Source organism: Bacillus sp. MAG717A (assembly GCF_036884855.1).
GTDB lineage: Bacteria > Bacillota > Bacilli > Bacillales > Bacillaceae > Bacillus > Bacillus safensis.
The window spans coordinates 804572-862242 of sequence record NZ_CP145733.1 but is presented as its reverse complement, the minus strand read 5'-3'; the positions used below and the strand labels follow the sequence as shown (position 1 = coordinate 862242).

The 57671-nt window shown below is 40.7% G+C and carries 53 protein-coding genes, 4 tRNA genes, 3 rRNA genes, 5 pseudogenes and 1 other annotated feature (2 of these 66 running past the window's edge); of the genes and pseudogenes, 35 read left to right on the top strand and 30 right to left on the bottom strand.

The features are described 5' to 3' along the window. A protein-coding gene (locus tag V6Z54_RS04530) for a GNAT family N-acetyltransferase (protein WP_041089284.1) crosses the window boundary here: on the bottom strand, positions 1-285 show its 5' portion. Its footprint begins 267 nt before the window's first position; only the first 285 of its 552 coding nucleotides appear in the window; the start codon lies at positions 283-285; the stop codon falls past the left edge of the window. A gap of 126 nt (positions 286-411) precedes the next feature. On the opposite strand from V6Z54_RS04530, the gene V6Z54_RS04525 reads away from it, so the two are divergent. Both V6Z54_RS04525 and V6Z54_RS04520 read left to right on the top strand, forming a co-directional pair. Beyond that, on the top strand, positions 412-597 hold the full coding sequence (locus tag V6Z54_RS04525) for a CsbD family protein (RefSeq protein ID WP_034665964.1): 186 nt from the start codon (positions 412-414) through the stop codon (positions 595-597). 148 nt (positions 598-745) lie between these two features. After that, positions 746-1409 (top strand): annotated as a pseudogene (locus V6Z54_RS04520) (O-methyltransferase). Between the two features lie 36 nt (positions 1410-1445). Here V6Z54_RS04520 and V6Z54_RS04515 read toward each other — a convergent pair. Both V6Z54_RS04515 and V6Z54_RS04510 read right to left on the bottom strand, forming a co-directional pair. Further along, a complete protein-coding gene (locus V6Z54_RS04515) occupies positions 1446-1772 on the bottom strand; it encodes an AzlD domain-containing protein (RefSeq protein ID WP_039176830.1) in 327 nt (108 codons plus the stop codon). After that, the gene (locus V6Z54_RS04510; RefSeq protein WP_052468290.1) at positions 1769-2494 is read right to left on the bottom strand and encodes an AzlC family ABC transporter permease; all 726 of its coding nucleotides are present in this window, start codon (positions 2492-2494) and stop codon (positions 1769-1771) included. The genes V6Z54_RS04515 and V6Z54_RS04510 overlap by 4 nt, the downstream gene beginning before the upstream one ends. 297 nt (positions 2495-2791) lie before the next feature. On the opposite strand from V6Z54_RS04510, the gene V6Z54_RS04505 reads away from it, so the two are divergent. Together V6Z54_RS04505 and V6Z54_RS04500 are read left to right on the top strand one after the other, a co-directional pair. After that, positions 2792-3667, top strand: a complete 876-nt coding sequence (locus V6Z54_RS04505; protein ID WP_338527754.1) for a DMT family transporter — start codon at positions 2792-2794, stop codon at positions 3665-3667. A gap of 70 nt (positions 3668-3737) precedes the next feature. Then, a complete protein-coding gene (locus V6Z54_RS04500; protein ID WP_338527753.1) occupies positions 3738-4757 on the top strand; it encodes a S66 peptidase family protein in 1020 nt (339 codons plus the stop codon). A 36-nt stretch (positions 4758-4793) separates the two neighbouring features. On the opposite strand, the gene gltP is transcribed toward V6Z54_RS04500, so the two are convergent. After that, entirely contained in the window at positions 4794-6044 is a 1251-nt protein-coding gene (gene gltP, locus V6Z54_RS04495; RefSeq protein ID WP_024425437.1) for a glutamate-aspartate/proton symporter GltP, read from the bottom strand. Positions 6045-6413: 369 nt separating this feature from the next. Between gltP and V6Z54_RS04490 the strand changes: the two genes are divergently transcribed. From V6Z54_RS04490 to tsaD, 12 genes are all read left to right on the top strand, one after another. Beyond that, positions 6414-6490 (top strand) — tRNA-Arg (locus tag V6Z54_RS04490). Between the two features lie 11 nt (positions 6491-6501). Then, a tRNA-Gly gene (locus tag V6Z54_RS04485) sits at positions 6502-6575 on the top strand. A 132-nt stretch (positions 6576-6707) separates the two neighbouring features. Further along, positions 6708-8256 (top strand): 16S ribosomal RNA (locus V6Z54_RS04480). A gap of 182 nt (positions 8257-8438) precedes the next feature. Next, positions 8439-11369: ribosomal RNA gene (locus tag V6Z54_RS04475) — 23S ribosomal RNA — on the top strand. A gap of 61 nt (positions 11370-11430) precedes the next feature. Next, positions 11431-11546: ribosomal RNA gene (rrf, locus tag V6Z54_RS04470) — 5S ribosomal RNA — on the top strand. Together the 16S, 23S and 5S rRNA genes with 4 tRNA genes alongside form the textbook arrangement of a ribosomal RNA operon. Before the next feature lie 18 nt (positions 11547-11564). Next, positions 11565-11641, top strand: a tRNA-Met gene (locus tag V6Z54_RS04465). A 4-nt stretch (positions 11642-11645) separates the two neighbouring features. Further along, a tRNA-Asp gene (locus V6Z54_RS04460) sits at positions 11646-11722 on the top strand. A gap of 273 nt (positions 11723-11995) precedes the next feature. Then, on the top strand, positions 11996-12973 hold the full coding sequence (gene thiL, locus V6Z54_RS04455; protein WP_338527752.1) for a thiamine-phosphate kinase: 978 nt from the start codon (positions 11996-11998) through the stop codon (positions 12971-12973). Positions 12974-12986: 13 nt separating this feature from the next. Beyond that, positions 12987-13463, top strand: coding sequence for a tRNA (adenosine(37)-N6)-threonylcarbamoyltransferase complex ATPase subunit type 1 TsaE (tsaE, locus tag V6Z54_RS04450; RefSeq protein WP_041086986.1), 477 nt, complete (start codon positions 12987-12989; stop codon positions 13461-13463). Then, entirely contained in the window at positions 13444-14133 is a 690-nt protein-coding gene (gene tsaB, locus V6Z54_RS04445; protein ID WP_073979365.1) for a tRNA (adenosine(37)-N6)-threonylcarbamoyltransferase complex dimerization subunit type 1 TsaB, read from the top strand. The genes tsaE and tsaB overlap by 20 nt, the downstream gene beginning before the upstream one ends. 25 nt (positions 14134-14158) lie before the next feature. After that, complete coding sequence (rimI, locus tag V6Z54_RS04440; RefSeq protein WP_024424460.1) at positions 14159-14587, top strand: ribosomal protein S18-alanine N-acetyltransferase; 429 nt, start codon at positions 14159-14161, stop codon at positions 14585-14587. Next, positions 14580-15608, top strand: a complete 1029-nt coding sequence (gene tsaD, locus V6Z54_RS04435; RefSeq protein ID WP_073979366.1) for a tRNA (adenosine(37)-N6)-threonylcarbamoyltransferase complex transferase subunit TsaD — start codon at positions 14580-14582, stop codon at positions 15606-15608. Before rimI ends, tsaD begins: the two co-directional genes overlap by 8 nt. Before the next feature lie 269 nt (positions 15609-15877). Here the strand turns inward: tsaD and V6Z54_RS04430 are convergent, their stop codons facing one another. Continuing rightward, positions 15878-17800, bottom strand: a complete 1923-nt coding sequence (locus V6Z54_RS04430) for an ABC-F family ATP-binding cassette domain-containing protein (protein WP_338527751.1) — start codon at positions 17798-17800, stop codon at positions 15878-15880. 138 nt (positions 17801-17938) lie between these two features. Here V6Z54_RS04430 and moaC point away from each other — a divergent pair, with 138 nt between their 5' ends. The 4 genes from moaC to tatC are packed head-to-tail and all read left to right on the top strand — an operon-like array spanning position 17939 to position 20071. Continuing rightward, the gene (moaC, locus tag V6Z54_RS04425) at positions 17939-18430 is read left to right on the top strand and encodes a cyclic pyranopterin monophosphate synthase MoaC (RefSeq protein WP_338527750.1); all 492 of its coding nucleotides are present in this window, start codon (positions 17939-17941) and stop codon (positions 18428-18430) included. 15 nt (positions 18431-18445) lie between these two features. Further along, positions 18446-19099: a redox-sensing transcriptional repressor Rex gene (locus V6Z54_RS04420; RefSeq protein ID WP_338527749.1), complete on the top strand. Its 654-nt coding sequence runs from the start codon at positions 18446-18448 to the stop codon at positions 19097-19099. 27 nt (positions 19100-19126) lie between these two features. Beyond that, positions 19127-19306 carry a twin-arginine translocase TatA/TatE family subunit gene (locus V6Z54_RS04415; protein WP_338527748.1) on the top strand — a complete coding sequence of 60 codons (180 nt, stop codon included), beginning with the start codon at positions 19127-19129 and terminating at the stop codon, positions 19304-19306. A gap of 6 nt (positions 19307-19312) precedes the next feature. After that, on the top strand, positions 19313-20071 hold the full coding sequence (tatC, locus tag V6Z54_RS04410; protein WP_139037433.1) for a twin-arginine translocase subunit TatC: 759 nt from the start codon (positions 19313-19315) through the stop codon (positions 20069-20071). Positions 20072-20110: 39 nt separating this feature from the next. On the opposite strand, the gene V6Z54_RS04405 is transcribed toward tatC, so the two are convergent. Genes V6Z54_RS04405 through V6Z54_RS04395 form a run of 3 tightly spaced genes read right to left on the bottom strand, consistent with a single transcriptional unit; the run spans position 20111 to position 21719 of the window. Then, on the bottom strand, positions 20111-20737 hold the full coding sequence (locus tag V6Z54_RS04405; protein ID WP_338527747.1) for an NUDIX domain-containing protein: 627 nt from the start codon (positions 20735-20737) through the stop codon (positions 20111-20113). Between the two features lie 56 nt (positions 20738-20793). Next, positions 20794-20988: a YdiK family protein gene (locus tag V6Z54_RS04400; RefSeq protein ID WP_003213897.1), complete on the bottom strand. Its 195-nt coding sequence runs from the start codon at positions 20986-20988 to the stop codon at positions 20794-20796. After that, positions 20985-21719: a CPBP family intramembrane glutamic endopeptidase gene (locus V6Z54_RS04395; RefSeq protein WP_058837872.1), complete on the bottom strand. Its 735-nt coding sequence runs from the start codon at positions 21717-21719 to the stop codon at positions 20985-20987. The genes V6Z54_RS04400 and V6Z54_RS04395 overlap by 4 nt, the downstream gene beginning before the upstream one ends. A gap of 229 nt (positions 21720-21948) precedes the next feature. On the opposite strand from V6Z54_RS04395, the gene groES reads away from it, so the two are divergent. Together groES and groL are read left to right on the top strand one after the other, a co-directional pair. Next, positions 21949-22233, top strand: coding sequence for a co-chaperone GroES (groES, locus tag V6Z54_RS04390; RefSeq protein WP_024426730.1), 285 nt, complete (start codon positions 21949-21951; stop codon positions 22231-22233). A 56-nt stretch (positions 22234-22289) separates the two neighbouring features. Continuing rightward, on the top strand, positions 22290-23924 hold the full coding sequence (gene groL, locus V6Z54_RS04385) for a chaperonin GroEL (protein ID WP_024424467.1): 1635 nt from the start codon (positions 22290-22292) through the stop codon (positions 23922-23924). Between the two features lie 447 nt (positions 23925-24371). Here the strand turns inward: groL and V6Z54_RS04380 are convergent, their stop codons facing one another. Next, positions 24372-24908, bottom strand: coding sequence for a hypothetical protein (locus V6Z54_RS04380; RefSeq protein WP_041087011.1), 537 nt, complete (start codon positions 24906-24908; stop codon positions 24372-24374). A 236-nt stretch (positions 24909-25144) separates the two neighbouring features. Here V6Z54_RS04380 and V6Z54_RS04375 point away from each other — a divergent pair, with 236 nt between their 5' ends. Further along, a complete protein-coding gene (locus tag V6Z54_RS04375; RefSeq protein WP_338527746.1) occupies positions 25145-25588 on the top strand; it encodes a hypothetical protein in 444 nt (147 codons plus the stop codon). A gap of 30 nt (positions 25589-25618) precedes the next feature. Here the strand turns inward: V6Z54_RS04375 and V6Z54_RS04370 are convergent, their stop codons facing one another. The 3 genes from V6Z54_RS04370 to V6Z54_RS04360 all read right to left on the bottom strand — a co-directional run bounded on the left by V6Z54_RS04370 (position 25619) and on the right by V6Z54_RS04360 (position 27375). Then, positions 25619-25969: a DUF4064 domain-containing protein gene (locus V6Z54_RS04370; RefSeq protein WP_025092751.1), complete on the bottom strand. Its 351-nt coding sequence runs from the start codon at positions 25967-25969 to the stop codon at positions 25619-25621. A 138-nt stretch (positions 25970-26107) separates the two neighbouring features. Further along, entirely contained in the window at positions 26108-26575 is a 468-nt protein-coding gene (locus V6Z54_RS04365; RefSeq protein ID WP_269104189.1) for a hypothetical protein, read from the bottom strand. A gap of 125 nt (positions 26576-26700) precedes the next feature. After that, the gene (locus V6Z54_RS04360) at positions 26701-27375 is read right to left on the bottom strand and encodes a hypothetical protein (RefSeq protein WP_041087018.1); all 675 of its coding nucleotides are present in this window, start codon (positions 27373-27375) and stop codon (positions 26701-26703) included. Between the two features lie 209 nt (positions 27376-27584). Between V6Z54_RS04360 and V6Z54_RS04355 the strand changes: the two genes are divergently transcribed. Both V6Z54_RS04355 and V6Z54_RS04350 read left to right on the top strand, forming a co-directional pair. After that, a complete protein-coding gene (locus V6Z54_RS04355; protein WP_024424478.1) occupies positions 27585-27953 on the top strand; it encodes an RlpA-like double-psi beta-barrel domain-containing protein in 369 nt (122 codons plus the stop codon). Positions 27954-28026: 73 nt separating this feature from the next. Further along, complete coding sequence (locus tag V6Z54_RS04350; protein ID WP_073979372.1) at positions 28027-29076, top strand: hypothetical protein; 1050 nt, start codon at positions 28027-28029, stop codon at positions 29074-29076. 214 nt (positions 29077-29290) lie between these two features. Here the strand turns inward: V6Z54_RS04350 and V6Z54_RS04345 are convergent, their stop codons facing one another. The 3 genes from V6Z54_RS04345 to gabP all read right to left on the bottom strand — a co-directional run bounded on the left by V6Z54_RS04345 (position 29291) and on the right by gabP (position 32955). Beyond that, entirely contained in the window at positions 29291-29662 is a 372-nt protein-coding gene (locus V6Z54_RS04345) for a carboxymuconolactone decarboxylase family protein (RefSeq protein WP_039176890.1), read from the bottom strand. 274 nt (positions 29663-29936) lie between these two features. Continuing rightward, the gene (locus V6Z54_RS04340; RefSeq protein WP_269104188.1) at positions 29937-31469 is read right to left on the bottom strand and encodes a multicopper oxidase domain-containing protein; all 1533 of its coding nucleotides are present in this window, start codon (positions 31467-31469) and stop codon (positions 29937-29939) included. 97 nt (positions 31470-31566) lie between these two features. After that, complete coding sequence (gabP, locus tag V6Z54_RS04335) at positions 31567-32955, bottom strand: GABA permease (protein WP_073979373.1); 1389 nt, start codon at positions 32953-32955, stop codon at positions 31567-31569. A gap of 482 nt (positions 32956-33437) precedes the next feature. Here gabP and V6Z54_RS04330 point away from each other — a divergent pair, with 482 nt between their 5' ends. The 5 genes from V6Z54_RS04330 (at position 33438) to guaA (ending at position 40531) form a co-directional block, all read left to right on the top strand. Beyond that, positions 33438-34337, top strand: a complete 900-nt coding sequence (locus V6Z54_RS04330) for a cation diffusion facilitator family transporter (RefSeq protein ID WP_034282879.1) — start codon at positions 33438-33440, stop codon at positions 34335-34337. A gap of 102 nt (positions 34338-34439) precedes the next feature. Beyond that, a complete protein-coding gene (locus V6Z54_RS04325; protein ID WP_338527745.1) occupies positions 34440-35402 on the top strand; it encodes a MoxR family ATPase in 963 nt (320 codons plus the stop codon). Between the two features lie 101 nt (positions 35403-35503). Beyond that, the gene (locus V6Z54_RS04320; RefSeq protein ID WP_338527744.1) at positions 35504-36589 is read left to right on the top strand and encodes a DUF58 domain-containing protein; all 1086 of its coding nucleotides are present in this window, start codon (positions 35504-35506) and stop codon (positions 36587-36589) included. Positions 36590-36598: 9 nt separating this feature from the next. Further along, the gene (locus tag V6Z54_RS04315) at positions 36599-38803 is read left to right on the top strand and encodes a transglutaminase domain-containing protein (RefSeq protein ID WP_338527743.1); all 2205 of its coding nucleotides are present in this window, start codon (positions 36599-36601) and stop codon (positions 38801-38803) included. Between the two features lie 186 nt (positions 38804-38989). Continuing rightward, positions 38990-40531, top strand: coding sequence for a glutamine-hydrolyzing GMP synthase (gene guaA, locus V6Z54_RS04310; RefSeq protein WP_338527742.1), 1542 nt, complete (start codon positions 38990-38992; stop codon positions 40529-40531). Positions 40532-40669: 138 nt separating this feature from the next. Here the strand turns inward: guaA and V6Z54_RS04305 are convergent. The 12 genes and pseudogenes from V6Z54_RS04305 to V6Z54_RS04250 form a co-directional block, all read right to left on the bottom strand. Further along, a pseudogene (locus V6Z54_RS04305) lies at positions 40670-40834 on the bottom strand (tyrosine-type recombinase/integrase); the annotation flags it as partial. Positions 40835-40913: 79 nt separating this feature from the next. Then, positions 40914-41214 (bottom strand): annotated as a pseudogene (locus V6Z54_RS04300) (DUF961 family protein). After that, entirely contained in the window at positions 41210-41530 is a 321-nt protein-coding gene (locus V6Z54_RS04295) for a hypothetical protein (RefSeq protein WP_338527741.1), read from the bottom strand. The pseudogene V6Z54_RS04300 and the gene V6Z54_RS04295 overlap by 5 nt, the downstream one beginning before the upstream one ends. A 289-nt stretch (positions 41531-41819) precedes the next feature. Then, positions 41820-42512, bottom strand: coding sequence for a toll/interleukin-1 receptor domain-containing protein (locus tag V6Z54_RS04290; RefSeq protein ID WP_099662968.1), 693 nt, complete (start codon positions 42510-42512; stop codon positions 41820-41822). Positions 42513-43131: 619 nt separating this feature from the next. Then, positions 43132-43347 (bottom strand): hypothetical protein, encoded by a 216-nt coding sequence (locus V6Z54_RS04285; protein WP_269104182.1) that lies wholly within the window; start codon positions 43345-43347, stop codon positions 43132-43134. After that, positions 43323-43727: a hypothetical protein gene (locus tag V6Z54_RS04280; protein ID WP_338527740.1), complete on the bottom strand. Its 405-nt coding sequence runs from the start codon at positions 43725-43727 to the stop codon at positions 43323-43325. Before V6Z54_RS04280 ends, V6Z54_RS04285 begins: the two co-directional genes overlap by 25 nt. 429 nt (positions 43728-44156) lie before the next feature. Continuing rightward, positions 44157-45719 carry a caspase family protein gene (locus V6Z54_RS04275; RefSeq protein WP_099662970.1) on the bottom strand — a complete coding sequence of 521 codons (1563 nt, stop codon included), beginning with the start codon at positions 45717-45719 and terminating at the stop codon, positions 44157-44159. A 239-nt stretch (positions 45720-45958) separates the two neighbouring features. After that, complete coding sequence (locus V6Z54_RS04270) at positions 45959-46087, bottom strand: hypothetical protein (RefSeq protein WP_269104181.1); 129 nt, start codon at positions 46085-46087, stop codon at positions 45959-45961. After that, complete coding sequence (locus V6Z54_RS04265; protein ID WP_212040323.1) at positions 46080-46556, bottom strand: YbaK/EbsC family protein; 477 nt, start codon at positions 46554-46556, stop codon at positions 46080-46082. The genes V6Z54_RS04270 and V6Z54_RS04265 overlap by 8 nt, the downstream gene beginning before the upstream one ends. Before the next feature lie 2 nt (positions 46557-46558). Next, positions 46559-47645 (bottom strand): annotated as a pseudogene (locus tag V6Z54_RS04260) (AraC family transcriptional regulator). Continuing rightward, positions 47646-49307: a 2-isopropylmalate synthase gene (locus V6Z54_RS04255; protein ID WP_041087042.1), complete on the bottom strand. Its 1662-nt coding sequence runs from the start codon at positions 49305-49307 to the stop codon at positions 47646-47648. It lies immediately after the preceding pseudogene. Positions 49308-49363: 56 nt separating this feature from the next. Continuing rightward, positions 49364-49627, bottom strand: a binding site (T-box leader). 226 nt (positions 49628-49853) lie between these two features. Continuing rightward, entirely contained in the window at positions 49854-50741 is an 888-nt protein-coding gene (locus V6Z54_RS04250; RefSeq protein WP_041087044.1) for an AraC family transcriptional regulator, read from the bottom strand. A 215-nt stretch (positions 50742-50956) separates the two neighbouring features. Between V6Z54_RS04250 and V6Z54_RS04245 the strand changes: the two genes are divergently transcribed. Both V6Z54_RS04245 and V6Z54_RS04240 read left to right on the top strand, forming a co-directional pair. After that, positions 50957-51829 (top strand): AraC family transcriptional regulator, encoded by an 873-nt coding sequence (locus V6Z54_RS04245; protein WP_041087046.1) that lies wholly within the window; start codon positions 50957-50959, stop codon positions 51827-51829. A 13-nt stretch (positions 51830-51842) separates the two neighbouring features. Further along, positions 51843-52415, top strand: coding sequence for a GNAT family protein (locus tag V6Z54_RS04240; protein ID WP_041087048.1), 573 nt, complete (start codon positions 51843-51845; stop codon positions 52413-52415). Between the two features lie 150 nt (positions 52416-52565). On the opposite strand, the gene V6Z54_RS04235 is transcribed toward V6Z54_RS04240, so the two are convergent. Together V6Z54_RS04235 and V6Z54_RS04230 are read right to left on the bottom strand one after the other, a co-directional pair. Further along, entirely contained in the window at positions 52566-53132 is a 567-nt protein-coding gene (locus tag V6Z54_RS04235; RefSeq protein WP_073979917.1) for a GNAT family protein, read from the bottom strand. Between the two features lie 4 nt (positions 53133-53136). Next, positions 53137-53322 (bottom strand): hypothetical protein, encoded by a 186-nt coding sequence (locus tag V6Z54_RS04230; RefSeq protein WP_041087052.1) that lies wholly within the window; start codon positions 53320-53322, stop codon positions 53137-53139. A 179-nt stretch (positions 53323-53501) separates the two neighbouring features. On the opposite strand from V6Z54_RS04230, the pseudogene V6Z54_RS04225 reads away from it, so the two are divergent. Beyond that, positions 53502-54047, top strand: a pseudogene (locus V6Z54_RS04225) (sigma-70 family RNA polymerase sigma factor). Continuing rightward, complete coding sequence (locus V6Z54_RS04220; RefSeq protein WP_338527739.1) at positions 54016-55461, top strand: DUF4179 domain-containing protein; 1446 nt, start codon at positions 54016-54018, stop codon at positions 55459-55461. The pseudogene V6Z54_RS04225 and the gene V6Z54_RS04220 overlap by 32 nt, the downstream one beginning before the upstream one ends. Before the next feature lie 18 nt (positions 55462-55479). Here V6Z54_RS04220 and V6Z54_RS04215 read toward each other — a convergent pair whose 3' ends face one another. After that, positions 55480-56667 carry an MFS transporter gene (locus V6Z54_RS04215; protein ID WP_338527738.1) on the bottom strand — a complete coding sequence of 396 codons (1188 nt, stop codon included), beginning with the start codon at positions 56665-56667 and terminating at the stop codon, positions 55480-55482. Between the two features lie 100 nt (positions 56668-56767). Between V6Z54_RS04215 and V6Z54_RS04210 the strand changes: the two genes are divergently transcribed. Continuing rightward, a protein-coding gene (locus V6Z54_RS04210) for a LysR family transcriptional regulator (protein ID WP_305960688.1) crosses the window boundary here: on the top strand, positions 56768-57671 show its 5' portion. 2 nt of this gene lie beyond the right edge of the window; only the first 904 of its 906 coding nucleotides appear in the window; the start codon lies at positions 56768-56770; only part of the stop codon is in view: it crosses the right edge, with 1 base visible at position 57671.

Here is a 57671-nt window from a genome sequence, read left to right as displayed (position 1 = left end):
AGCAGAGCGCTTGAGTGCATGGCCCTCGCATCTTGAAAAACCGACAATCTTTCCTTCAATAGCAGCGACCAAAAATAAATGCCGGCTTTGCTTGGTATCCTCTTCAATCAAAGCCTCAAATGCTTTTTCATCAAGAAAGGCTTCGCCTGGTTCACGGTCTAAATATTCTGTTTCACCATCGATTTTCAGTCTGAGAGCTGATAACTGTTTGGCATCGGCCATTGAAGCGGACCGAATATGATAGGTCAGCCCACGAACTGTGAATATCTTTTCAGAGATGATCATTGATGAGAACACCCACCCTTCTTTCCAGTATGTCTATCATACCTGAAACGTGTACATCGCACACTCAGATGTTTTGTATCTTTCAAAAAGGCTAAATAAATAGTATCAAACGTGGAGGTGGAACAAATGAGTGAAGAAAAAGGACATATGGATAAAGCGAAAGGAAAAACAAATCAAGTCAAAGGGCAAGTCAAAGAAAAGCTTGGGGAAGCAACGGATCATCAAAACCTGAAAGCAGAAGGGAAAAAGGATCAAGCAAAAGGAAAACTTCAAGATAAAAAAGGCGATGTCAAAAATAAGCTGAACGAGTAGATCCGAAACCAGTGCGTTGCTCCATGTATTCATCATCACATGTCTTTCATCAAAAAAATGAATAGATGTGTGAAAAGAATTGATTATACGCTCTCACGATCATCATGTAGACTTGAGATAGAAGACATGATCAAGGGAGATGGATGAAATGGAGCGCGTGTGGGAGAAAGTTGACGAGTATATCACAGACAAGTTGATTCCTAATGATGATGTATTGGAGCAAGCTCTTACTCATAATAAGAAAAAGCGGATTTGCCAGCAATTGATGTGTCACCAGCCCAAGGGAAAATGCTTTATTTATTAGCAAAAACGAAGAATGCAAAGCGCATTTTAGAATCGGGACACTTGGTGGATACAGTACTATTTGGCTTGCGCGTGCTCTTGAAGAGGATGGAGAACTCATCACATTAGAGGCTGACAGCCATCATGTACAGATCGCACAGCAAAACATCAGTAGAGCGGGCTTATCGGAACGAGTGAGCATTTTGCAAGGAAAGGCATTAGATACGTTATCTCAGTTAAAAGAGAGGGCTGCGCTTCCATTCGATTTGATTTTCATTGACGCAGATAAACCAAACAATCCGAAATATCTAAAGTGGGCGTTAGATTTCTCAAAAAAGGGAACAGTCATTATTGCGGACAATGTCATCAGAAATGGAGCAGTCCTTCATGACTCTAGTGGGGATGAACGAGTGCAAGGAACTCGTGAATTTTTTGATTTACTCAAACAAGAACCGAGAATAGAGGCAACAGCGATTCAAACTGTTGGTGAAAAAGGTTATGATGGATTTGTATACGGAATCGTCAAATGAAACAAAGCTTAACCACATGTGGTTAAGCTTTTTCTTTTAGAAAAACCATCTAGCAGTGCCCATCAGCATGACGCCGACAAGAACAGTAAGTGACAAGCTTTTTGTCCAAACAGCGATGAGTACAGTGGGAGTCAAGACAGCAAGATACATCCAATGGATAGTGACGCCTGTGCCTGTTGTTGTATGGATGAAGAGATGCTCTGCAATCAAAGCTGTAAAGATACAAATAGGAATAAACGATAACCATTTCAGCACCACTTCAGGCAGCTGAATACTTCGTACAAATATAAAGGGTACGACTCTTGGAATGATGGTGACGATCATACAACCAACAATGAGCCATAACATAAAGCTGCTAATCATTTATCTGTCACCACCCCAATGGTTGCGACAATCATGGTGGCTAACAGAACAGCCACGTGTGAAGGAACGAAATGAAGCAGAACAAACATGGCAATGACCATATACAAAACAAGTGACAGACGATGGGTTAACTTACTTTTAGGCACAGTTTGCAAAGAAAGAACCAGCAGTGCAGCAAACATAGCGGATAGGGCAAAATCAAGACCAAGCGCTTCAGGATTTGAAATCCAGTGTCCAAAAATGCCGCCAAGTACACAGGCGGCAATCCAGCACAAATACGCCGTTATGTTCAACCCGTGCATCCACCGGTTATTCAGCTTTCCATGCTGAGCTAATTTATTCATGGCTACGCCAAAGGATTCATCAGTCAGCAAGAGACCGAATCCGATATTTTGTTTTAAAGAGTAGCGTGTAAAATGAGGAGCCAGCGTCAGGCTGAGTAATAAATGACGCAGATTCACAATAAATGTAGTGAGAATAATAGCGGAAAGGGGACTTCCCGTGACAAGCAGTGCACAGATAATAAACTGTGAAGCACCAGCATAAATAAAGATTGCTAGAAGTGCAATGTCCCATAAGCTCAACTGTGCACTAATTCCAACAATTCCAAAGGCAAACCCGATACTCATATAACCAAGCAGGGTTGGCACACAATCTTTTATTCCCTCGAGAAATGGTTCGTGTTCCGTGCCGGGAATGTGTTTCCTCGCTTCAATATCCAACGACCTCTACTCCTTTTCTGCGTGACCACCTATAGTTTTACTTACTATATGAAAACGAATTCAGCATGTCAAGACCCGTTTATCTTCTATTATATGAAGAAAAATGGTGACAAAAAAGGATTGAAGTCGACCAGAATTTGTTATAAAGTAGTCTGAAAATAAAAACAAATGAGGTGACGACAATGCAATGGAAGCCTTTATTTGAACATGATGTACCAAATACCCTCCGTCCATAGCGGAGAGTGATCTCCGTTTGTGGATATGGCGATCAATATATCCAGTAACGGAGGGGAAAAGATGAATGAAAAATATATAGGCGCCCTTTACCTAGCAATCGCTGCAAGTATTTGGGGCGGTATGTACGTTGTTGTCAAAGTAACTGTAGCGGTGGTTCCGCCGCTTGAGCTTGTATGGATGAGATATGCTGTAGCAGGAATTGTGCTTGTGTGCACCATATGGCGCTTGGGCTATTCCTTTCGATTAGATAAAAAAGATATCCCGCTTGTTATATTGATCGGATTGATCGGAAATTTCCTATCAATTGTAACCCAAGAAATCGGCACCATGTATACATCTGCACAAATGGGGGCTGTGATTACATCTGCTACCCCTGCTTTTATGGTGCTGTTTGCGTTCTTTCTATTAAAAGAAGCCATGACTGTTAGAAAATGCGCATCCATCCTGCTTGCGACAGCAGGTGTCTGGCCCATGATTGGACCAGTCGCAGTGCAAACAGATGAATTTATTGGCGGTCTCTCACTTGTCGTCGCTGCTTTTACATGGGCGCTCATGTCTGTTTTGCTTAAACGAGTTCCAGGAAAGTACCCTCAAGTGGTGACGACCACATATGCGATCATCATTGCATTCATTGTCTTAACACCACCTGTTTTCTTTCGTTTACCTCACCTAGATGTGGAGCAGATGGCAAGACCGGAGATTTGGGGCGGTATTCTCTATCTAGGCATCATCTCAACAGCTCTTGCATTCTTTTTGTGGAATAGAGGGCTTCAATTGATGGATGCCTCGAGCGGCGGTTTGTTCTTCTTCTTTCAACCGATCGTAGGGGCAGCTCTTGGCTGGCTGCTTTTAGGTGAAGAGATGGGGATACGCTCATTCATTGGGATTCTATGTATCTTTGCAGGAGTCTATACTGTACTGCGCCAAAAAGAATAAGAAGAGATGTCCCTTATAAAAGGGACATTTTTTCTAAAATGGATAGGGTAAGAGGTTGGAGGGAAGTAGAATGATACAATTTCCGCATTTGCAAAAAGGACAAACAATTGGCGTCACAGCACCTTCCTCAGGTGTACAGCCATCTTTGCATGACATGTTTCAGCTTTCATGTGAACGAATGAAAAAAAGAGGCTATGATGTCTTATGTGGAGAGACGGTCTGGCAGCAGGAAAAGGCAAAATCTGCCCCTGCGATAGAACGAGCAAACGAACTTCAGTACATGATGACATGTGATGAAATTGACCACATCATCCCGCCATGGGGAGGACAGCTGCTTATGGAAGTGTTAGAGCACCTTGATTTCTCATCCATGCAAAAAAAGTGGATTCTAGGTTACTCAGATACGAGTGCACTCCTGCTGGCGCTCACATTAAAAACAGGCATTGCCACAGCGCATGGACCGAACTTAGTCGATCTAAGAGGAGAAGAGCTTGATCAAACGACTGCCATGTGGGAGCTAACACTTTCCGCAAAAGAGGAGACGGAGATAACCCAGTTTTCATCATCTATGTATCAAAAGGAATGGCAGCATGATAATCCGAGTAAACATGTCTTTCATTTAACAGAACCTACCGCATGGCATACTGTTGATCAACAAGAAATGACAGTGAAGGGAAGACTGATGGGTGGCTGCATTGATATTATACGTCACTTAGCAGGGACACCTTTTGGAGACGTCAAAGCTTTTCAGGAAACATTCATAAAGGGCGAACCGATTCTCTGGTATTTCGAAAACTGCGCATTAAATGCTGCAAGCATGAAGAGATCGCTTGTTCAATTAAAACTAGCAGGGTGGTTTGATCACTGTTCAGGTATGATGTTTGGGCGAAGTGCAGTAGATGTGCCTGTTGAAGGGTATCAGTATCAGGATGTATATGAAGAATTACAAAAGGAACTACAAATCCCCATTTTTTACGATATAGATTGTGGGCATGTCCCGCCGCAAATGACGCTGATTAATGGGGCATATGCAGAAGTGCAGCTGCATCCTCAAGGAAAAGCCGTACTAAAGCAAACGTTTTTAGCATAAAAAAGGAAAGGGCGAACCCTTTCCTTCATACTAACATTACATCCCTTTTGTTTCTTCACCTGCTTTAGGAACTTCCCAAGCTGACTCACGGAATACCTTTTCCCATTTAGATACGACAATACAAGCAACGGCATGCCCTGGAACATTCACGCCTGTTCGTGCCATATCCATAATTCGGTCAACACCGGCTATAATGGCAACGCCTTCTGCAGGAAGACCGACTGCATGAGCAGTTGCCAAAAGAACAACGAGTGAACCGGATGGCACAGCTGCAATCCCTTTACTCGTTAACACAAGAACAAGCATCATCAAAAGCTGCTGTGACAGACTCATGTCGACACCAAACGCTTGTGCAAGGAATACGCAGGCAACTGATAAATATAAACTTGATCCATCACAATTGAGAGAAAGACCAGATGGAATCACGAAGGAAACGATTCTTTTTGGACACCCGTATTTCTCCATTCGTTCCATCAATTGAGGAAGGACAGTTTCAGTACTCGTAGTAGAGAAGGCAACAAGGAACAAATCCCAAATCATTTTTAATACTTCGAAATAGTTAAAACGGAAGATCAGTGCGACCAGAGGGAATAAAGCAAAGAGAATAATGAATAATCCTAAAAAAACAGTCCCGACAAGCTTCATCATTGGGATTAATAAAACAATGCCATATTGGCCGACAGAAGCAGCCATTAATGCAAGAACCCCAATAGGTGCTGTTACCATCACCATCTGTGTGAGCTTAAACATGATTTGTGCCACTGATTCAAAGAAGGTGAGAACAGGAGCAGATGCTTTACCGATGCCGCTTGCCGCTACACCAAATAATATGGCGAAGAAAATGACAGCAAGTAAATCATTCTGAGCCATAACATCGACGATATTGGTTGGAATGATATCTAATACCATTTGTTTAAAGTCAACGACCTTCTCAGTATAACCATCTAATTCCCCAATATCTTTCTTAGCTAATTTAGAGAAATCGAGACCAACGCCAGGCTTTAGACCATTTGCCAATAATAGCCCGATCCCAAGAACGATGGTTGTGATGACCTCAAACCAAATGATTGTCTTTAATCCAAGGCTGCCCATTTTCTTCATGCCGCCGCTGCCGGCTGCACCAATAACAATGGTAGAAAAAACGATTGGAACAACGATCATTTTAATCAGCCTAATGAATCCATCTCCTATTGGCCTGAGGGCCATTCCGAAGTCAGGGAAGAAATGGCCGATAAGAGCCCCTATTACCAAAGCGATCATGATTTGAAAAGCGATAAACTTCTTCATCATCTCCTACCTCCTTTAAATGATTGGAAAAATATTAAGAATTTTCCAATAAATAAAAATTCTATGTGGCCATGTTTTGTCCTCCTTTGTATTTAGAAAGATTTTATTTAAGAATCATTGGAATTATGAAGGAAGAGAAGAAAATAGGGCTATTACATGTCTATTGATCTAAGAAAAAATCAATTTTAAAAAACATGAAACTTTTTTAGAAAAATGTATTGACCCTTTTATGTGATCCATGGTATATTTTTATTCGTCGCTGATGACGTATTTGAAACACAGACGTTCACACGGATGCGGCAAACAAATTTTAAAAAGATGTTGACTTAATAAAAACGATATGTTAAGATAATTAAGTCGCCTGATTAAGCGCCCGTAGCTCAATTGGATAGAGCGTTTGACTACGGATCAAAAGGTTAGGGGTTCGACTCCTCTCGGGCGCGCCAATACAAACCACGCGGGTGTAGTTTAGTGGTAAAACCTCAGCCTTCCAAGCTGATGTCGTGAGTTCGATTCTCATCACCCGCTCCATTTTGAACATGATCTTTGAAAACTAAACAAGACAAAACGTACCTGTTAATTCGAGTTTTTATAAAAAATCCTATGATACTTCATAGGTAGTCAGTCAAACGCTGACGAAAAACAAAACTTCGGTTTTGTACTTTTTCGGAGAGTTTGATCCTGGCTCAGGACGAACGCTGGCGGCGTGCCTAATACATGCAAGTCGAGCGGACAGAAGGGAGCTTGCTCCCGGATGTTAGCGGCGGACGGGTGAGTAACACGTGGGTAACCTGCCTGTAAGACTGGGATAACTCCGGGAAACCGGAGCTAATACCGGATAGTTCCTTGAACCGCATGGTTCAAGGATGAAAGACGGTTTCGGCTGTCACTTACAGATGGACCCGCGGCGCATTAGCTAGTTGGTGGGGTAATGGCTCACCAAGGCGACGATGCGTAGCCGACCTGAGAGGGTGATCGGCCACACTGGGACTGAGACACGGCCCAGACTCCTACGGGAGGCAGCAGTAGGGAATCTTCCGCAATGGACGAAAGTCTGACGGAGCAACGCCGCGTGAGTGATGAAGGTTTTCGGATCGTAAAGCTCTGTTGTTAGGGAAGAACAAGTGCGAGAGTAACTGCTTGCACCTTGACGGTACCTAACCAGAAAGCCACGGCTAACTACGTGCCAGCAGCCGCGGTAATACGTAGGTGGCAAGCGTTGTCCGGAATTATTGGGCGTAAAGGGCTCGCAGGCGGTTTCTTAAGTCTGATGTGAAAGCCCCCGGCTCAACCGGGGAGGGTCATTGGAAACTGGGAAACTTGAGTGCAGAAGAGGAGAGTGGAATTCCACGTGTAGCGGTGAAATGCGTAGAGATGTGGAGGAACACCAGTGGCGAAGGCGACTCTCTGGTCTGTAACTGACGCTGAGGAGCGAAAGCGTGGGGAGCGAACAGGATTAGATACCCTGGTAGTCCACGCCGTAAACGATGAGTGCTAAGTGTTAGGGGGTTTCCGCCCCTTAGTGCTGCAGCTAACGCATTAAGCACTCCGCCTGGGGAGTACGGTCGCAAGACTGAAACTCAAAGGAATTGACGGGGGCCCGCACAAGCGGTGGAGCATGTGGTTTAATTCGAAGCAACGCGAAGAACCTTACCAGGTCTTGACATCCTCTGACAACCCTAGAGATAGGGCTTTCCCTTCGGGGACAGAGTGACAGGTGGTGCATGGTTGTCGTCAGCTCGTGTCGTGAGATGTTGGGTTAAGTCCCGCAACGAGCGCAACCCTTGATCTTAGTTGCCAGCATTTAGTTGGGCACTCTAAGGTGACTGCCGGTGACAAACCGGAGGAAGGTGGGGATGACGTCAAATCATCATGCCCCTTATGACCTGGGCTACACACGTGCTACAATGGACAGAACAAAGGGCTGCAAGACCGCAAGGTTTAGCCAATCCCATAAATCTGTTCTCAGTTCGGATCGCAGTCTGCAACTCGACTGCGTGAAGCTGGAATCGCTAGTAATCGCGGATCAGCATGCCGCGGTGAATACGTTCCCGGGCCTTGTACACACCGCCCGTCACACCACGAGAGTTTGCAACACCCGAAGTCGGTGAGGTAACCTTTATGGAGCCAGCCGCCGAAGGTGGGGCAGATGATTGGGGTGAAGTCGTAACAAGGTAGCCGTATCGGAAGGTGCGGCTGGATCACCTCCTTTCTAAGGATATATGGAGCAGCGTACGTTTTCGTCTTGTTTAGTTTTGAAGGATCATTCCTTCAAAACATGTCTCTAGCGAGACAGGATTGTTCTTTGAAAACTAGATAACAATAAGTAATACATTCACATTGAATGCAATGCAAAGTTCATCACACATAGTGATTCTTTCTAAAGTAAGAAATGGTTAAGTTAGAAAGGGCGCACGGTGGATGCCTTGGCACTAGGAGCCGATGAAGGACGGGACGAACACCGATATGCTTCGGGGAGCTGTAAGCAAGCTTTGATCCGGAGATTTCCGAATGGGGAAACCCACTACTCGTAATGGAGTAGTATCCATACTTGAATACATAGAGTATGAGAAGGCATACCCGGGGAACTGAAACATCTAAGTACCCGGAGGAAGAGAAAGCAAATGCGATTCCCTGAGTAGCGGCGAGCGAAACGGGAACAGCCCAAACCAAGAGGCTTGCCTCTTGGGGTTGTAGGACACTCTATACGGAGTTACAAAGGAACGATATAAGCGAAGAGGTCTGGAAAGGCCCGCCAAAGAAGGTAACAGCCCTGTAACTGAAATGTTGTTCTCTCCAGAGTGGATCCTGAGTACGGCGGAACACGTGAAATTCCGTCGGAATCCGGGAGGACCATCTCCCAAGGCTAAATACTCCCTAGTGACCGATAGTGAACCAGTACCGTGAGGGAAAGGTGAAAAGCACCCCGGAAGGGGAGTGAAATAGATCCTGAAACCGTGTGCCTACAAGTAGTCAGAGCCCGTTAACGGGTGATGGCGTGCCTTTTGTAGAATGAACCGGCGAGTTACGATCCCGTGCAAGGTTAAGCAGAAGATGCGGAGCCGCAGCGAAAGCGAGTCTGAATAGGGCGCATGAGTACGTGGTCGTAGACCCGAAACCAGGTGATCTACCCATGTCCAGGGTGAAGTTCAGGTAACACTGAATGGAGGCCCGAACCCACGCACGTTGAAAAGTGCGGGGATGAGGTGTGGGTAGGGGTGAAATGCCAATCGAACCTGGAGATAGCTGGTTCTCTCCGAAATAGCTTTAGGGCTAGCCTCAAGGTAAGAGTCTCGGAGGTAGAGCACTGATTGGACTAGGGGCCCCTACCGGGTTACCGAATTCAGTCAAACTCCGAATGCCGATGACTTATCCTTGGGAGTCAGACTGCGAGTGATAAGATCCGTAGTCGAAAGGGAAACAGCCCAGACCGCCAGCTAAGGTCCCAAAGTATACGTTAAGTGGAAAAGGATGTGGAGTTGCTTAGACAACCAGGATGTTGGCTTAGAAGCAGCCACCATTTAAAGAGTGCGTAATAGCTCACTGGTCGAGTGACTCTGCGCCGAAAATGTACCGGGGCTAAACGTATCACCGAAGCTGCGGACTGTTCTTACGAACAGTGGTAGGAGAGCGTTCTAAGGGCTGTGAAGCCAGACCGGAAGGACTGGTGGAGCGCTTAGAAGTGAGAATGCCGGTATGAGTAGCGAAAGACGGGTGAGAATCCCGTCCACCGAATGCCTAAGGTTTCCTGAGGAAGGCTCGTCCGCTCAGGGTTAGTCGGGACCTAAGCCGAGGCCGAAAGGCGTAGGCGATGGACAACAGGTTGATATTCCTGTACCACCTCCTCACCATTTGAGCAATGGGGGGACGCAGGAGGATAGGGTAAGCGCGGTATTGGATATCCGCGTCCAAGCAGTTAGGCTGGGAAATAGGCAAATCCGTTTCCCGTAAAGGCTGAGCTGTGATGGCGAGCGAAATTTAGTAGCGAAGTTCCTGATTCCACACTGCCAAGAAAAGCCTCTAGCGAGGTGAGAGGTGCCCGTACCGCAAACCGACACAGGTAGGCGAGGAGAGAATCCTAAGGTGATCGAGAGAACTCTCGTTAAGGAACTCGGCAAAATGACCCCGTAACTTCGGGAGAAGGGGTGCTTCTTAGGGTGTTAAAGCCCCGAGAAGCCGCAGTGAATAGGCCCAGGCGACTGTTTAGCAAAAACACAGGTCTCTGCGAAGCCGTAAGGCGAAGTATAGGGGCTGACGCCTGCCCGGTGCTGGAAGGTTAAGAGGAGCGCTTAGCGTAAGCGAAGGTGCGAATTGAAGCCCCAGTAAACGGCGGCCGTAACTATAACGGTCCTAAGGTAGCGAAATTCCTTGTCGGGTAAGTTCCGACCCGCACGAAAGGCGCAACGATCTGGGCACTGTCTCAACGAGAGACTCGGTGAAATTATAGTACCTGTGAAGATGCAGGTTACCCGCGACAGGACGGAAAGACCCCGTGGAGCTTTACTGCAGCCTGATATTGAATGTTGGTACAGCTTGTACAGGATAGGTAGGAGCCTTGGAAACCGGAGCGCTAGCTTCGGTGGAGGCATCGGTGGGATACTACCCTGGCTGTATTGACCTTCTAACCCGCTGCCCTTATCGGGCAGGGAGACAGTGTCAGGTGGGCAGTTTGACTGGGGCGGTCGCCTCCTAAAATGTAACGGAGGCGCCCAAAGGTTCCCTCAGAATGGTTGGAAATCATTCGCAGAGTGTAAAGGCACAAGGGAGCTTGACTGCGAGACCTACAAGTCGAGCAGGGACGAAAGTCGGGCTTAGTGATCCGGTGGTTCCGCATGGAAGGGCCATCGCTCAACGGATAAAAGCTACCCCGGGGATAACAGGCTTATCTCCCCCAAGAGTCCACATCGACGGGGAGGTTTGGCACCTCGATGTCGGCTCATCGCATCCTGGGGCTGTAGTCGGTCCCAAGGGTTGGGCTGTTCGCCCATTAAAGCGGTACGCGAGCTGGGTTCAGAACGTCGTGAGACAGTTCGGTCCCTATCCGTCGCGGGCGCAGGAAATTTGAGAGGAGCTGTCCTTAGTACGAGAGGACCGGGATGGACGCACCGCTGGTGTACCAGTTGTTCTGCCAAGGGCATCGCTGGGTAGCTATGTGCGGACGGGATAAGTGCTGAAAGCATCTAAGCATGAAGCCCCCCTCAAGATGAGATTTCCCATTCCGCAAGGAAGTAAGATCCCTGAAAGATGATCAGGTTGATAGGTCTGAGGTGGAAGCGTGGTGACACGTGGAGCTGACAGATACTAATAGATCGAGGACTTAACCTATATTCTAATGTGAAACATGAACATTGTTATCTAGTTTTGAGAGAACATTCTCTCCATCAGGTTTGGTGGCGATAGCGAAGAGGTCACACCCGTTCCCATACCGAACACGGAAGTTAAGCTCTTCAGCGCCGATGGTAGTTGGGGGTTTCCCCCTGTGAGAGTAGGACGCCGCCAAGCTTGTAATATTTATATCATCGCGGGGTGGAGCAGTTCGGTAGCTCGTCGGGCTCATAACCCGAAGGTCGCAGGTTCAAATCCTGCCCCCGCAACCAAAATGGTCCGGTAGTTCAGTTGGTTAGAATGCCTGCCTGTCACGCAGGAGGTCGCGGGTTCGAGTCCCGTCCGGACCGCCATTTTTATGACTTGTAAACGAAAACGTATAGTTTCGTTTTTTTTTATGTCTTTTTCTTTCTACAAGTACCCACGATGCAATGAAATGATTTGTGTTTGGCTACACTATATGAAAGAATAGATAGATTACTTCAACCCAGCCTGGTTTTTACACACCAGGCTTTCTTTATATCATTTTTAGTTGGAACTGAGACTTATATTCGCTACACTAATACTAACTGTGTTTGACATCATGTCTATTTAACCAATTGATTGCAAGAAGGGGCTGTCTTTTTATGGATGAATTTGATCTTATTCGCCGAATCACACCAAAAGATACATATCAGCGCTCTTTGATCATGGGCATCGGTGATGATGCAAGTGTTTATCAACCTCATTCACACTGTGAAGAGGTCGTTTGTGTTGATACAATGGTGGAGCATGTTCATTTTCGTTTTGACTTTTCCACACCTTTTGAAGTTGGCTTTAAGGCACTGGCAGTCAATGTCAGTGATATCGCTGCAATGGGAGGCACCCCAAAGTATTATCTTGTTTCAATTGCGATCCCGCCTCATGGTGACGAAACAATCGTCACGGCTCTTTACGAGGGAATGAAAGCGTTGGCTAACACCTATCATATGGATTTGATTGGTGGAGATACAGTAGCCACTCGCAGTGACTTTGTCATTACCGTGACGGTCATTGGTGAGGTGTCAAAGGGAACAGCTTGTTATCGTCACAGTGCTCAAACTGGAGACGTCGTCTTTGTCTCAGGTGAACTAGGTTCATCAGCTGCTGGGTTATCAATCTTAATGAACGAAGTAGCCCCTTCTAAGGCGGTCGACGCTGATTTCTTTCTTAAGCGTCACAAAATGCCTCAGCCTCATATTGCTGCTGGTCACATTTGTTCAAGTTTCCCGCGCGTCACCTTGAATGATGTGAGTGATGGCTTAGCGAGTGAGTTGAATGAGATAGCTGAAGCGAGCGGTGTGAGGATCGAGATAGAAGCTGATAAGCTTCCAATTCATCCAGATTTACAGGTGCTGCGCAAAGACTGGCTTGAATGGGTGTTATTCGGGGGAGAAGACTTTGTTTTAACTGGTACGATACCAGAATCTGATTGGGAAAGCTTTGAATCTCAATTTCAAAAAGAAGACATTCAGATCACACGTATTGGACAAGTCAAAGATGATCAAGCAGCCAGTGTTATGTTAAAAGACAATGATCAACAAACAATGTTAATGAAAAAAGGATATAATCATTTTAAGAAATGAGGTGACATCAACGGTGAAATTAACATGGACAACAAAAGGTGCGGATGAGACGAAACGAATTGCCGCTGCTTTGGCCAAACTTGTGATGCCAGGCGATGTATTGACATTAGAAGGAGATTTAGGCGCAGGCAAAACCACTTTTTCAAAAGGTTTTGCAGAAGGCTTAGGAATTACCCGTATCGTCAACAGCCCCACCTTTACAATTATTAAAGAATATACCGATGGCAGACTGCCACTTTACCATATGGACGTGTACCGCATGGAAGATGCAGAAGAAGAGATCGGACTCGAAGAATATTTTGAGGGTGAAGGAGTATGCTTGGTTGAATGGGCACATCTGATTGAACCTCAATTGCCTTCTTCCTATTTAAAAATTGAAATGCTGAGAACAGAACGTGAAGAAGAACGGCACCTCACGTTTGATGCAAAAGGGGAGCGTTATGAGTCCCTTTGTAAGGAGATGAAAGAATTTGACCATACTGGCCATTGATACATCAAACCATACACTAGGAATTGCTCTTGTAAGAGACCTCACTGTGATTGGCGAGAGCATTACGTATTTAAAAAAGAACCATTCCGTCCGAGCGATGCCCACTGTTGAAGCATTGATGAAAGAATGTGGTGTAGCACCAAGCGAACTAAGTAAAATCGTTGTGGCAAAAGGACCTGGTTCTTACACTGGCGTCAGAATCGGTGTTACCATAGCAAAAACACTAGCGTGGACGCTGTCTATCCCGATATCGGCTGTTTCGAGTTTAGAAGCGCTTGCGGCAAATGGCCAATATTTTGATGGGTATATCTCACCTCTATTTGATGCGAGAAGAGGACAAGTTTATACTGGGCTATATACGTTTGAAAAAGGTAAGATCAAAGAGGTCGAACCAGATCAAAATATCCTGCTCACGGATTGGCTTCATGAGCTGAAGCAGACAGGAAAGCCTGTTCTATTTCTTGGACAAGATGTGCACCTTCATGAAGAGAGCATTCGCTCTATTTTAGGAGAAACGGCTGTACTGGCAGAGGGGACATTTCATAACCCAAGACCTTCAGTGCTTGCATTTTTAGGCGCAGATCGTCCTGCTGAAGATGTTCATCAGCTTGTTCCTAACTATATTCGTTTGGCAGAAGCGGAAGTGAAATGGCTTGAAGGACAAAAATAATCTTCACATAGCAGAAATACGACAAATGACAGTAGCGGACATTCCAGAGGTGTATACGATTGAAGTGCATTCGTTTACAGCCCCTTGGAAAAAGGAATCGTTTGTCTATGAGATTCTTCATAACCAATACAGCCATTATTTCCTCATCGAAGAAGATAAGCAGCCTGTTGGATATTGCGGGGTCTGGATTGTCATGGACGATGCACAAATTACGAACATTGCGATTCTCCCTGAGCATAGAGGAAAAGGCTATGGGGAAGCATTGCTTCGATATGTCATGGAATTTTGCAAAGAAAAAAAGACAGATCATCTTTCTTTAGAGGTGCGGGTTTCGAATACACCAGCACAATCCCTCTATGAAAAGCTCGGTTTCAGACCAGCTTCTATTCGAAAGAATTATTATACGGATAATGGAGAAGATGCGTTAGTCATGTGGGTGAATATAAATGAGTGAACAAACAGATCGATTCATATTAGGAATAGAAACAAGCTGTGATGAAACAGCTGCGTCCATTGTGAAAAATGGAAAGGAAATCGTGGCAAATGTGGTCGCCTCGCAAATAGACAGTCATAAACGATTTGGCGGTGTTGTACCTGAAATTGCTTCGAGGCATCACGTGGAGCAAGTCACCATCGTATTAGAAGAAGTGATGACACAGGCGGGTATGAGCTTTAAGGATTTGGATGCGATTGCTGTTACGGAAGGACCCGGTCTCGTCGGTGCCCTGCTGATTGGCGTCAATGCAGCAAAGGCACTGAGCTTTGCCCATCAAATTCCTCTTGTTGGTGTTCATCATATTGCAGGGCATATTTATGCCAACCAGCTCGTTGATGAATTAGAGTTTCCATGTTTAGCTCTTGTTGTCTCTGGTGGACATACTGAGCTTGTTTTATTGAAGGAGCACGGATCTTTTGAGGTCATCGGAGAAACATTAGATGATGCAGCTGGAGAAGCCTACGATAAAGTGGCCCGGACGATGGGTCTCCCGTACCCAGGCGGACCTCATATTGATCGGTTAGCACATGAAGGAGAGCCGACAATTAAGCTTCCTCGTGCATGGCTTGAAGAAGGGTCTTATCACTTTAGCTTCAGTGGTTTAAAATCAGCTGTGATCAACACGTTACACAATGCGTCACAAAAGGGAGAAACGATTGCCCCAGAGAATTTAGCCGCAAGTTTTCAAGCAAGTGTCATTGAGGTGCTTGTTGGGAAAACATTGAAAGCAGCAGAAGCCTATGGTGTGAAGCAGGTTGTTCTAGCTGGAGGAGTCGCTGCCAATAAAGGACTAAGAGAAGCTTTAACATCAGCATTCACGAAACTGCCAGACGTGAAGGTTATTATTCCGCCATTATCACTTTGCACAGACAATGCAGCCATGATCGCTGCCGCTGGAACCATTGCGTTTGAAAAAGGAATCAGAGGCGATATGGCGATGAATGGCCAGCCAGGATTGCCGCTAGTCTCATATAAATAAAACTCCTGTGGATTACAGGGGTTTTTATTTTTCTATGAAAGCGATTTATTCACATGTAAACGTTATATATCCACAATTGTTAGAAAATTTTGTTTTAAAGTGAAGAGGATGTGTATAAATACGACCTTTTTTGTGGATATGTGATTAAAACACTGTGGATAAAGTGGATAAGTCTAAAGTGTTTAAGAATAATCAAGAAGTTATTGTGGGTATCGTTGTGGATAATAAATTTTCATTGAAAGAAAAAAGAGTACCCTTTAGGGCACTCTTTAAGAATCTGACAGCTCTTCCCACTCCGCAAAAAGTGATTCTAACTCTTGATTGAGCGTATCATTTTCTGTTTGAATGGCTTGAACCTTCTCGTGATCTTGAAAAATATCAGGATCACATAACAGCTCTTCATTTTCACCGAGCTTGTCTTCAATGACAGCAATCCATTTTTCAATTTCTTCAATCCTGCGCTGCTTTTGTCTTTCTTTCTTTTTCAGTTCTTTTTCTTCCGCATAAGAAAGCTTTGTTGTTTCTGCTGGTTGGGCAGCTTGTTTTTTAACAGGTTCATTTTCTTGAAGTGCCTTCAGCTCTAGTTGTTCATTTTTCTTTTCAAGGTAGTAGTCATAATCACCGAGATATTCTTTTGTTTCTGTAGGCGACAGCTCGAATACTTTCGTAGCGAGACGATTGATAAAATAACGATCATGCGAGACAAATAAGATGGTTCCTGGATAATCGATTAGTGCATTCTCTAAAATTTCCTTACTATCTAAGTCAAGATGGTTTGTAGGTTCATCGAGAATAAGAAAATTGGCTTTTTGGAGCATCAGCTTTGCCAGCGCAAGACGTGCTTTTTCCCCACCGCTTAATGCATGGACAGGCTTTAAAACGTCATCCCCTGAAAAGAGGAAGTTTCCTAAACATGTCCGAATTTCTTTTTCATTCATATGAGGATAATCATCCCAAAGCTCATTTAGCACTTTTTTCGAGGATGTCAGTTTGGCTTGCTCTTGGTCATAGTAGCCGATGGTGACATGAGATCCAAAAGTGATGTCGCCTTTTACTGGTGTTAATGTGTTCGTTAACGTTTTTAAAAGGGTTGATTTCCCGATCCCGTTAGGACCAATGAGTGCCACACTATCCTCGCGTTTAATTTGAAAAGAAAGAGAGGATAGGAGCGGTGTTTTTTCATCATAACTAATATCAAGATCATGTACCTTCAGTACATCATTGCCGCTTTGTCTCGTAATATCAAAATGAAAGTTTGCGGATTTTTCATCTCCTAAAGGCTTATCTAAACGATCCATCCGTTCGAGCTGTTTGCGTCTGCTTTGAGCGCGCTTTGTGGTGGAGGCTCTTGCCAGGTTGCGGTCCACGAAATCCTGGAGCTTTGAGATCTCTTCTTGCTGCTTTTCGTATAGTTTCATATCCCGCTCGAGCTGCTCTGCTTTCAGATCCAGATACTTACTATAGTTCCCAGCAAACTTTTTCATCGAAGTTCTTGAGACTTCATAGACGTGGTTTACGACTTTGTCTAAGAAATAGCGGTCATGGGACACGATGAGAATGGCACCTGTATAATTTTGCAAATACTGCTCAAGCCATGATAAGGTATCAATATCTAAATGGTTGGTCGGCTCATCCAGAATTAAGAGTTCTGGTTTCATTAACAAGAGCTTTCCAAGTGCTAAACGGGTTTTCTGGCCGCCGCTTAAAGATTGGACGGTTGTCTCATCTTCAAAATGACTAAAGCCGAGTCCATGAAGAATGGAGCGGACATCTGCTTCATATTGATAGCCGCCTTGATCTTTAAATTCCTGCTGAAGCCTGTCATAGGTTTTCATCAGGGCTTCCAGCTCAGAACCTGTGGAAGAAGCCATTTTCTCCTCAATGGTTCTCATCTCTTGTTCCATCTCTTTTAAATGATCAAAAACCGATAATAATTCGTCTTTTAGCGTACGTGTAGACGTCACATCGGTATGCTGTGCTAAATAGCCGATCGATAGGTCTTTTGGTTTGATAATCTCACCTTGCTCGTAAGACATTTGACCGGCGATGATTTTCAAAAGCGTGGATTTGCCTGCGCCGTTACGACCTACAATGGCAATTCGATCCCTTGCTTTGACTTCCAATTTTATATTCGTTAAAACAGTATCAGCGCCAAACGATTTGGACAGCTGATTCACTTGTAGAATCATCATGTAACTTCACCTCTGCTATAATATGTTAAGTGTAGCTTATCAGCAGTAAACCGGCAAATGTTACATACAATCGCCATATTCAAATGAAAGACAGATAGGAAAAAATAGTGTATCATTTGAGTGAGGGAGCGTTGAAAGATGAGTCAATTTAGCCACTTTAACGAACAGGGAAGAGCAAAGATGGTCGACATTAGTGACAAATCGTCTACAGTGAGGACCGCCGTTGCTGCTTCAAGTGTTCGTATGATAAAAGAAGTGTTTCATAAAATACAACAGCATGAAATTGGAAAAGGGGATGTGCTGTCTGTTGCACAGGTTGCTGGCATCATGGCAGCAAAGCAAACATCTACCATCATTCCAATGTGTCATCCGCTTGCACTAAAAGGCGTGGATATCTCCTTTGATTGGGAGGAAGACGGAAATGCGCACATCCTGAACATACAAGTACAGGTAAAAACAAAAGGAAGTACAGGTGTGGAGATGGAAGCGCTCACTTCTGCTTCAGTATGTGCACTGACCGTTTACGACATGTGCAAAGCGATTGATAAAGGCATGATCATCGGTCCTACCTATCTAATTGAAAAGACAGGCGGGAAAAATGGTGATTTTCACAGAGCATCTGATATTTAAGTTGGAGGACCTTATATGAATATAGATCAGTCAAAAATTCCACAAGCGACAGCCAAACGTTTGCCGCTATACTACCGTTTTTTAAAAAATCTGCATGCATCAGGAAAACAAAGGGTGTCATCAGCAGAGCTTAGTGATGCAGTCAAAGTGGATTCTGCTACCATTCGCCGAGATTTTTCGTACTTTGGTGCACTTGGGAAGAAAGGGTATGGCTATAATGTCGATTATCTCTTGACCTTCTTCAGAAAGACCCTTGACCAAGATGAAATGACCAATGTCATGCTCATCGGTGTCGGAAATTTAGGGACTGCTTTTTTACACTATAATTTCATAAAAAATAATAATACAAAAATTTCAATGGCTTTTGACGTCAATGAGAATAAAATAGGAAGTGAGATAGGCGGCGTGCCTGTCTATGATTTGGATAAGCTTGAAGAGCATGTTCAAGAGGTAGGAGATATCCCTGTTGCAATTTTGACAGTACCTGCCGTAGCAGCTCAATCCATTACAGATCGTTTGATTGCCCTTGGCATCAAAGGAATCCTTAACTTTACGCCGGCTCGATTGAATGTGCCGGAACACATTCGAATTCATCATATAGATTTGGCGGTTGAACTTCAGTCTCTTGTGTATTTCTTAAAGCATTACTCTGTTACGCAGGAGGACTGACGAAAAGGGGTAAAGGGGGTGGAGCAAATGGGTCCGATCGGTCCTGGGAGTTTGATTCTGATTGCGATTGTAGCGCTCATTATTTTTGGGCCGAAAAAGCTTCCTGAATTAGGAAGAGCAGCAGGAGATACATTACGTGAATTCAAAAATGCCACAAAAGGCTTAGCTGATGATCAGGATGAAAAAAAGAAAAAAGAAGATCAGTAGAATAGGATGAGCTTCATGAATGTCAAAGATATGCCGCTTATGGAGCATATTGTGGAACTGCGAAAACGTTTAGTGATCATTGCGATGTTTTTTGTCGCCTTTATGGTGTCTGGTTTTTTTCTCGCTAAGCCGGTCATTCTGTATTTACAAAATACCGATGAAGCGGCAACACTGACGCTGAATGCATTTAAACTTACAGATCCACTGTACGTGTTTATGCAGTTCGCATTTGTCATTGCTTTGGTTTTGACGTGTCCCGTTATTTTATATCAGCTGTGGGCGTTTGTGAGTCCTGGCTTATATGAAAAAGAAAGAAAGGTGACACTTGCTTATATTCCGATTGCACTGCTTTTATTTTTGAGCGGTGTGGCTTTCTCTTACTTTATTTTATTTCCGTTTGTCGTCGATTTTATGATGCGAATGTCGAATGATTTAAATGTAGAGCAAGTCATTGGGATTCATGAGTATTTTACATTTCTGATGCAGTTAACACTTCCATTTGGCTTTTTGTTTCAGATGCCCGTCGTGTTGATGTTTCTCACAAGACTTGGCATCATCACACCGATGTTTTTATCAAAAATACGGAAGTATGCCTATTTTGTCCTCCTTGTCATTGCCGCACTCATTACACCGCCAGAGCTTGTTTCTCACCTCATGGTCACCTTGCCAATGCTCGTTTTATACGAAGTGAGCATCATCATTTCAAGAGTGACCTATCGCAAAATGCAGCAAACAGAGGAGAAAGAAAAACATTATGTTTCATAAAAAAGCATCATGATCCAATAAGGGATCACGATGCTTTTTCTATTGCGTAAGAAATTGATTGATCGCGTGAAAGAGGTGCTCATAATAGGCGGGCTCATGCGAGACAAAATCATGAACACCCACTTCGATGCTTTCCTCACGTCGTTCTCCGTTTGCAGCCACTTCAAAGCCCTCGATTTGAATGCTTTCACATGTTCCTGTTAAAAGCTGCTGTGCATCAAGCAGTTTTGCTCTGTACAGACCAGCGACTTCTTCTTTCTGTAGATGAACTTCCATGTGCTTTTCTTCATTCATATAAAGGTACACATGGCAGAACTCACGGTCAATGAAAGAAGGCATATGGATTTCATCCTGTATGACGCCTGCAAAGGTAAGGTCCCCAAAAGGGATAGAAAGACTAAGCTCTTCTTCTACCTCTCTTAAGCCATCAGAAGGCTGTTCATCTGCGAGAAGGTGACCTGCTGCGGTGATATCAAAAAGAGAAGGAAAATCCTTTTTTGCAGAACTTCTTAGCTGAAAATAGAGATACACGGTGCCATGCTCCTTTTTGAGAAGCCAGAAATGAAATGTTTCATGCCAAAGACCTTGGGCGTGGACATCTGAACGAGCGGCAGCTCCAATGGTTTCATGCTGATCATTAAAGATACGAAGTTTTTCATGTTCCATGAAGATACATCCTCCATAAAAAAACCATTTTCCAAACGCGGAAAATGGTTTTTAATTTATTTTTGCTGCTGTTTTTTGAGTTTGACAGAGAAGGCAAACATTTTAAGCGCGATATTGATATTATAGGCCGCAAACACCATCAGCAAAATGCTGTAAAATGACCACATGTCACCTGGGTTTTGAATGGCCATATAGGTGAAAGCGACACCTACGGCAAAATAAATGATGCCCCATACGACTGGGTTTCTCATGAGAAAAAGCCTCCAATAATCATTTGCATGGTTTGAGATTGTTCTTCAATCATTTTTTTCACTGGCTCAATCTGCACAAGAACGACAAGTGAATTCATCAGCATATGAGCGCCGATTGGGACAATGATTCGTTTTGTTTTCGCATATAAAAAGGCAAAGGTAAAGCCCATTGCGGTATAGAGCAAGATATGGGGAAAATCATAATGTACAGCAGCGAAAACCACTGAACTGGCAAGTGCTCCAATGAAGAAATTCGTTTTTTCATAAATCACACCAAAGATGATTTTACGGAAAATGATTTCCTCTAATATCGGTCCAATCAGGGCGATGACGATCACAAGCCAAGGAACGGCATCCATAATGGATAAAATGTTTTGGGTATTTTCAGATTCTCGTCCAATGCCAAATGCATATTGTTCAATCGCCCCCGCAATTGATTGTGCAAAGAGAGAAAGAAAGAAACCGCCAATGATCCATGCGATAGCAGAACCGATTGAAGCTGGCGCTTCATTTCGCAGTGAAGCTTTTGGGACGGTTCGAAGGATGAGCAGAATAATGATCAATCCGATACAGAAACTGATGATTGTCCACGTTCCTGATAATTTTGAAAGCTCTGTTTGAGTCATCGGTGATTGAATGAATCCCAGCCATTTCATTATGAGAAAATAAGGAAACGCAGATACCTGTACCAATATATACGTTAAGATGATGTACCAATATTGTTTTTTCAAGTAACGAAAACCCCTTTACTAAAAGAACTAAATTTATTGTAACACAAGTCTTCTTTTTCGATGAAAAGGAAAGAATCTGAGATTCAAAAAGATCGTGAAAGCGCAAAAATTTTTAAAGGTTTTCACTTGAAATTGCAGAAGACATTCTTTATTATAATAAATGTGTTAGCACTCACTGGTGATGAGTGCTAAAAAAGACTACATATAAAAATTGAGGAGGTTGTTTCTTATGTTAAAGCCATTAGGCGATCGCGTAATCATTGAACTCGTTGAATCTGAGGAAAAAACCGCTAGCGGTATTGTGTTACCGGATTCTGCAAAAGAAAAACCGCAAGAAGGTAAAATTGTTGCAGCAGGTTCAGGGCGTGTACTTGAAAGTGGTGAGCGCGTTGCGTTAGAAGTAAGCACAGGCGACCGCATTATCTTCTCAAAATATGCAGGCACTGAAGTGAAATATGAAGGAAAAGAATATTTAATCCTTCGTGAGAGCGACATTTTAGCTGTTATTGGTTAATCACATAAAAAAGCATTGAGATATATTTTTAAAAAGACTGAGGAGGTTTCGTTATTATGGCAAAAGATATTAAGTTCAGTGAAGAAGCACGTCGTGCGATGTTACGTGGTGTAGATGCACTTGCAGATGCTGTGAAAGTAACTTTAGGACCAAAAGGACGTAACGTGGTTCTTGAGAAAAAATTCGGTTCTCCACTTATCACAAATGATGGTGTAACGATTGCAAAAGAAATCGAATTAGAAGATGCATTTGAAAACATGGGTGCAAAACTTGTGGCTGAAGTTGCAAGCAAAACAAACGACGTAGCTGGTGACGGTACAACGACTGCAACAGTTCTAGCTCAAGCGATGATCCGTGAAGGTCTTAAAAACGTAACAGCTGGTGCAAACCCTGTTGGCGTTCGTAAAGGGATCGAAGAAGCAGTGAAAGTAGCACTTGAAGGGTTGCATGAGATTTCTAAACCAATCGAAGGTAAAGAATCAATTGCTCAAGTTGCGGCTATTTCTGCAGCAGACGAAGAAGTCGGCAGCCTAATCGCTGAAGCGATGGAGCGCGTTGGCAACGACGGAGTTATCACAATTGAAGAATCTAAAGGTTTCACAACTGAGCTAGAAGTGGTTGAAGGTATGCAGTTTGACCGCGGATATGCTTCACCATACATGGTGACAGATTCTGATAAGATGGAAGCAGTTCTTGAAAATCCATACATCTTAATCACAGATAAAAAGATCACTAACATTCAAGAAATCCTTCCTGTATTAGAGCAAGTTGTACAACAAGGAAAACCATTATTGCTTATTGCTGAAGATGTAGAAGGCGAAGCACTTGCAACTCTTGTTGTGAACAAACTTCGTGGTACATTCAACGCAGTAGCAGTAAAAGCACCTGGATTCGGTGATCGTCGTAAAGCAATGCTTGAAGACATCTCTGTTCTAACTGGCGGAGAATTAATCACAGAAGATCTAGGACTTGACCTGAAATCAACTGAAATCGGCCAGCTTGGTCGCGCGTCTAAAGTCGTTGTGACAAAAGAAAACACAACAATCGTAGAGGGCTCAGGAGATTCTGCTCAAATTGCAGCACGTGTGAACCAAATTCGTGCTCAAGTAGAAGAAACAACTTCTGAATTCGATAAAGAAAAATTACAAGAACGTCTTGCAAAACTAGCTGGCGGCGTCGCTGTCATCAAAGTTGGTGCTGCAACTGAAACAGAACTAAAAGAGCGTAAACTACGCATCGAGGATGCACTGAACTCAACTCGTGCAGCAGTTGAAGAAGGTATCGTATCCGGTGGTGGTACAGCACTTGTGAATGTATACAACAAAGTCGCTTCAATCGAAGCAGATGGTGACGTTCAAACAGGTGTAAACATCGTTCTACGTTCTCTTGAAGAGCCAATTCGTCAAATCGCTCACAACGCAGGTCTTGAAGGATCCGTTATCGTTGAGCGCTTGAAAAACGAAGAAATTGGCGTAGGCTTCAACGCAGCAACAAACGAATGGGTAAACATGATCGAAAAAGGAATCGTTGACCCAACAAAAGTAACTCGCTCTGCACTTCAAAACGCAGCTTCTGTAGCAGCAATGCTTCTAACAACTGAAGCAGTCGTAGCTGACAAACCAGAAGAAGGCGGCTCAGGCGGCGGAATGCCGGATATGGGCGGCATGGGTGGAATGGGCGGAATGATGTAAACACCCTCGAAAACCCCTTGAAATATAGGGGTTTTTGTTATGTCTATTTATATTGGTTAAGAACGCTAAATGAATTGAAACCTTCACCGTTTCTCAACCGTTTACATATGAGACAGTAATTTAATGAATTTTTATCTAAAATGAAGAAATTAGATGATTTTAAAAGAAAAGCGGTGATCATATGGGCTTTACTACTTGGGTGGCAATTATTGTTGCACTAGCCGTCGTGTTTGGATTGTTTGGATCGAAGAAGCGCGATAAATAATGAAAGAGTTAACCCCCACTTTCAAATAGGAGTAGGGGTTTTTTTGTTAAGTGGTAAGAATTTGAAGAGTTTTAAAAGGCGATCGTGATTTTTTAAAGACCGTATGCATAAAGCATATCCTTTACACAGAAGCCGTTCTCAAATAAAAAAAGCCCTCATCATTCAAGGGCATGAGTGAAAGTTTATTTTACTTTTACTGTAAATGTCACGTCTTTTCTATTCATGTAATCGTCAGTTGAGACATTTCCAAATTTCAGTTTTAATTCTTTGATGTTTTTAATGTTGATCTCTTTGCCTTCAGGAGCTAAGAATTGAATAACACCATCTTGTTTAACGCCACCTTCAACTTCGCCACCAATATCACCATCAGTCATAAACATATTCGCATCTAGTTGCATGCTTCCCGCTACAGCTTTACCTTGATCTGGATAGAAGTTTAGAACTTTATCTGTCGTATTTTCAATATTCATTCCAACATTGATTCTATCTTTCATAATTTTAATTTCGCCAAGGTTTACTTTCATTCCTTGAGCAGTTGTTTTGTGTTTGCTCGCATTTATTTTCTTTGAGCCATCATCTTTTTTGTTTTTTGATTGTGTTTTTGTGCTTGTAGACTCTTTTTCTTTAGACGCACCTGTAGACACATCTTCTGTTGAGCCGCAAGCAGCAAGTGTAAATGTTAGCCCTAAAGCTAAAAATAAAGCATAGAATTTCTTCAAAATGAAAATCCCCTTTTGTTTAATTTATTTAAGCGTCTTTTGCTTATACATTGACCATGACTATTATAATAGGATAAAAGAACCTATAAATCAACAAAAAATGATAAAAATAGAAAATAATTGTTTTGAAGTGTTTTTTTATAAACCAGTTAGCTTAAAATTACATAAAATTCACTTCTTGTGACTTAAAACGAACTTGAATTTCCTTATAATAGAATTATTATAAGGGATTGGGAGTGTTTGAAATGGATGGTTCGTCAATCAAGACGGTTAATAGAGAGGATCAACATGAATTCTTGTTTCTGAATATATCTTCAAATACAATTGGGGCTCTTTCAAAGGAATCAGCTGAGAGGATTCTAAAGGTAAGGAACATAGATCAAATTCACCAATTGATGTATGTTCCTATTGAAAATCATGAAGACCTCAAATGGCTGATCCACTCTCTGCATAAAGCTATCATGGATGAAAAAGATGTACGTGTCGCTCTTGAATTGGCTGATCTGCTCTATTTCTTTGTTGTCCCTGCTTACAAAGAAGAATTGATGAGCCGGGAAGATTTGTCACAGATGGTGAGTGATATACTATTTATGTTGGATCTTTGGACAGATGAAAACATAATAGAGTTAGTTGTTGCCATTCAATATGAATTACAAAAAGTAGAGAGAAAAGGCTTGTAGAGCAATCTCTACAAGCTTTATTCTCTATTTTTATGCAGTTGTGTTATTGACGACAGGCTCTTTTCTAAACACGCCCATGCAGCCTGCAATGATGATTAATACAGCTGGAAGGATGAAGAACATAGAAATAGAAATAATGCCTCCAACAGCAGATACTAATAATAAAATTCCACCAAGCTTTGCTTTTTTCTTTACAATGACAGATGAGACAATGGCAAGAATAGAGAAAAGCATTGCTGCCCAGCCTAATCCTGTAATTTCACTAGTGCCTGAATCGCTAAATGCCGCATCGATTCCTCCGAAAGCAAGAGCGAACATTGCGCCGAAAAATCCAAAAATCCCCCCAATTAAACCTAAAACAAATTCTGTCGTTCTTTTCATAATACTTTCCTCCGATATGTAAATAAGAATTATTGGTACTTAAGAACCAACACAATCTTACTAATCGGCATTTCTTTCATAATGTTAATAGTTTTGTTAAAAAAAACAAGAAAATCCATAAAGGATTTTCTTGTCCAGTTATTGGGCTCTTTCCCAGGTGATTCTTGTTTCATTTGTTTTTTTCGTTCCCTTTGCCAGCACTTTGCCGTTTTCTTGTTTCACGGTGATGTTTAGGTCATAAAAGGAATAGAGGGCGCCGAGGCTGTCATTTTCTGGTTTATGAAGATTGTTTTCTTTTTCGGTTGATGCTCCAATGGCCAGCGTTTTTGCAAAGTTTAAACCAATGACTTCAGCGTAATCACTATTGGTATCAGAGGAAGCCGTTACGTTTAAAGAAATGACTTTTTTCTTTTGATCAACGGTGATGTCAGTGTCTTTGATGAGCTTAGACTGCTCCATCACTTCTTTCGTTTCCTTTTGAATGCGTTCATTAATTGTTGGAAGTGCCTTCGTTTCTGTTTTTTGTTCTTTCGTCGTATTTGAGCAAGCTGCTAGGATGCAGAGAATTGCAGCTAAACTCATGAAAGCAAGTAGACTTTTTTTCACGTTCGATCTCCTTTTTTCTTCGAAGTATGTATGCTTATGTTACCACGAATCCTTGTTTTGATTAAAAGAGAAGTGTTGATAAGCTGTGAACAATAAAAAGCACCCTCTATCGGGTGCTTTATTTCTTATTGTGCTGAAAGGCTTGTACTTAATGGGATAGAAGAAATAACGGTGAATTTAGGAGTGGCAGCACCAGATTCTAAATTTTTACGTAAAAGCGATGATTTGATTGACCCATCCCAATTTTTATAGACACTTCCTGATGTATTTGCACGAAGCTGTACATTCGAAAAGCTTGCTTGTGAATAGCTGTTTGTTCCATTATCCTGTACGCCGTGTACCATTTTGACAACATCAAGGTTTTTCAGACGGCTAGGGTTGTAAACAGGCTGCTTATAGCGCAGTTTCCCATTGACATATAGTGACACCGTACCATCCCCATTGTTAATAAGCTTTAAGTTGACGCGTGCGCCATCTTTAATACTTGAATCGTATTCGCTGTTCCAGTATTTACTGCCGCCTTGTGAGCCGCTGCCCAGAAAGACCTTATAGCCAGAAGACGTTTTTGAAATACCGCTCTCTACAACGGCAGAGCCGAGACCGAGATACCAGTCCGCATAGCCGTTTTTAATGGTGGCTGTTTTCGGCAGGACAATATCGGCAGAGATACCTGACCATTTGGCTTCATCCGTTTGTGTCACAATGGCGCCGTGACGAGGACTAGCCGCTGAGGCAGGAAGACTTGAAAACATCAAAACGAAGGCCAAACTTACAATCAAAACAGTGAACCACTTTTTCATGAAAATTCCCCCTTAAATTTGATTCACCTTCATTATATAAAATGAAAGAGGGGAGCTACTTACAATGTTCTGGCTGGTTTTGGTAGTATTTATGAACTTAATCGGTCATAAAGTGGTCAACTTGTATTTGAATTGTAATCTGTCTGTAAAATAACTGGGTTCATCTTCATGTATAATGAGTTCAGAAACCAAAAACGGAGGATTTCTTAATGAATAAAAAGCTTATCACGACAATCGTAACAGTAGCTAGTTTATTTTTAGCATTCAGTTTCTCACATGGAGCAAGTGCAAAAAAAGTAAGCGGCAATATTACTTGGTACAATGGTGTCGGCAAAAAAGGCGCAGATGGAAAAAAACTCGGTCATTGGGATGCAGCAACTAAAATGGGCTTTGATGTACCGAAAAAAGGTACAAAACTAAGAGTGACAACAAAAGCGAAACCACATAAAGTGATTACAGTATATAAATATGATGTAGGCAGAATGCCAAATGCTGTACTAGACGTAAGTCCAAAAGCATTCAAAGCACTTGGGTATAAAACAAGTAAAGGTGTCGTAAAAGGGCATTACACTTATTAATACATAGGCATGCAAAGAAGCGGGAAAAGTTCATTTTCTGGCTTCTTTTCTTGTAGAGAGGGTCTGAAAGGCAATGAAAAAATCAACATGGTGGATCATCACAGTCATTGGCGTCGCAGTGATTGCGGCAGTTATTTTCTTCATGATGAAGCCGGGGCAAGAGGCAAAACATGCAGGGAAAGTCAAAACAAATCAAGATGCAAAAGACGAATTGCTCGTTTCATTTACAGATCAAAAGTTAAACAATACTTATTACTTGCATGATCGGGCGCTTCATACGGAGAAACTGACAGCATATCCTTCGATTGCTTATGATTCTACGAAACAAGTTTTATATTACACGTATACAGATGAAGATACGCAAAAGGTGAGTATTCGCGAATTAAAGGTGAAATCTGAAGAAGAAAAAACACTGTTTACGAGTGATGATTCCATCGACAGTATGAGGCTGTCTGGTGATGGGAAGAAGTTATTTCTTAGGTATAACAAGGATTCTGGAGAGCAATTTTATGTCGCGTCTTTTGATTTGAAAACACACAAAATGAAGGAGCTGTATCCAGAAAAAAGCAAGGACGATACGGTGAGTTCTTTTGCATATGATCCGACTTCAAATGATTTGGCGATCCAGCATTATTCTTTAAAAGAAGATTATCAAAAAACTGATGAAGCAAATGAAAAGGGCAGAGATCCTGAACCAACAACCATGAAGATCACCCTTCAAACAGGTGAGAAGGGGAAACGCATTGCACGCATCTCACAAACGATCAATGATATTTCATTTTCTCCAGATCATAAGAAATTGATTTATACAGAAGTAAAGGTTCGTAAAGAAAAAGAAATATCCTCTATTAAAATGCTTGATATAGAAACAGGAAAAACGACGACACTCGTTAAAAACAGTCAGGATGTTCATATTTTAAGTGCTGCACAGCCGCAATTTTCTACGGACGGGTCGTCTATTTATTTCTTAGGTGTTGCAAAGAACGCAAAAGAATTAAAGGATGACACTGGACGAAAGGCGAAGGTAAGAACGATTTTTGAATACAATATGAAGAAGAAAACGGTTGAAGCCGCTTGGGAGAAGGATGGCGGAATCGTTAACAATTTCACTGTCAATCGATAAAGGAAGCGTTCAGTTATTTATATAACTGGACGTTTTTTTATTTTGTCACTTGAAATGCTGAAGAAATGGTGAATTTATAGGAAGAAAATTAGTTTTTAAGCAGTGATACGAGGGCTATTTTCATATTTTGCTTATGTGACAGAAAAAAAGAAAAAGAGTAATATGAGTGAACATAAAAAAACGAGAGGGCTGATGACATCTCGTTTTCTCTGTTTTATTTGTTTTCATCTAATAAGTTTTGAAAGATAAACAGGGCATTAATAGAGTGAGGGAAGCCAGCAACCTTTGTACAGTGTTTAATAATCTCCATAATCTCTATGACAGAAAGTCCAATATGTAATGCTTGTTCAAAATGAGTCTTTAAGTCTTCATCACAATCGCCTTTTGTGATGAGGGAAGATAATGTGCTGATGGCCTTTTGTTTTTCATCTAATATGAAGTGGTTGAATTCTTTTTGTTCACTGAGTTCAATGGTTAGTTGTTCAATGTTTGACCGAATGCTTTCGTTCTCATGAATTGAAAGCTTCTCTCTGTTACCTGCCGCTGTTTCTTGTTTGACCTGGCAAGTTTCTTTTTCTTCATTCAAATTGAACTCCTCCGTTTGTTATCGCAATTTTCCATTTGTTCGTTCATTATGGCTTATGTGCCTTTTGATAGATGTAATGGGTATATAGTAGTATTATCGGTTTGCTGCGTCAACTTTTTAAGTGGTAATGCTCTTCAAAGGAATGATTCATGCGATTTATTTTTCCATTTTGAAATGGATCATAAAAGGGCTAATGAATAGATGTCCGTTAGCCCCTTTGTAATCAGCAGTTTCATAAAAGTTCTACGCATTTAGCGGAAGAGTGGTTTCATTTTTAATGAATGATATCCATCGGCCTCATCATGTCATAATCTTCATGCTCTAAAATATGACAATGCCACACATATCGGCCGGTATATGGAACAAATCGAGCAACGATCCGAATGACTTCACCTGCATGCGCCTGAATGGTGTCCTTGTAGCCTTGTTCATGTAAAGGAGGCGCTTCGTTTGGCCCTGTATACACGATTTCTCCTGTCGATTGATAGACTTCTGTATCAAACGGCCTTCTGTCTAAAACCCTAAATTGAACAAGGTGCAAATGAATGGGGTGTGTACCCCTAGTTGGATTGACGATGGACCAAACCTCTAGACTGCCAAGACGAGGATTTTCCGTGACAGGGTCATTCCAAAAGTGGTTATCGAGCAATAGGATAGGGCGGCCGTATTTATCCTGTGTGCCTGTAAGTGTGAGTGTACGCTCTCTATCAGCTCGACTTGGCCGAAGCGGTGGCAGCGGTTTGAAAATCGGACGTAATGTCTTAGGTACCCTTCCTTTTAGCGGACGTGTGACTTTGAATTGCATAATGTTCGCATCTGTTTCAGGATTCACATCCTGTCCGCAGCCGGCTGTATTTTTGAGAGTGATCGTTTTGTTTTCGTAAGCTGAAAAGTCGATGATGACATCGAAACGTTCAGCAGGCGCGATGCTAAATGATTGATGGCGAACGGGTCTTGGCAAAAATCCACCATCGGAACCAATTTGCATGATTGTAGCGTCGTTATCTAGATGCAGCTCATAAGTTCTAGTATTGGACGCATTTAAAATACGAAAACGGTATTTTCGCGGCTCTACTTCTAAATACGGCCATACTTTTCCATTGACTAAGATTGTTTCTCCACAAAAAAAGGGCACGATGGATGGGTCTGGAATATCACTGTCCTCTGGCGTGTCGTTTGGTCTGCTAGGGTAAAACAGTGAGCCATCCTCCTGAAACGTACGGTCCATAATCATTAAAGGAATGTCATAGTCATCTTTCGGAAGCTCTAAGGACTTTTCAAATGCATCTGAGATCAAATAAAACCCAGCTAAACCGGCGTACACATTTAGTCGTGTCAATGCCATCGCATGATCGTGATACCACAATGTGCAGGCTTGCTGATGATTTGGGTATACGTAAGTCTCTCTTTCAAAAAAAGGGCCGGTTGCTTCAAAGTCCCTTGAAAACCAGGCCTCTGGGTAGCCGTCGCTGTTTGCAGGCGTGACACCGCCATGCAGATGAACGACTGTTTTGACTTCTGGTTCATCGTGATGCCCAGGATGAATGGTGTGATCGACAGGGAGGAAATGTTTCAATGGCAATTTGTTCATCCATTTCACTTTGACCTTTTCATTTCGATTGGCTTTAATGGTTGGACCAGGCAAGCTGCCATTATAGGTCCATAGCTTGGTTGGGGGCAGGTCTCTATGAACTTTTAAGAATACCTCCTCCATAGCAATTTCATAATACGTTTGTCTTGGGTTCTTTTTGACGGGCTCCGCGACTTCTGGAATTGGAAGCTCGTCAACAAATTTTTCTAGGTTCATGTTGACTAATCCTCACTTAAATACAATTTGATACAGTATAAGTGCGGACATCCAAATAGGTGAATAAAATAAAAAAACCCGCTTTTCAGCGGGAGAATTACGGGTGTTTATTTTCGAGCGCCGCATTTGCAGGCACTTTTTTATTCGGTTTAAAGATAAAATAAGCAGCCAGTACGCTAAAGGTAATGATACTCGTCAAAATGAGCTGTGGCCGCATGGATTCGATAAACAGCATCGATGTCAAGATGGCGCAAATGACCAAAATGGTAAAGTACGTGAGGTATGGGAACAGCCACATTTTGATTTTGAGCTGTTCTGGATTTTCTTTTTCGATTTTACGGCGCATTCTTAATTGTGAAACGGCGATGACCAAGTAGACAAGAAGGGCAATGGCGCCAGATGCATTGACTAAGAACAAAAAGATGGTTTCAGGATAAAAATAGTTCATCATGACGGCAATGTAGGAAAAGAAGGTACCTGCGACTGTAGCCGCTACAGGAACACCACGTTTGCTGATTTTCATAAAGCGTTTCGGCGCTTCGCCTCTTTCTGCTAATGAATAAAGCATTCTGGACGTTGTGTACAATCCGGAGTTTAAACAAGATAGAACAGCTGTTAAGACAATGACGTTCATGACTTGAGCGGCTGATGGAACACCGATGTATTCTAATACCGCAACGAACGGGCTTGTTAAAATACTTGCGGAATTCCATGGAAGTAAGGTGACAACGACAGCAATTGATCCGACATAGAATACGATAATACGCCATACAACAGAGCGTGTGGCTGTCGTCACAGATTTGACTGGGTCTGCTGATTCACCGGCCGCTATGGCCACAATCTCCGTTCCCATGAAGGAAAAGATGACGACGACGATTCCGAGTAACACAGAGCTGAATCCATTTGGAAGGAAACCGCCGTTTCCTGTTAGATTGGCAAGACCTGAAGTATGATGACCGCCAAAACCAAAGATAAATGCAAAACCAATGAGTAGAAAGAGAATGATGCTGACGACTTTAATCAATGAAAACCAATATTCAAATTCGCCAAAAGATTTAACAGAAAAGATATTTGTTAATGTTAAGAGGATTGTGAGGATAAGACTTGTGAGCCAAACAGGTGCATCTCCATACCAATATTGAATAATGGCAGCACCAGCAATGGCTTCGATGGCGATGACGATCACCCAGAAGAACCAGTAAAGCCAGCCGATTGTAAAACCGGCCCATGGACCGATCGCATCGCTCGCATATTGTGAGAAAGAACCGCTTGTCGGATACGCGCATGCCATTTCTCCGAGCATTCTCATAATAAAGATCACCAGAAGTCCGGCAAAAGAATAGGAAAGAATGGATCCAGGCCCTGCAGAATGAATGACAGCGCCGCTACCAACAAATAGCCCTGCCCCAATGACCCCAGCAATGGAGATCATCGAAATATGTCTTGTTTTAAGGTTTTTTTGAAGACCGTTTGTCATGTTGGACATTTCTTTACCTCCAAACATTTCTCATGAATAGAGAATTTGTTTTTAGAATATTTTAAATTTTATCATACTGAATTGTCATTCAGCATTGGACAGGTTATCAAACTGACATTTCAAAGCTCTTAACATGATGTTAAAAAGTATAAAGGATTTGAGAGATTATGTTCCCTCTTTTCCTTCGGATGATTCTTAAAATAACATAAAAAAGGGAGTGGGGAAGTTGTGTCACAAAATAAAATTATTCTGATAATTTCCCTGAGGAGAGAGATTTGACGATATATCCATTTCGAAGAGAATTGGAAAAAGGTTGATAGGAGTAGGTCTTGAGGTCATTTGACCTTGTAAAAATAAGTTTACTTAGGTCAACACATTTCTATTTATCCTATTTTGCTGACATAAGCGAATCATGTTGCTGTAGACCCACACGGGCTTTGCTTTGTAAGATAAATAATAGAAAAGTGATGTGTGAGGAGGCGCGGTTCGACATGGAGCGCTATAACGAATTAAGACAAGGTGAAACGGGTGCTTGGGTCAGCATCATTGCCTATGTGATCTTATCTGCGGTCAAACTCATTATAGGGTACGTGTTTCATTCAGAGGCCCTTTCGGCAGATGGATTGAATAACACGACGGATATAATTGCATCACTTGCTGTGTTGATTGGGCTGCGTATTTCTCAAAAGCCGCCTGATGAAGATCATCCATACGGTCATTTTAGAGCGGAAAATATTGCGTCTCTTGTGGCTTCCTTTATCATGATGCTTGTTGGGCTTCAGGTTTTGCTTAGTGCAGGCAAGTCGCTCTTCTCATCTGAGCATCAAACGCCGGATATGATCGCAGCTTGGACGGCAGCAGGAAGTGCTGTAGTGATGTACGGTGTGTATATTTATAACCGCAATCTGTCCAAACGGATCAATAGCCAGGCTCTTCATGCGGCAGCTGCTGATAATAAATCAGATGCGTATGTGAGTATTGGAACATTTGTGGGAATTATGGCTTCTCAATTTCAGCTGGCATGGATTGATACGCTTGCAGCGTTTGTCATTGGTTTAATTATTTGTAAAACTGCGTGGGAAATTTTCAGAGATGCCTCTCATTCGTTAACAGACGGTTTTCATATCAAAGATATGTCTAAATATAAAGAGACCATTGAAGCAACACCAGGAGTGGGCGATTTAAAGGATATTAAAGCGCGTTATCTTGGAAGTACAGTCCATGTGGATGTAGTGGTTGAGGTCGAGCCCAACTTGAACATTGCAGAAAGCCATGATATTGCAGATGAAATTGAACGCAGAATGAAACAGGAGCATGATATTTTACACTCTCATGTTCATATGGAGCCAGCAAGTGAGCCGAAAGAAGAGAAGAAGTCTTTTCCATCGTGAGAAGGCTTCTTTTTTATACGTGCTGATGTTATATGCAAATGCGTGTTGTATGGTAAAGTTAGACTATATGAAATTTGACAGAAACGTGATAGGAGGATCAGGATGGCATTTGATGAACCGATGCATTCAGATTTACAAAAAATCGTAGATAACATCAATAAAGTCATGGTTGGGAAAAAAGACATTGCGATATTAAGCCTTGTTGCGATTTTGGCGAAGGGGCATGTGCTGCTAGAGGATGTGCCTGGTGTAGGGAAGACGATGATGGTTCGTGCTTTGGCAAAATCCATTGGTTGTAAGTTTAAGAGAATCCAATTCACTCCTGACCTTTTGCCTTCAGATGTAACAGGCGTGTCGATTTACAATAAAAAGACGAATGAATTTGAATTTAGGCAAGGACCGATCATGGGGCAGATTATTTTAGCTGATGAGATCAACCGGACCTCTCCTAAAACACAATCAGCATTACTTGAAGCGATGGAGGAAGGCAGTGTCACAGTGGACGGAGAAACGATGCCGCTTGCGGATCCATTTTTCGTCATGGCGACGCAAAATCCAGTGGAATATGAAGGAACTTATCCGCTGCCAGAAGCGCAAATGGACCGGTTTTTATTCAAGCTGCAGATGGGATATCCGACTATGCTCGAGGAGCTGGAGGTGCTCAACTTGCAGGAGAAGCAATCCCCGATTGGTACGCTCCAAGCTGTCATGACAAAGGAACATATCCATGCATTGCAGCAGGCTGTTCAAACCATTCATGTGGATGCATCCATTAAAGAATATATTGTTGAAATTGCTCAAGCGACGCGTAAACACCCATCTGTTTATCTAGGTGTCAGTCCAAGGGGATCGATCGCCTTAATGAAAGCGGCACAGGCGTATGCGCTTTTGAATCAGCGCGATTATGTGATTCCTGATGATGTACAGTATTTGGTGCCTTATACATTACCGCATCGTATGATTTTGACATCAGAAGCGACATATGAAGGGAAGAAGGCGGAGACACTGCTGCGACAAATGCTTGAGCAAATTGGCGTGCCAGTTCAAAAGTCGATGACTCAATGAAGTCACGTCATCGTTTAGCAGTTTCATTATGGTTACGGGTGATGATGCTCATCATTCTCACTGCGGCAGCCTTTTGTTATGCCATGTTTCAGGGAGGGTTTGTGAGCTGGTTCCTTTTTTATGCATTTTTACCATATGCTTTGTATGCATTGCTGTTTGCGCTCGTACCGCTTCGCGCGACAGCCAAGAGGGCATTACAGCAAACCCGTTTGAAGGCGGGGGATGTGCTGTCCGTTGACCTTGAAATCAAGCGGACACTACCATTTCCGTACGTTTACGTCATGATTGAGGATGCTCCGCCAGACACCTTTCATTTACAGGAACAGATTGAAATGAAGCAAATGCTGTTTCCTTGGTTTCGCAAAACATGGAGTTTTTCTTATCAATTGAATGATATTCCGCGGGGAGAGCATCATTTGACAGCGGTTAGAATCAAAACAGGTGATATGTTTGGGTTTGTTGAAAAAGAAATCATCATTACGCTAGAGAAAAAGCTGCTTGTCTACCCAAAAGTGCTGGATATCCCTGTAGAGCCTGCTGAGTCAGTCAGTGAAAATGGAGGCAAAGCGGTTCACTCGTGGTTAAATGAACCGACCCATGTGACAACAGGCGTACGGGAATACCAGCAAGGAGACCGTTTTGCTTGGGTGGATTGGAAGACGACGGCCAGAAGAGGCCAGCTGATGACGAAGGAATTTGAACAGAATCAAGCAAAGGACCTTGTCGTGTTTGCTGATTTTACTGATCAAGCTGTTTTTGAAACAGTTGTCTCTATTACAGCATCTGTTCTTCAAACGGCTGTGAAAAAAGGAGTGCCGTCAGGTCTTGTCCCTCTAGGGGATCAGCATGCCTTTCGAGTCGATCAAGGAGAACTTCATTTACAGGACATGCTTTATTATTTAACAAGGTTGCAGCATCAGCCTTCCCGCGCACTAGAATATAAACCGTTAGCAGCGAGTGAGTATCAGCATTCAGGAAAATATGTCGTCACAGGTCAGCTGCAGGAGGAGCTTGCGGCAAGTCTCTTTGGAAATCGAAATAGAAAGAACATCACCGTGCTTTTAGTGAAGAAAGCCGTTGACCGTTTGACGACAAAAGAAAAACAGCTTGCAGACCGGCTCAAGGCCTCTGGAATACGCATCACCCTTTTATTTGAAGACCGGCTGCACGAAAGAACTGTGAGGTGACAAACATTTATGCTGCATACGCATCTGCGGCAAAGCCGTTTTGAATTGTTCATCTATTATGCTGTAGCTTTTCTGCTGCTATGGGAGTGGCTTCGTCCACTTCAAGATTTTACAGAGACGAGCCATACGTCTTATTTCATCATTTTTATCGGGCTTACGTGTTTGTTTACGTTCTTTCGTCTGAAGTGGTATGTGACGTTTCCTATTTGTGCTGGACTGATTTTGCTCGCCTTATATTTGATCTTTTATCAATCAGCGCCAGGCTATCCGTCTGCTTTGTTTGCTGATATTAAGGATAATATCACGTTAATGAGCATGGGTATGTGGAGTGATATGTATCCCTCTTTCCGCACATTGTTGTTTTATATTTTGCTGTGGCTGCTTGTCTACTTGCTTCATTATTGGGTGGTCTATCAGCAGCGTATCTTTTTCTTTTTACTGATGACGATTGTGTATGTCACGATTCTTGATACGTTTACGCCATATGATGCGACCTTTGCGATCGTTCGTATTATGGTATTTGGCTTTTGTTTGCTTGGATTGCTGTATTTCGATCGACTGCGTTCAGCTGAGGGCGTCCGGGTGTCACAGAAAGCGCGTCTAAAGTGGTTTTTCCCCATGCTGGTGCTCGTCCTTCTATCAGCGTTACTCGGCGCTTCTTTGCCAAAGTCTGATCCGAAATGGCCCGATCCTGTCCCGTTTTTTAAGGCGGTCACGAATCAAGATGGGACAGCTGGGCAGAATAAAGTGGGATATAGTGCAGATGATTCGGCGCTTGGCGGACCGTTTAGTGAGGACCGCACACCTGTCTTTAAATGGAGCGGAAAGGAGCCGTCTTATTTTCGTGTAGAAACAAAAAGTATTTACACAGGAAAGGGCTGGGAGGATGCATCAAATGATACGAAGCCTACTCGGCTAAAAGGCGCCGAGGTTACGAATAGATGGTTTACCAATCGTGTGAAAACAGAGGTACATGAAACAAGAGTTGATATAGAATCGGACTATCGATTTAACCATGCCGTCTATCCAATTGGGATGATTTCATTGACGCCAATGGAAAACATTCCGCTGCAAATCATGGGCAAAACGGAGAAAATTGTCCCGTCTATGCAAAACCCACCCAAAAATTTAGGGAACTATCAAGTCAGCTTTTTATCTCCTACATTTATCCTAGAGGATTTGCAGAGAATCAAAGTACCGACAAAAAAGCAGGTGAATCAGCAGGTTGGCCGTGAATACTTGCAGCTTCCATCCTCACTCCCAGAGCGTGTGAAAACTTTGGCAAACAGCTTAACGGAAACGAAGGATAATATGTATGATAAAGCGAAAGCGATCGAGGATTATTTAGGATCTGCGAAGTTTTCATATGAAACGCAAAATGTCGCTGTGCCTGGTCGTAATGAAGATTATGTGGATCAATTTTTATTTGATACGATGATTGGCTACTGTGATAATTTTTCAACCTCTATGATTGTGATGCTTCGTTCGATCGGGATTCCGGCGAGATGGGTGAAGGGATATACGTCTGGTCAGTTATATGAAACACAAATGGATGGAAACAATGTGTATGAAGTAACCAATAACAATGCGCATTCATGGGTAGAGGTTTATTTTCCAAACAGAGGCTGGGTCACCTTTGAACCGACAAAGGGATTTACAAACCCAGAGACATTTACAAATGAATCCGTTTCAAGTGATCAAACAGATGATCAAAAGGAAGAAGAAAATCAGTCTAGTTCTGATGCAAGTGAAGAAAAGCAGCAAGACCAGCCGCAGCAGCAGGAGACAGAGCAGCCGGCACAACCAAAGGAACAAACAGCGAAGGCAAAGCCAAATATGGTGCATGCTGGTTCAATTGCAGGTTATGCGGCAGGAGCTATTGTCCTGCTTGGATTCATCAGCTGGATGTTTTATCGATTCAGAACAAGATGGCTGCCATTCTTTATTGTAAGAAAGGTGAAACGTCTGCCAGAGGATGAAGCATTCTTCTATGCATACGCGGCTCTATTAAAGCAGCTAGGGCGCAGGGGAATTGAGAAAAAGCCAGGTATGACACTAAGAGAATTCGCTTCTTTGATCGATGAGAAGGATGGAGATCATCACATGTCAGAGCTGACGCAGCTCTATGAACGTGCGCTTTATCGGCGAGAGGATTCGTCGGCGCTTTGGCAGCAGTCGGCAAAGTTATGGGAAAATTTAATAAACAGGAGATAGTCTTGACCGCGTACCTTCCTGTTGTTAGAATAGGTGAATATTAAAACCTTCTAAAATACATGAAATTGAAGCGTTCGGATGTGAGTCTGGGCGCTTCAAAAGCGTGATTCACACTGAGAGCAGGTTTTCTCCTCTCATTTTTTCTGTGCGTTTATAAAAAACTATATTGGACATAGAGGTGACACCATGACAAATTTAGTAAATGAAATGATTTTGGTTCTCGATTTCGGCAGTCAGTACAATCAGTTGATCACACGCCGTATTCGTGAATTTGGTGTGTACAGTGAGCTTCATCCGCACACTTTAACTGCTGAAGAAATTAAAGAAATGGCGCCTAAAGGAATCATCCTTTCTGGTGGACCAAACAGTGTTTATGATGAAGGGTCTTTCCGCTGTGATGAAAAGATTTTTGATCTAGACATTCCGGTTCTAGGCATTTGCTACGGCATGCAGCTCATGACTCACTATTTAGGCGGGAAAGTAGAAGCGGCCAGCCAGCGTGAATATGGAAAAGCAGATATTCATATTAACGGAACACCTGCTTTATTCAAAGACCTTCCAACGAATCAAGTCGTTTGGATGAGCCATGGTGACCTCGTAGTTGAAGTACCAGAGGGCTTTACAGTCGATGCAACAAGTGCACATTGTCCAAACTCAGCGATGAGCTTAGCTGAGAAAAATTTCTATGGCGTTCAGTTCCATCCAGAGGTTCGTCACTCTGAGTACGGAAATGACCTATTGAAAAACTTTGTCTTCGGTGTGTGTGATTGCGATGGCAAATGGTCAATGGAAAACTTCATTGAAATCGAAATGCAGAAAATCCGTGAAACAGTAGGCGACAAGCAAGTATTGTGCGCACTAAGCGGCGGTGTCGATTCATCTGTTGTGGCGGTATTGATTCACAAAGCCATCGGCGATCAGCTGACATGTATTTTCGTTGACCACGGTCTTCTTCGCAAAGGCGAAGCAGAAGGGGTTATGAAAACATTTAGCGAAGGTTTCAACATGAACGTGATTAAAGTAGATGCAAAAGATCGTTTCTTAAACAAGCTAAAAGGTGTGTCTGATCCTGAGCAAAAACGTAAAATCATCGGTAACGAATTCATCTATGTATTCGATGACGAAGCGGACAAGCTAAAAGGAATCGACTACTTAGCACAAGGAACACTTTACACAGACATCATTGAGAGCGGAACAGCAACAGCACAAACAATCAAATCTCACCACAACGTAGGCGGTCTTCCAGAAGACATGCAGTTCGAATTGATTGAGCCACTCAATACGCTATTCAAGGATGAAGTCCGTGCCTTAGGTTCAGAGCTTGGCATTCCTGATGACATTGTCTGGAGACAGCCATTCCCAGGTCCAGGACTAGGTATCCGTGTACTAGGTGAAATTTCTGAAGAAAAACTAGAAATCGTCCGTGAATCGGATGCGATTCTACGCGAAGAAATTGCCAACTTCGGCCTTGAGCGCGACATCTGGCAATACTTCACGGTTCTCCCAGACATCCGCAGCGTAGGTGTTATGGGTGATGCAAGAACATACGACTACACAATCGGTATCCGTGCTGTTACGTCTATTGACGGTATGACAAGTGACTGGGCAAGAATCCCTTGGGATGTACTTGAGAAGATCTCGACTCGTATCGTGAATGAAGTGAAGCATATTAACCGCGTGGTGTATGATATTACGAGTAAGCCGCCTGCTACGATTGAGTGGGAATAGTAACAGGTGCCCTAAAAGCCTTGGTAAAACAGGGTTTTTAGGGCTTTTATATTTTTCATGGCACAGTTATGGCACGCTTTGATAAGTGGTGTTCATATATTGGTTGCTGCTGTAATGTTCAAGTTGTGTATCATCACTTGTTTTAGGTTCTGTAAAACGGTAATTGGAATCATTCTTATAATATAGCGTTTTAGAAATGTTTAATGTTCATTCATCAAAATCTACATCATCCCATTGTAAAGCAGAAGCCTCACCAATACGCATACCTGTCATGAATAAAAGCCAGATAATAATAAATTGAAATTGTCAATCGTATTATTGGAGCGTGATATCTGCATTGGTTTATTCAAATAGTAGAACGCCAGATGATTATAGAGGTTGTTTACTTGAACTGAAAGGGAAAGGATGTCGTCAATTTGACCTCGATTTTATAACCTTCTACGGTAATACGTGCATTGACTAATTTTACTTTTTCCTCATATTCAAAGAATTTTTCCCTAGCTTCATTAGGGAGTATGAATTCAATATCATCTGCTCGTTGAATATCAGAATACAAATTATTACTGCGAGATAAGTGTCGTCATGCGACCATTGATACGCCGCTGTTCAACTTTGCCTTCTCCTGCGTATTCTAAGTTTCCAAATGTTTTTTCCATGTTGGGAATGACGTATTTTAACTCAATTATAAATACCTCTTTTCTTGTTTTTACTTTTCCTTGTAGTCAATAGAAGAAACAAAGGTAGAAGGGAGAGGAACAAGAATAAGAATAAGACATCTGCATGAGTAACCACTCCTTTCCTTATGCGTCTTGAAAACGGTAATCTACACGCCCATAAATCACACACCAAAATAACCATTGTTTCTCCTTGTTTATCACGAATCAATTTTCCATGCAGCAAAAATGGGTAATCTTCAATTTCAACCTCATTCATGACGAAATGATCTTCAATCCATTCCAAGATTTTATCTTCGTATATTTCTTGTTCGTTCATAGACATTATGCAGCGTTCTCCTTTTTTTATTTGGCAAAAAAAACTGTCTGTTTCTAAATAATTACACAAAAAATAGACACCTCAATTTGAAGTGCCTAACTACTAACTATTTCATATTTAATTTTCATAATGGACGTATCTTTTATTGTTCTTAATTTTTCTAGGATGTATAGTCGTATCAAGACTCATTCAAAAGTATTAAATTAGTGGTGAAACGGATTACTTAATCCTAGCAAGGCATTAATAAATCCAATGTGTATGTAGGTAAACTGATTTTTATACTATTTTTATATAATTATACAGCAACTAATTCTGCTAATTTATCCGCAACTTCTTCTATTGATTCCTCAATAGTGCTTAAGCCACTCCGCGAGCCAAGTAACGGACTAACTTCACGTAAATCTTCAAAAGTCGTATCATGTATAATTGGTACAAGCAAATCACGAGCAAGCAAAGCTGAAAGTTCTTTATCTGCTACTCCTTCTCTTTTAACACGTTCAAGAAATGAGGGTGTGACCAATACAATACCAACACGAGATTTTACCAATCCTTTATCAATTTCACGAAGTAATGACGAACCTAACAGAACATCCTTTTCACTGAACCAAACAGTTACACCTTTAGATTCAAGTATGTCGTGTAATTCTTTGGCTGCCCCTTTACGGTCGTCCCAAGCGTGACAGAGAAAAACATCTCGTAGATCTGGCAATTCTGAACGCTTCTCAACATTTTCTCGTACAGGAGTAAGCGTTCGAATTTCCGCAGGGGTATATAGAATAGTAGAGCCTGCTGACGACCAACGTGCTTTTGTCCTGGTTTGTCCTCCACCACTGCTACGGCTTGTCGAACTGCTGGATAGTGAGGAAAATGAGGAAGGATACGAGGAATGAGAGTGATAACCTCGGTAACCACCTCCGCCACAAGCTGGACAGCTTGCTCTTCCACTTGCTGTACGATGACCATTAACTGGTGCTGTGCATCTTACCATAATTTTAACCCTCCTAATTTTAAAGAAAAATTTTATTCATCTGATTGTTATTAAAATTTCGATTTCTAACTTCCGTTATTATACCACTTGCGCAATTACAAATCTATTTATTTTCCAGTACTGCATATTTCTAGAATTGAGAATTTCCACTAGTATAATGAGTCGTGTGAACAGTAGTAAGAAGTGTTTAGAAGTAGATAACCGTTATCAAAGTGGTGCATTAATAAAAACAATATAAGTGGCAGTCCCATGCAACTTCCGATTTAACTAGTGTCTGCTTATCAACGGTATTGCACTATATTGTATTGGCGAAGTACTGAGTGGGAATAATTCACTAGGGTGATTAGAAGTGAAAACGTTGATTTGACGGTGATAGGCTCTAAACCAAAATCCTGCCAGAGGAAGCGGAGAAAAAAGAGGGGTATTGTGTGAAAACCAATCTCTCTCTTTTTAAAGACCTGTTTATCAGAATTATTGCGATTATTAAGTTAGTAATATTAATTTTTATCAACATTTTGGTATCATCTCGTTTCTAATAAGAGATAAAAAAAACAGTAAACCCTTAAGAGATTACTGCTTGAATATCTGGAATTAAACTTGTTCGAAAAATTGAGTTTTTCTATTTTCCACTAGGGAAGTATACTTGAGACATGATTCTTATTATTGGTTCCTCTGGGTTTTCTACTTGAATATCCAGTATTTCTCTCATTAAAGCCATACAGAATTTTGTTCCTACTTCTTCAGTGATGATATCTTTTAAATAAATAATATTATCATCATATTTTTCGGGAAAGTTCACATCAAAATAGGTCATTTTTTGTTTTTTTCTTCCCATATTCTATATTTCACTGTACCTTTACCATCAATTTTTAGTTTAATACACTTGTTTAAGAATTTATCTATTTGTCCTACTTTACTCCATGTAGCTAAGTTTTTATTTATATATACTTCATCCCAAGTGTCAAAGATGGGAAAGTGCAATAATAAATTCCTTATAAAACTAAATAAATCATCTGCAATAACACCTTCAAAATGAGGTCTCCCACCTTTTTTCATCCATTCAAGATAGATTTTTATTGGCTCATAGCTTAATAGTTCTTTGTATATTGAGAAAGCTTCCCTCAGTTTAAAAAATCTTGCATTTGCTTTTTTATTGAGAAAATCATCATTAACAATTTCTTCAAATAAATTATAGAATCTATTATAAAATAGCAACAATGCTTCTTTTTCTTGTTCATTAGGCTTTATTGACTCTATTTTGCTCCCCTCCTTGCAGAATATAACTTATCTTTGTTGCCTAATTTCTATACTAGCTAATAATCAAAATTTCAATAACATTGTTTTCCAATAATTTCAACAGAATGGTAGTATAGATTTTCGATTAAGAGAATTTCATATTGAAGAATTTTTACCAAGTAACAGTAAATCTAATGGAGTCTTTCCACCCACTGTTGTACTTCTATCAGTGAAATTTGAGAGAATCAAATCTAAGAAAGGGATATATTCTTGTATCAAATTCCCTATTTAAGGGGAGGATCTAATGATCACATTGTTTTCTCATAATTGAACAGTTATTAGTTTAAAGCTTTTAGAATTTTAAAAAACGTACAAATATAAAGACCTTATCTATAAAAATATTTTCATTTATTGATCTGATGAACTATATAGCCAAGAGCTAACTAGTTGTTCTTCTGTGAGGAGGTTTTCTAATTCTTTATAATATCTATCTTTAGTAATATTCATACATGCAATTCTATTATCAAAAGTCCTTGTAGTTAAACCATGATCATTATAAAACAAGGTAAAATCATGAATTGTTCCTGCAAGCCCTGAACAAGCTAAGGACCAATTTTTCAATTCTTTGGGAGGGAGATCAAGTTCTGATACTGCAAAATACCATTTATCAATAAATGGCACTAGTTTGTTCAATTCTTGCACAAATTCATCCTCAGTTTTTGTTTCATTTAAAAACTCATTATAATTTCTAATAACCTTTTCTGATAAAGAGATTAGATTGCTAATTATTTCTTTAGTTTGTGATATAACAGAGATTTCTTCACCTGTATTATCTTGTTGAAATATTTTCAAGGTGTTGTAGTAAGTATGGAAATTAAAATGTATGTCATTTATAATTTCGCATGTGCCAGATAATCTATACCACCAATTTTTGTCTTGAGTTTCATCTACCCAAGTTGTATGACAAATATAATTAGTATTAATTATATCAAATTCATCTCTACCAAAATAGGAGAAGATAATATTTGGTGTTTTATTTTTCCATTTATTTTCTTCGCGTTTATCTTTATATATTTCTAACCCACTTACTCTTTTAACTATTTCATGATTTATATTGGAAATTTTTTCAAATGAAAAAGGGCTTTTTAGAATTATTTTAACTGAATATCTTTTTGCTATAGAGCTATGCGATGGTTCTACATCATAAATAATATAATCTTCAGATTCATAATAATAAGTTTCTGATTGATAAGGGGTGTATGCTTCAACGGGAAATAGTATTGTTCCACCTATATTTGCCCTAAAAATAGGTTTCTGCATTATATCCGGATTGTTTTTATTCCAAATATCCAAGTATAGAAAAAGTAATTTTTGAATATCATACAAAGATTTGTTTCCCTTTTTGATTAATAATCTATCTGTGAGAGCTTCACATAGAAAACTTGTAAATAAGCTAAGTGGTTTAGCTGGGTGTCCCCAAGAATATTGAGTAGCATTACTTGAGGAAATAACTGCATACCCTGTTCCAAAAAAATCAATAACGTTTGCGTTTAAATCAAAAACAGAAGTTTCTTCAACTCTAAAATTTCCAGACATGCAACTATCTAAAATTATTAACTTATTTTTAGAAGATATAGAGTCTAAAAATTTAATAATTACTTGTGTACTAATTGGTTTGTCGCTAAATAATAAATGGTGCTCATCAGGTAAGTTTCCTCCATGTCCAGAGAAGTACAAAATAAAAGTATCATCTTCTTTAATATTGGCTATCATAAGATGGAGTGTTTCAATAAAATCTGATGTATTAACAACACCTTCATTACCTAATGTGAAAATATTTTCTTTTTCTACTGATAATCCATCAATCAAAGCTTTAGTAACAGCTGCTATATCATTAACACAAAAGGGAAGATCGCTTTGCCTGATAGCTGAATAATCACTCACTCCAACAACTAATGCTTTAATTGGCATAAAATATCAACTCCAGAGATTCTATATATGTTAATATTATAGCACGTTGATTATAGTAGAAATATAGTTTTCATTATTGAAAAGACGCTCAAAATAAATGTCTGATTTGGTTTGTCTTCTATAAGATAGGGGAGAAGTGATAAACCTTTATTCAAAACGAAAGCTGAAATAAGAAATCATTCCAGCTTTCTGATTTATTAAAATCAGTGGCACAGTCGTGGTACACTTTTTATCAATTTTCATGTTTTTATAGTTTTTAATACTTCCTGAAATCCTAAAAGAGCTAGAAACCTTTGTGTATCAAGGGTTTCTAGCTCTTTTTTATGTTTAATTGCACTTGTTCCTTCCATTTTATTGTGTTCATTCATCATTCCATCCTTTACACACATCAATCCATTGTGAATAACCGGAGTGTTTTTCTAATTGTTTTATTGTGAGTTCAATAGCACTGTTACTGCTCCCGCAGGCTGGATAGACTGTCTCAAAACGTTTTAGTGAAATATCTAAATAAACAGAAACGCCATTCTTTGTAGCGAAAGGACATACTCCGCCAATTTCATGACCGACCAAGTCAACAACCTCATGAGGAGAAAGCATTTTAGCTTTTGTTTTAAAATATTCCTTGAATTTTTTATTATCAACTTTTGCATCGCCAGAGGTCACAACTAAAATAGCTTGTCCATTTACTAGAAAGGAGAGTGTTTTTGCGATTCTTTCAGGTTCGCAGCCCAGTGCAGAAGCAGCCAAGTCTACGGTTGCACTAGATACTGAAAATTCTTGAATTCGAGTATCCATATCATATTGTTTAAAATAATCTTTTACTTTTTTGATTGACATGATCATTTCTCCTTTTTATTTGTATTGATTTGACATGATCTATTTTTTAAACGATATTGATGTGGTGTTAGGTGATACTTTTTCTTAAATAAACGAATGAAATGCTCTGCATTTTGATAACCAACGGCTGCCGCAATATGATCTACTTGTAAATGGCTACCAGTGAGCATTTCGCAGGCTTTTTCCAATCTTATTTCTTGTCGAATCTCACGAAAAGATTTGCCAAGCTTACGAGCTATATATTGACAGATAAGATTGTGAAAGGTTAAATTTCTCTGCCATCTCTTGGATGGTGATATGCTCACAACATTGCTGAATATATTGTAGCATTTGAATCATACGTATATCACTAGATTGTTTGACCTGATTGACGTTCATATGGCTTGGTTTGAATCTTAATAAGAGACATAATAATATCTCAAACAAATTATTCATAATCAACTGGTAACTAGGGAACCGATTATAATTTTCTGCAAATAGTTGAAGAGAGCAGTCTAGCAAATGTTTATCCAAGTGACTATGGAAAATAAGAATATTTTTATTTTCTTTTATATACAATGCATTCAAAAAGAACTCTGAAATGACATGATTTCCTTTTAACATTTTAAAAAACACTTTTTGAAAAGTACTCTTACGGATCATGATTTGCATGGCGATTGTATTCTCCATTACAATTGGCTTGTGTATTGTGTTAGGTGGGATAAAGGCAATATCTCCTGATTTTAAAGCCATTTTTTTGCCTTCCACTTCTACATACATCTCATTTTCCAGAACATAGATCATCTCAAAGAAATCATGGATAGCCGACAATTGGGGCATAAAACGGCTATACTTTCTCACTTCGATATCTTTCTCCTGATCTAACCACATGGTATCTTCCTTTTCAAATTCATTCTGTCCTTTTAGCAAAAATTCTTCTATATATATTTGTTTATGCATTAGACTGTGTTTATCATAATCCTTCAAAAATAATTGCAATGATGTATTGTCATGCTTATTCTGTTGGTATTGTTGATAAAAGATTTCTTGTTCGTTATATTCTCTTAAATATTGCATCACTTCATGTTTTTCAAGTTTATCTTTTTCCATCTACATCCAAACCTCTAGTTTATTTACTGCCACCACCAGGGCCTTCACTGTTGCTTCTATAATATCTTTATCAATTCCCGCACCCCAATGCATTTTTCCTTGAGATGAAATTCCAATCTGTGCACAGGCTTTTGCTTCGGAATCCTTGCCCAAAGAATTCTGTTCATAGACTTCCAAAACATACTCGAGATGAAAATATGCTTTTAACGCATTACTGATGGCATCTAAACTTCCAGTGCCAGTTCCTTGTATGTCAATTTGTTGCTGATCTCTCAGCAAAGTTAAGGTGACTTCCTGCTTATTTCCCTTATTAAATTGATAATCAAGCAGCTGGAAATGAGGGTGAAAATCAACATACTGCTTTTCAAAAACATGATATATTTCTTCGATAGACAATTCCCTATTTGTCTGATCAGATACTTTTTTCGCTGCATATCCCATGGCTTCATTCATTTGATAAGGAAGTTTAATGCCATAATTTGTTTCTAGTATATAGCCTATGCCGCCTTTTCCAGACTGGCTATTAATTCGAATCACATCCGTTTGATAGTTCCTCCCCAAGTCAACTGGATCTACTGGGATATACGGAACGTCCCATTTATCAACATTATTTTCTTTTCTATATTTCATCCCTTTAGATATCGCATCTTGATGTGACCCAGAGAATGCGGTGAAAACCATCTCCCCAGAATAGGGCTGCCTCTCAGGAACAGTGATTTTTGTTAGTTTTTCATATTTTTCACGAATAGCTTCTAGGTTATTGAAATTCAATTTTGGATCATAACCTTGTGAATACATATTCATCGCCAAGGTAATCAAGTCTACGTTCCCTGTACGTTCACCGATACCAAATAATGTACCTTCGACTCTTTCTGCGCCAGCCAGAACACCAAATTCTGCATCACTCACCCCAGAGCCACGGTCATTATGAGGATGAACAGATAATGTCACACTGTCTCGGTAAGACAGATTTTTGTGTATATACTCAATCTGACTTGCAAAGATATGAGGCATTGAATATTCAACTGTTGTCGGAATATTGATGATTGCTTTATGATTTGGTGTCGGTTTCCAAATATCTAAAACACTATTACAAATATCTAACGCATAATCAACTTCTGTTCCTGGAAAGCTTTCTGGACTATATTGAAAATAAATATCACTATTTGTTTTTTCGGCAAGTTCTTTTACTAAAATAGCTCCATCAATGGCAATTTGTTTAATTTCATCTTTTGTTTTCTTAAATACTTGTCTGCGCTGCGCTTCTGAAGTCGAATTATATAAATGAACAATCGCTTTCGGCACCCCCTTAATGGCTTCGAAGGTTCGGCGGATAATATGCTCTCTCGCTTGCGTAATCACCATAATCGTGACATCGTCTGGAATCATATGATGATCAATCAGTGTCCGTAACAGCCTAAACTCCGTATCAGAAGCAGCTGGAAATGCGATTTCAATTTCTTTAAAACCGATCTCTACTAGTAACTGAAACATTTCCAATTTCTCTTCTAAGTTCATAGGAATAGGTAATGCTTGATTACCATCCCGTAAGTCCACACTGCACCATATCGGAGCACTTTCTAATGTTTCTTTCTTCACCCAATCATAAGTAAGGTTCGGTGGCAAAAAGTATTTCTTTTCGTATTTTTTGTGATTAAACATCATCGATTCCTCCTGTAATTGGAATATAAAAAAAGCCTTTCATCCCCAAGATTTAACTTGGAGACGAAAGACTACTTCTTACGCGGTACCACCCCTGTTTCATGATAAACAAACATTATCATGCCCTTATTCGGATACAGATTGTTTGATCTTATATCCTTCCCATATAACGGTGGGGTGCCGACCTTAACTACATCAATCCTTTTCATTTCACTAAGGCTACTCTAAGGTGAGTTCCCTGCCTTTTGTTATTGCTTCTCATCAGCCAGCAACTTTCTGAAAACATTTCGGCAAGTACTATTCCTTATCATCGCATTCTAATTTTTCTGATTTTTTCTATTATACCAAGTCTATAAAAAAGAGATAGTGACAGGGATATCTTTTTCAATTGATTTTTTTTGTCCTATGGATGTCTTATCTTCATTTTTAATCCTCTTCACCAAATAAAAATCCAAGGCCACAAATAAAGGTGAGTGAATTCATAGCGAACAATAAAATCGCACCAATTTTTTTTATGGCAATTAACCTCCTCTTAAATTCAGTCTGCTAGCCTTCAAAATTTAAATTCACTGGTTCATCCTCTAAATGATCCACAGTATTTTGTTCTGTCACTGGCACACTTTCATCTACCGTTTTAAAACGAAGTTCGTCCATCCAAATTTGACCTTGACCATGTAGTAATATGCCAAACGCAATCACTTCACTTTTTACTGGAACATCCAATACTACACTAAAATGATTCCATCCATTTGTTCCTGTAATGGGGCGGTTCATCATGTTGTCAAACGCAAGAACTTCACCTGAAGAATGATCTATTCTCATCCATAAACCAGCTGAACCTTTCACATCTTCGCTTTTGACAAAAGCAGAAAATTGAAGGCGTTCTCCTCGGTAACGATCAGACTTGATTTGCTGCATCAATGTCGCGAATCCTCGTGCTTTTTCATCCTTTGATTTCAGGTAAGCTGAGGTAGTACCACTGTGTACAATTCTGTTATCCAAACCTGTTTCATAATCAGATGGGGTATCCCCCGTCATAATCCAGCCAGTAGGTGTGTTCTGATGATCAGCCATATCTGTTTCCTCCTCATCAATGACATTCCTTAGTAACTTCCGATAACGTGCGGGTGACATGTCATATATCTTCTTAAAGGCTCTAGTAAAGGATTCCTGTGAACCAAATCGATACTGCAATGCGATATCAATCGCCCTTTGGTCTGTATGAATTAAATCCTTCGCCGCTTGGGTCATCCGTCGTTCCCTTATATAATCCACAACTGATTTCTTAATCACTCTTTTGAACAAACGGTGAATGTGAAACCTAGAATAACCAGCGTGTTTCGCTAGAGTTTGAAGCGGTAAATCATCTTTCAGATGCTGTTCAATATAATTTAATGTTTCTTGAATCGTTTTCTCATGTTCTTGATAGGACAACCGAGCACCTCCTTGCCTTACGAGTTTAGTATAGCGCAAATGCTTTTGAGGAAACTTGACTTTTTGTGCTATGTTCAATATCAAAGAATAGAGACAGAAATACAAGCTTTTTAAGAAAAAATAAGTGAGAGGCTATTAAAAAATAAACAATTAGCACAAATGATCAAAAAAAAGATGAGGTAAGTAATAAAATAAAGATAGAGGGGGGAGAAACAATGGATTACTATGAGAGAATACAACATTCGATAGAGTTTATTGAGGAGAATCTCCAAAACAATATAAGTATAAAGGATATTTCCTCGAAATCCTGCTTTTCAGCGTTTCATTTTCAGCGTCTGTTTCAAGCTATTACAGGTTTTTCTGTGCAAGAGTATATCAGAAATAGAAGGCTTTCTGAAGCTGCTAGGTTACTGAAAGAAACAAAACAGAACATTTTACACATAGCGATTGCTTTCCAATATGGCTCTCAAGAAGCGTTTACTCGTGCTTTTTTACAATTCTTTGGGGTGACACCAGGTAGGTTTAGAAAAGAGGAAATGGTGTTAAAGCAACAAAACAAAATGGATTTTTTAGCGTACCAATCTAAGCTAGACAGTGAACTCAATATGAATAAACCTGTTATCACTCAATTAGGCAATTTTTATATCATTGGTTACGAGTATCAAACTAATCTTCAAAACGAGGAATATTTCACTGACATTCCTTTGTTTTATATGGATTTTGGAAAAAAGGAGTATTATCAACAGATTCAAAAGAAAATAGCACCTCATATGGCTTATGGTATATCTACTTCTTTTCAAGATGATGGCCATTTTTCGTTTGTGGTAGGGGAAGAAGTGGAGGATTTCGATATAGAATTAAATGAAGGGTTTGTAAAAATAGTGATTCCTGAGGGGAAATATGCAGAATTTAAAGTGAGTGGATCTCATGAAATGGTGCAAAACACTAGAAGATATATCTATGGTAGCTGGCTTCCAAATTCTAATTATGAAAGAACGAGTGGACCAGATTTTGAAATAACAGATGTCTTACATTCGAATGGCCCGAACGATATCAAAATGAAAATCTATATTCCTATCGAGGAATAAGGGGGATTAAGAGATGCAAATAGAAAGTCTGTTTGGAACTTTTCCTGTAGTTGCGTCAAAGAATATATTGCTAAATAAGGTGGAAGAGCGTCATTTGCCAGAGTTATTTTCAATTTACGACAATGACACAGTCTTTCAGTATTGTGGGATCATTCCCAAACATAATCTCCAAACGGTAAAAAAAATGATTGGACATTTTGAACGAGATTATACGAAGAAAAGCAGAGTGAAATGGGGAATCTTTCAAAAGGATAATCCTCATACGCTAGTTGGTATCATCGAAACAATGGACCTCAATCAAAAAGTGAATATGGTGACGATTGGTTATTTCTTGGCAGAGGAACATTGGGGCAAAGGCATCGCAACAGAAGCTGTCTCTACACTAGTGAAATTTCTTTTTGAAGAGATTGATATTAATAGAATTCAAGCGGAAGTCATGCCAGCAAATGAGGTATCAAAAAAAGTCCTATTGAAAAATGGTTTTATCAAAGAAGGACTGCTTAGACAAGCTATTTTATGGTCTGGCAAAGGAGTTGTTGATCTAGAAATATACAGCATACTGAAAGAGGATTTCATGAGTGAATAAGCAAGATAACATGATGCTGATATGGAGCTTAGGATATCAGCTTTTTTGTTTTGCCATCAATACTAACTTAAATTTGATATGACTCTAAAATGGTTGTAATAGTAAAAATAAAAAAAGCGAGTGAGCATCTCGCTAATTATTGTTATTTATCTATTGTGTATTGTAATCTCTCTTCAAAATCGCATACATATACACATCATCAAACCCATTCTGACCAAGATCATACTCCCGCAATAAACCCTCTCGTACAAAATCAAAGTTCTCCAATAATTGAACTGAAGACGTATTTGCTGGATCAATGATCGCTTCAATCCGATTCAGGTTCATTTCCTGAAATCCATATCGTAGCACCGCAGAAATCGCTTCCTTCATGATGCCTTTTCTCCAATGATCCTGATGCAATTCATAGCCAATTTCCGTGCGGCAGTGCTGTTTTTCTAGATTGAGAAAGCCACAGCTGCCGATGATGGCTGGATTGTCTTTTAGAGAAATGCCCCAGCGGATGCCTGTTTGTTCCTTGAAGATATTGTCATACCACTTGATTTCTCCTTTTGTGTCTTCAATCGTTTCATGAGCATCAATGCCCATGTAGCGGCACACAGTTTCATTGGATAAATAGATATGCATATCCTCAGCGTCTTCGATCGTTGCTTGTTTTAAGATTAGTCTTTCGGTATGTATGGTTGGAAATGTTTGTGGAAAGTTGATTTTGTTCATTTGGTTATCCTCCATGCAATGTCTTTTGTTCTGTACATGCCTTACAATAAAAAACCCCTTCATTCCTCAGCCAAGCCTTCACCTCTGTCATCCCTCGTCTCTTTGGATAGACCAACTTAACGTACACTTCCTCGTTTCCTTCTATTTTTTTCTTACAGCTGGCACACGTAGGTTCTTCAAATCGAAACAATCGACTTACTCCTTTTTGTAGATATTTCTTCCATTATATCAAATGTTCAACATGTTATTTGCGGCTCGTTCTTCACTTTTTCTATTTTTGTCCGACATATGCTAAGGAAAAGAAATTTCCGTTTGTTGAAACCGTTTGAGAGAAACCTTGCTCTAACAGGTGTAGGAGGTGTGAGTGAGATGAAGCAAGTGCGTCTAATTAAAAAAGCACAAAAAGGGAATGTCCCGGCATTTGAGAAATTAATGCTGATGTATCAGGAGCGTTTATATAAAACGGCTTTTCTCTACACAAGAAATAAAGAGGATTCGTTAGATGCTGTTCAAGAAACAGTCATTAAAGCGTTTAAGCATCTATCTGGCTTAAAAGAGCCGGCTTATTTTTCTACCTAGCTGACGCGGATTTTGATTCATACGATTTTTGCGATGAAGAAAAAGCAGCAAGATGTTGTTCCGTTTGAACAGCATCATGAGAGCGTGGAGCGACATGATTTTTTAGAAGACAAGCTCGATTTAAAAAATGCACTTGAAGTGTTAGATGAGCAATATCAGCTCGTGATTCAGCTATTTTATTTTCAAGATTATTCGATTTCAATGATTTCTGAACAGATGGGTGTGCCTGAAGGAACGGTCAAAACTCATTTGTATCGAGCAAGAAAGCTATTAAAGCAAACATTGGAGAAGGAGGAGAGTGTCAATGGAAACAAAAGAAATGAAAAAGCTCTATGATGATATTGGTGTACCAACAGTTGAAGTGACCTCTGCCATTCGTCAAGCCATTGGAGATGTAAAAGCGGAACAAAAAAGACACTGGTTCAAATGGAACTGGAGAACGCCAATATACTCTGCCATTGTTCTCATCGTCCTTTACTTTTCATCAGGTTTCCTTTTTCCTTCTCTTAATACAGCAATGGCACGTGTCCCGATTGTTGGGCAATTTTATATGATGTTTCACGATAAAGTAGGAATGGCTCTTTTTCAGAGTGATTTGGTGAAGCATGTCAATGAGGGGGCTGAATCAAGAGGGGTGACTGTGAAAGTAAACAGTGTGTACTATGATGCCGGGCGGCTTGTTTATACGTTTACGGTGGAGAATCTCCATACAAAAGAAGATTCTGTATCGTTCAGAGTGAATGCAGAAAAAATCGATGGAAACTTCCAACTTAATTATGATAAAACAGAGTTGAAAAAATTAAAAGATGGCCACTATGTTGGGCAGACGGAAGTCTATACAAATGGACAAACGATCAAACAAGGTCAGCAAGTGCCACTTGTCATTTCGAAGATTGGGGATATTGCAGGGAATTGGCGTTTCAAGTTACCTGTGGTCAAGCAAAAAACCACCTTACTAGCGGGACAAAAAGACGTGTCTATTTTAAATGGAAGTTATCAAATAAGAAACGTAAAGGTAGAAAATGGAGTGAATGGCTCTGCTATTCAATATGCCATTGATTACAATGGTTTTGCCAAAGATGATAGAGTTAGTATTGATAGAATGAAGGATAATTTAGGGAATGAGTATGAGCTTGAGATTGGAACCGTTTTAAGAAAAAAACAACTGACTTCTGACAAAACTAGAAAAGATCATTTGACAATTTTGAATCAGCCGATCAATCCAAAGGCGACTGAATTGACATTTTACACAGATGTGAGATACGAACGAGAATACAGCCACATCATTCCTCTCAAGACAAAGCTGCCTGTTCAGTTCAAAACAAAACACCATGGCATCGGAATCAAAATCATTAAGATAGAGCAAAAAGACCGTTCTGTGATTGTTGATTATCAATTTACTGGAGTAGATCAAAAAGAATTAGATCAGGATGTGATGGAGAATATAGGTGAATTCATTGGATTAGGCGATGTTGAAAAGATGAAATCATGGCCCGATCCACAAGCAGACTATGAAAGCGGATATTACTTGAAGGGTAACCATGCGAAGGTGACGAATTTAAAGACAGCTTCCATGCAATCCACCTTTGAATTTGATGATAAGAATTTAGAGACTTTATCATTAAACCATTTTTCTTTTAAAGAATATGGGCTTTATCTTGATTTGACTGAATTGAACATGTTGGCACCACAGAAAGAGATAAAGGTAACCATTCCAGTCAAAAAAGAAACTTCAAAAGCTAGTCAATAAATAAGAGAGCGAACATGATTACACATGTTCGCTTTTTGTCTGTTGTTCTACCAGTCGATGACGATTGAACGAATACCGAATCAACATCAACGCCACAAAACTAGCTATCCCACCAATCCAACTTAAATTCGTTACATTTGTATACTGAATAATCACGCCGCCCATAGACGATCCGAGCATCATGCCGATGTTCATTATCGCTGTATTAAAGCTCAGCACGGTTTCTGATGCATGGGGTTTAAGGGAGATCAGGTAAAACTGTTTCGCTGGTGTTGTTGTCCATGTGGCGACGCCCCAAATGGCAAGCGTGAACAAGACGCTAATTGTAGAGAATTGCGTAAAGAATAAGGTAAAGAGAGCAAACATCTGAATCGTGATGCTGATTGAGATCGTTCGGTTTGGTCCCCATTGATCGACGGCGAAGCCGCCAAAGCGTGAGCCAATAAAAGCAGAAATTCCTAAAATGAGCAAGGCCATGCTTGTCATTTCAAGAGAAAAGCCGGCGCTCTGTCGTAATAATGGGGAGATATAAGCAAAGACCATCGTGTAGCCTAAGATCCAAAAGACCGTCGTTGCTAAGCCGCTGATCACTCTGCGGTCTTGAAGAATGTGTAATTGCTGCTTTAATGGCAGATGAGAATGTCCCTCTATGCGTGGCAGCAATTGATAAAGAAGCATGAAGAGACAAGCCGTACCTAGTGCAATGATGAGAAAAATATAGTGCCAATCCACTTGACCTGATAGAAATGTTCCAATCGGCACACCAAGTACGAGTGAAACGGTGAATCCAGTGATGACCGTCGCCATTGCACTTCCCTTTTTTTCTGGCGGGGCGATCTGCGCTGCATAATTCGTGGCGACGACAATATATAAGCCGCCGCTCATGGCCATAATGACCCGAGATAGCAGGAGCAGCACAAAATGATGGCTGAAAAAGGCGAGCATATTGCCTAAAATAAACACAAAAATAGCCGCTAACAAAACCTTTTTTCGGTTCAGTTTCGACGTTGCCATGACTAAAAAGAGAGCGCCTACTGCATAAAAAAGAGAATAGACGGTGATGAGCTGACCGGCAGCAGGAATGGAGATGTGTAAATCGACAGCAATGATATCTAGAATGCCTGACACGACGAATTCTGATGTGCCTGTGACAAATGAACCGACAGCTAAAAGAACAATCAATAGCTGATGAGATGTGTTTTTCATTTTGAACCCTTCCTTCATGTTGATACGTTGTCTTTAGTTTAAATTCCGTGCTAACATAAGTAAAATTGATGTTTTTCATGAAGGAGATGAGTAAATACTCATGAGCTTTGTTCGCTTTGATATTATCGCAAAAGTTGTGGAGCTTGGCAGTTTTACATCAGCAGCTGAAGCATTAAATATGACGCAGTCAGCTGTGAGTCATGCAGTGGCGAGTTTAGAGTCAGAGTGGGGTGTGTCTTTATTCATTCGCGACCGAAAAAAGGGCATTATGCTGACGGACATTGGTCAAACGCTTCTCCCACATATTAGAGAAGTGTTAAATAGAGTGGAGAAGATCCAGCAAGAAATTGCGTTAACGAAAAATATTGAAACAGGTTTGATTCGTATTGGCACGTTTGCCAGTGCCTCTGCTTGTTTATTGCCTAAACTGCTTGTGAGCTATCAGAAAAAACATCCAAAAATCGAATTTAAATTCTATGAGGGAACGTATGAAGAAATATTGGAGTGGCTGGATTCTGGCATCATTGATGTTGGATTTGTTGTGAAAGGTCATGCGGATGAAGCCTTTGATTTACTGCCGCTTATGAAAGATGAGATGGTGGTCGCCTATCACCCAAATCATCGATATGAACAGCAGCCCATTGTAGATATAACAGATTTGGCGGGTGAACCATTTATTATGCCGACTGGCATGTATCAATCACATGTAGAGGATATTTTTTCGGAGGCGCAAATGAAGCCAGCTGTTTTATTTGAAGTTCATGATTGTACGACCATTGCTCGTATGGTAGGGGAAGGACTCGGCGTCACAATTGGTCCGGAGTTGTTTTTAAAAACGCAGCAGCTTGTGCATATTCGTCAGCTGAATGTCTCTCATCATCGGGAGGTTGCGCTCGCCTGTCCTTCACTCACTCAAGCTTCTCCGGCAGTGAAAGAGTTTTTCCGTGTAGCCGAAACAGTATTTGCCAAAAGAGAAGGATTTGGGGAAGTGTGTATAAAGAACT

Coding starts and splice junctions, on each gene's coding strand:
- rimI (WP_024424460.1), top strand. CDS start 14,159: ATGACAGTAGCGGACATTCCAGAGGTGTATACGATTGAAGTGCATTCG.
- V6Z54_RS04290 (WP_099662968.1), bottom strand. CDS start 42,512: ATGGTAAGATGCACAGCACCAGTTAATGGTCATCGTACAGCAAGTGGA.
- V6Z54_RS04355 (WP_024424478.1), top strand. CDS start 27,585: ATGAATAAAAAGCTTATCACGACAATCGTAACAGTAGCTAGTTTATTT.
- V6Z54_RS04270 (WP_269104181.1), bottom strand. CDS start 46,087: ATGAATGAACACAATAAAATGGAAGGAACAAGTGCAATTAAACATAAA.
- V6Z54_RS04360 (WP_041087018.1), bottom strand. CDS start 27,375: ATGAAAAAGTGGTTCACTGTTTTGATTGTAAGTTTGGCCTTCGTTTTG.
- V6Z54_RS04505 (WP_338527754.1), top strand. CDS start 2,792: ATGAATGAAAAATATATAGGCGCCCTTTACCTAGCAATCGCTGCAAGT.
- V6Z54_RS04405 (WP_338527747.1), bottom strand. CDS start 20,737: ATGGAACATGAAAAACTTCGTATCTTTAATGATCAGCATGAAACCATT.
- moaC (WP_338527750.1), top strand. CDS start 17,939: ATGAGTCAATTTAGCCACTTTAACGAACAGGGAAGAGCAAAGATGGTC.
- V6Z54_RS04240 (WP_041087048.1), top strand. CDS start 51,843: ATGCAAATAGAAAGTCTGTTTGGAACTTTTCCTGTAGTTGCGTCAAAG.
- V6Z54_RS04350 (WP_073979372.1), top strand. CDS start 28,027: ATGAAAAAATCAACATGGTGGATCATCACAGTCATTGGCGTCGCAGTG.
- V6Z54_RS04325 (WP_338527745.1), top strand. CDS start 34,440: ATGGCATTTGATGAACCGATGCATTCAGATTTACAAAAAATCGTAGAT.
- guaA (WP_338527742.1), top strand. CDS start 38,990: ATGACAAATTTAGTAAATGAAATGATTTTGGTTCTCGATTTCGGCAGT.
- V6Z54_RS04420 (WP_338527749.1), top strand. CDS start 18,446: ATGAATATAGATCAGTCAAAAATTCCACAAGCGACAGCCAAACGTTTG.
- V6Z54_RS04275 (WP_099662970.1), bottom strand. CDS start 45,719: ATGCCAATTAAAGCATTAGTTGTTGGAGTGAGTGATTATTCAGCTATC.
- V6Z54_RS04515 (WP_039176830.1), bottom strand. CDS start 1,772: ATGATTAGCAGCTTTATGTTATGGCTCATTGTTGGTTGTATGATCGTC.
- V6Z54_RS04340 (WP_269104188.1), bottom strand. CDS start 31,469: ATGAACCTAGAAAAATTTGTTGACGAGCTTCCAATTCCAGAAGTCGCG.
- V6Z54_RS04330 (WP_034282879.1), top strand. CDS start 33,438: ATGGAGCGCTATAACGAATTAAGACAAGGTGAAACGGGTGCTTGGGTC.
- V6Z54_RS04430 (WP_338527751.1), bottom strand. CDS start 17,800: ATGATGATTCTACAAGTGAATCAGCTGTCCAAATCGTTTGGCGCTGAT.
- V6Z54_RS04215 (WP_338527738.1), bottom strand. CDS start 56,667: ATGAAAAACACATCTCATCAGCTATTGATTGTTCTTTTAGCTGTCGGT.
- V6Z54_RS04245 (WP_041087046.1), top strand. CDS start 50,957: ATGGATTACTATGAGAGAATACAACATTCGATAGAGTTTATTGAGGAG.
- V6Z54_RS04265 (WP_212040323.1), bottom strand. CDS start 46,556: ATGTCAATCAAAAAAGTAAAAGATTATTTTAAACAATATGATATGGAT.
- V6Z54_RS04415 (WP_338527748.1), top strand. CDS start 19,127: ATGGGTCCGATCGGTCCTGGGAGTTTGATTCTGATTGCGATTGTAGCG.
- tatC (WP_139037433.1), top strand. CDS start 19,313: ATGAGCTTCATGAATGTCAAAGATATGCCGCTTATGGAGCATATTGTG.
- V6Z54_RS04285 (WP_269104182.1), bottom strand. CDS start 43,347: ATGGGAAGAAAAAAACAAAAAATGACCTATTTTGATGTGAACTTTCCC.
- gltP (WP_024425437.1), bottom strand. CDS start 6,044: ATGAAGAAGTTTATCGCTTTTCAAATCATGATCGCTTTGGTAATAGGG.
- V6Z54_RS04295 (WP_338527741.1), bottom strand. CDS start 41,530: ATGTCTATGAACGAACAAGAAATATACGAAGATAAAATCTTGGAATGG.
- V6Z54_RS04525 (WP_034665964.1), top strand. CDS start 412: ATGAGTGAAGAAAAAGGACATATGGATAAAGCGAAAGGAAAAACAAAT.
- tsaD (WP_073979366.1), top strand. CDS start 14,580: ATGAGTGAACAAACAGATCGATTCATATTAGGAATAGAAACAAGCTGT.
- V6Z54_RS04370 (WP_025092751.1), bottom strand. CDS start 25,969: ATGAAAAGAACGACAGAATTTGTTTTAGGTTTAATTGGGGGGATTTTT.
- V6Z54_RS04220 (WP_338527739.1), top strand. CDS start 54,016: ATGGAAACAAAAGAAATGAAAAAGCTCTATGATGATATTGGTGTACCA.
- gabP (WP_073979373.1), bottom strand. CDS start 32,955: ATGTCCAACATGACAAACGGTCTTCAAAAAAACCTTAAAACAAGACAT.
- V6Z54_RS04315 (WP_338527743.1), top strand. CDS start 36,599: ATGCTGCATACGCATCTGCGGCAAAGCCGTTTTGAATTGTTCATCTAT.
- groES (WP_024426730.1), top strand. CDS start 21,949: ATGTTAAAGCCATTAGGCGATCGCGTAATCATTGAACTCGTTGAATCT.
- V6Z54_RS04255 (WP_041087042.1), bottom strand. CDS start 49,307: ATGTTTAATCACAAAAAATACGAAAAGAAATACTTTTTGCCACCGAAC.
- groL (WP_024424467.1), top strand. CDS start 22,290: ATGGCAAAAGATATTAAGTTCAGTGAAGAAGCACGTCGTGCGATGTTA.
- V6Z54_RS04500 (WP_338527753.1), top strand. CDS start 3,738: ATGATACAATTTCCGCATTTGCAAAAAGGACAAACAATTGGCGTCACA.
- V6Z54_RS04400 (WP_003213897.1), bottom strand. CDS start 20,988: ATGAGAAACCCAGTCGTATGGGGCATCATTTATTTTGCCGTAGGTGTC.
- thiL (WP_338527752.1), top strand. CDS start 11,996: ATGGATGAATTTGATCTTATTCGCCGAATCACACCAAAAGATACATAT.
- V6Z54_RS04235 (WP_073979917.1), bottom strand. CDS start 53,132: ATGAACAAAATCAACTTTCCACAAACATTTCCAACCATACATACCGAA.